Consider the following 57,671-nt stretch of genomic DNA (forward strand, 5'->3'; position numbering starts at 1 on the left):
ACGGTACCAGTAAGAACCCGCGCCAGCGTCGTTGATCCCGATCGTGTATTCCTCATGGAAGTGCTTCTCTTGGCGGACCGAAAACAAGCGTGACGAATGGAGCCCGATCCCCTCGACGCTCAGGGGACGGAAGAGGCGAATATATTCTCTGCCATGATGGCTTTTGTGACTCATCTTCCTTCATCTCTCCCGAAACTTCCTGTCCATTCGAATACTGAATCGGTCGGCGCCCATTCGACGATACCAGAGAAAACGAGGCCCCGCGCACCAGCAAGACCGCTGGGCAAGAAAGGCAGCCAGGCCGTGAATCGTGTCGCTAGCTACATCCGCGGCGCCCCCGGGGACGATCTAGTGCGCGCCAGCGAAACGATGGCCTTTTGCTATGCGCTGATGCCTCTGGTACGTTGTGTTACTCCATTCTCGTCCACAGCACCGTGCCGCCACTCGCGATGTTCAGGCTGCTAAATCCGGTTGTGTGCGGCTTCACGGTAAGGCACTGACGAGAAACAGATCGTGCTTGCCGGCCCGTTCACCGACGATCACCAGCCGTGCGCCGTCAGGATGCCATTCCGGATAATCATCGCGCTCGACATGGACCGTGACGCGGCGCGGGGCCGATCCGTCGGCGTTCATGATGTAAATCTCGGCGTTGCCGTCGCGGTGGCTCGTGAAGGCGATTTTCTCTCCGTCAGGCGAAAAGCGCGGGCGGATATCTTGCAAGGGGCTGTCGGTCAGTCGCCGCGCGTCGGTACCGTCGGCGTTCATCCGATAAATCTCGAAGTTGCCGTCGCGGCTCGAGCCAAACACGATCGTTCGGCCATCAGGTGAGTACGACGGCCAGTTGTTAATCCCACGCGAATCGGTGAGCATCGTCCGATCCGTACCGTCGGGACGTCCCGAGTAGATTTGCTGAACTCCCTTCTCGGCGTAGGAAAATGCCACGCGAGAGTGATCCGGCGCAACGGCAGGACTGCGAAATCCACAGAATCCTTCGCCCGGCAAAAACTCGCCCAACTTGCCGCCCTGCCGATCGCACACCATAACGCTCACGTTCAGGGCGCTGCGTGTCTTGAGGAACGCATAGCACTCGTTGTCAGCAGACCAGGCCGGCTCGAATTCCGACGTCGCCGCATTGGGGTGCAGCGGTTCATTCGTGCCGTCGGCAAGCACCAGGCGGCGAATTTGGTACAAGCTGGGAGTCACCAACTCAGCAAATACGAGCTCGCGTCCACCGTCGCGGAACACAGGGCTGAACTTCAGTCGCCCGTCGAACGTCAGCCGCTCGGGTTCCGCCGACATCGTTATCGATGTCGCCGCCATCAACAGCGCACACAGAGGCGCGAAGAGCGGTCGCCTACAGCAGCTCATCGATCACTTTTCCATTGGCGAGTACGTTCATTTCGGCACGTGCCTGCGTGTCCATGCCCGCCAGGTGGGCAATCGTCGTCCCGACCATCAAGGGCGACACGATCTCGCCGCGCGGATGCTGACCTCGGGCGTCGCTGGTGCCGATCACGCGTCCCGGCTGCACCCCGCCGCCGGCCCAGATCGAAAAGTAACACTGGGGCCAGTGATCCCGCGCCGCGCGGCTGCTGATCTTCGGCGTTCGCCCAAATTCGCCCATCATCACGACCAGCGTGTCGTCGATCAGCCCCCGCTCGTAGAGATCATCCAAAAGTGCCGAGTAAGCGCGATCGAGGATGGGACAAAGCTGGTCCTGCAACAGCTCGAAATTGTAAATGTGCGTGTCCCAGCCGAACTCAAAACCAGGATTCAACGCCTCGACGTGGCGGCTGTAGTTCAATTGCACGTAAGAGACGCCCGCCTCGACCAGGCGGCGGGCCAGCAAACTGCTCTGGCCGAACGTGGTATAGCCGTAGCGGGCACGTGTCGCGTCCGATTCCCGCGTCAGATCGAACGCCTCGCGGGCCATCGGATCCAAGAGCAGATCGTAGGCCGACTGCATGTTCCGCGTCCAACCGCGCCCGCCATAACGTTCAGCCTGGCGCGAGGCGCTGTCGAGCTCAGCCATCAGGCGGCGCCGATCCTGAATACGTAAAGGATTCAGGCCGTCGAGCAATTGAAGCGCCGGCATCTCGACTTCGCCGGACTCCGAGCAGCCGACCATGAACGGATCATAGGCGCCCGAAAGCGTGCCGCCACCGTATCCTTCGATCCGCCGTGCGCCGTCCATCACGACGCCGCGCGCCACCGAGAAGAACGACGGCAACGTGCCACCTTGCCCGCGATGCTTGGCCACGATCGAACCGAAGTTGGGCTGTGGGGGCGCCGGCAGCTCGGCAAAACCGGTTAGCGCGACGGTGCCTGCGTCGGGATGGCCGCTGGCCGTCGTGGCGTGGCTGCGGATCAGCGAGAACCGGTCGCTGCGGCTGGCAATCTGCGGCACCAGCTCGGTAAAGAACACACCGGGCGTCCGCGTAGGAATGACGCCAAACGGCCCGCGGTATTCCCAGGGAGCTTCCGGCTTCGGATCGCACGTGTCGAGATGGCTCGGCGCGCCCCACAGAAAAACAAAGATGACCGATTTCGCCTTCGGGTTTTGCGAACCCCGAGCGACGCCGCCCGACATCGCAACCCCCAAGGGCAACGACGTCGCCGCTCGCAAAAACGACCGGCGGCTGATGCCACCGCAGGTTCGCGTTCGCATCGTGCCGACGTCGAGCATCGTGCGTCCTCGCGAGAAGGCGGGCCAGTAACGCGCGGGTCAGAAACAGGCGGGTTTGGGCGTGGCTCTCAGACTACTGCGCCGACAAGGCCGTCGTCCAGTGGCCGGGACCATCCGAAGCCCCGGAACGACAACGCACACCTCCGGTCACGGTGCCTGTCTCGGCGTCGGTGGACGGCTTGGGACCGTTCGACCTTGCGCCGTTGAGCCCAGGTTCAATCAGCTAATACGGATAAGATCGCGACGCGCCGCGGCATCGGGCTCGCTTACCACTCATCACGTCGCCCTCGGAGCACTTCGATCACTTCCCCAGCTTGATCTCGCGCTTGCCGCTGGAGTCGGCGGCAGCCCGGGCCATGCCGGCGGTGTTGAACTGCATCGAGATATGGCCGTCGTGGTCGACGGCGATCAAGCCGCCGGTGTCGGGTTCGAGCACCTTGTTGATCGCGTAGCTGACGGCGTCCTCAAGCGACAAGCCTTTGTAAGCCATCAGCGCCGACACGTGAAAGGCGATGCTCGAGCGGATGAAATACTCGCCCGTGCCGGTGCAGCTCACCGCGCACGTCGCGTTGTCGGCGTACGTGCCCGCGGTGAGAATGGGCGAATCGCCGACGCGTCCCCATTTCTTGTTGGTCAAACCGCCAGTCGAAGTGCCCGCCGCCAGATTGCCGTGCTTGTCGAGCACCACGCAGCCGACCGTTCCCTTGTGGGCTTGAGCGGCCCGCTTCTGCTTTTGCTTTTCGACCGCCTTGAGCCATTCTTGCCGCCGGGCCTCGGTGCTGAAATAACTGTTGGGCACGCGCTCGATCTGCGGCCGGTCGCGCATCTCGTCGGCAAATCGTTCCGCGCCCGCCCCGATCAACAGCACGTGCGGGGTTTCGGTCATCACCAGGCGGGCGAGGGAAATCGGATTCTTCACGGTCATCAAACCGGCCACGCCGCCACCTTTGTGCGTGGCGCCGTCCATGATCGACGCGTCGAGCTCGTGCATGCCGGCGCTATTGAAGACGGCGCCGCGTCCGGCGTTGAACACGGGATCGTCTTCCAGCACGCGGATCGTCTGTTCGACGGCGTCGAGGGAAGTGCTGCCGCCTGCCAGCAACTGGCGACCGACGTCGAGCGCCTTGCCGAGCGCTTCTTCAACTTGCCGCCGTTCCTCGGCAGGAATTCGATCCGGTTCGATTCCGGCCCCGCCGTGGATGGCAATCGCGAACTCAAGTTTTGGCATGGCTCGCTCGGCAGCGAAGAGGAGAGAAGTCGCCAGGCCCATGACCAGCGCCATGCCCGGCATGACAGCGGTTCGAAGGAAAGCGGTCATAAGTATCCCTGGGCAAGAGTCGTCCTGGTGGCCCGCAGACGGAATGCGCCCAGGGTAACGTCAGCCGGATCGCGGTGCCAGACGATCGTCGCGGCCCGCTGGCATTAATGCGGCGTGTGCAAGCGCAGGCGATGGCCGTCGATTTCGTAATCGCGGGCCGTAATCCCTACGGAGCGCAAGACGCGGGCGCTCCAAGTCGGCCATGGTGACCAGAGAGATCGCGTCGACGCGGATACGTCCATCGTGACCCACAGAAAAAGCATTGTCGCGCAGGCGATCGACAAGAACAGAAAGCGGACATGCAACGGGCCCTCGACCGAGCCCACGGATGGGAAGCGAGACAGCTTCTTTGCGCGGGCAGCCAGGATGGTCGGCGACTCGCCCGTCGCGGAACTGGCCAGATTCGACCGCACCCGACGGTTGTCGAACTCGGCCAGCGATAATAAAGAGCGCACCAAGGCCGCGGCCTCGCTCGAAGACCTCGCGGCGCGTGTGTCGCAGGCGAATTCTCGGGCGGCGCTGGCCTGCCGAACTGCCCACCACACGGCCGGATGAAACCACAAGGCCGCCTCCGCCAGGCGCTGAACGAACAACGACAAAGGATGCGCAAAAGACAAGTGCGCCAGTTCATGCCGGATGACGGCCGCGATTTCCTCCCCGGAAAATGTCAACACAGACTCAGGCAATACAATGACCGGCCGATGCCACTGCCAGCAAAAGGGAGTCAGGACGTCCGCCGTCTTTAGAAAGCGGATCGCCATTTCGCCGCCGGGCTCTTCGCCGGAGGCGCGCATCACGTCTCGCTCGCCCCACGGTTGTGGCAAATCCCGGGGACTGATCGCGGACGCGCGGCGCAAGAGCAGCCACGCCCGCACGATTCCCAACGCGAGCCGAGACAGCAATAACGTTGTGCCGGCGCACCACACGACCGCCAGCCAAGCGAGGAGGCCGGCATGTTCGGCAACTTGCATTCCCATCGCCGGGGCCACGACGCTGGCTGGCACGGGGAGCAAGCGGAGGTGTGGCAGAGCCAGGTCGCCGCAGCACAGCAATAACAGTGCCACGAAAGAAGCCGTCCACAACTGGTCGCGGGCGCGGTCCGAGCGACAGGCATAGCGGCCCAGTAGGGCGGCAGCCGACACCAACAGCGTGACTTGCAAAGACAGCGAGCAAACGGTTTCCAGCAGTCGTAGCGGCGTCATTTCTTCGGCTCCAAGTCGCGCAAGCTATCTTTAAGTGCCTGGATATCCTCCTGCGAGACGGACTCGTCGGCCATGAGATTCAGAACCAGCGAGGGCAACGACCCTCCGAATAGCACGTCACGCAGGTCACGGAGTAAATCGCGCGAGACCTCCTCGCGAGAGACGCGCGGCCGATAGACGAATGCGCGGCCACGCTTGGAGCGGTCAAGAACGCCTTTTTTTCGCTCGAGGATCCCAAGGCTGGTCATGACCGTGGTGTACGCCAGCGGTCGCGAAAGATTCGCGCACACATCATGGACGGTCACCTCGCCCAGACGCCACACGACGTCCATGATTTCCAATTCATATCTTGTGAGTTGCCTACCCGCCATTACAACCCCTGCAAATCATGAGCCATGGTCTATCGCGCGCGGCTGTCCGTCGCTGCGCGCACCCATTGTTTACCTTGCATCCTCACGGCGCTTGGCCAGTTTTCGATAAGTCTCACCGTCGACAGATTCCGAAATGGGGGCCACATGTCCATCGGCCCATAGAAAATTGGCACAGCCTGGATGCCGGCTGGAAAACTCCGTTTCGTCAGAGTCGGGGCGGTTGGGCGCGGTCATCGCACTACCCAAGACCCGGGCCCCGGCATCTTCGCCGGCGACGGCGAAGCCGATCCATGCCGATGCGCATTTGCTGGCAGTTCGCTCACCGACCAGCATCGTGTTGCTCAAGCCGCGCTCCAACTCGACCAGCCGAATGGGCCGCGTATTGATGAATGGTCCGTCGCCAATCGGCGTGGGCACATCGTCGGGAGCATTGGTGCCAAAGACACCAAGATAATTGCAGGATGCCAGCCACAATAGAATAACGTCCGACCGTTGGCCGCCATCGGCATGCAGCCCGGTCTCTTGATACAGCGCGAAAAGCGGTTCAACGATATCCGAGGGGCAAAGGAGCATTGGCATGGCAATCTGGCAGGCGGCCTGATTCGTTCTGCTATTCAGCGAACAGTGCAGATCGATGGCAGCGTGTACCTGGCTCGCTTCGCTGAATGGCAGCAGGTGTACCAGCCAGCCAAAGGCCGACTTGCCGGTTGTATCCAGTGTCCATCCCTGCGGCAGCGTCGCGCGGATTTCGGAATGCGCCTCGATTGCGAGGCCAATCTGGTGCAGGTTATTTGTGCATTGCGTACGCCACGCCGCATTGCGCGCTTCGTTAATCGCCGGAAGCAACAGCGCAGCGAGCAGCCCCAGAATGGCAACGGCCACGAGGAGCTCAAGAATCGTCAGCCCGTTCCGTCGCATCAAAAGGCGCGTAAGTGAAGTGCTAGCGTTACCCGATTTCATAGTCCGGCCCACTGCTGCGCACTGCGGAACTCGCTGGACAGACTAGCGATAGCGCCGGTTTCGCACAATCCGTGGTAGCACTGGATCGGCCCAGCCATTGCAAGCCATGGCGCAAATGTTAGCGGCCGGTTAGCCGTCCCAGGGGAAGACGAGTGAGTACGGCGTGCGGTGCGACCTGCGGCCCCCAAGAGAAAATCGAAATGATTTGCCTTCTTCCGGATGCCGTGCTGTGCGGCACGCGGCGCAGCATAAACGCGAAAAGGCGGAACGCGGCTTGAGGGCCGCGTCCCGCCGAGAGTTCTTCATCGCGATCGCGAAGCTAGGCCTTGCGGCGGCGGTACTTGACGATACCGGCACCAAGAACGCCCAGGCCGGCCAACACAAAGGTGCTGGGTTCGGGCGTGGGGACCGTGGCGACGCCACGGAACTGGTCGAACCCGCTGTTGCCGACGATGTGCGTGAACGAATTCGCCGGAATAGCGCCGTTGTAGCCCGTCTTGTCCACGTAGGTGTAGATGCCGTTCTGGCCCGATACGGTGATGTCAACCCAGTTCGGGTTCGTCGGATCCTGCACGGCAATCAACCCGGTGGGATTCGACACGTTGTCGGCACCGGCGGCGAGCGGCACGTTGGTCTGATTGACCCAAGAGGTCCCGTTGAAATAGTACTTGGTGATACCGGCTGTGCTCTGGTCCCCAATGGTGTACAGGACGTTCAGACCGTTCTGCGTGTTGGGGTTGCCCGGCACGTTCAGCAGCGCCAAGGCCGAGGCCGACTGTCCGCCCGGATAGTTGCCCAACTGCGTGTTGTTGCTCAGCGAGTTGCCCAGATTCGTGGTGGGCAGGCCGGTGCTGATCTGGTAGGGGCCGTGATTGCCAACCGAGCTCGAGCCCGTGCCGCCGTACAACTGCCCGTTCACCGCGATCACATCGCGCCAATCGGCGAACCCTTCCACGGTGGTCGTGGTCGCGCTGGGACCGGTGCCGCTCACGTAGGCCAAACCGCCGTTGGAGGTCGCGCCGGTGGCCGAATACTTACCGAAAGTCCAGAACTGGTTGCCATCGGTCGTGAAAGCACCACGAATGTACGGATTCGCGCTTCCGGCGCCGTACGAGTTGACAACCGTCGACGTATCGAGCGAGCTGGCCGTCAGCGAGATCTTGCCGGCCAATTTGCCGACCGAAGCGTCAATGTTGGCGTCCGACGAACCGACCGTCGAATTGTAGCCAGCAAACGCCAGCCACTTGCCATCCGTCGACAGGTTTAACACACCCTGATGCTGATTGTCACCGCTGCCAGGCAGCGTGAACGCGCCCGCGCCCGTCGAGGGGATGCTAACGGTGCCGACGTACGTACCCGAGGGGGTGTACTCGTCGAGGTAGACCGGAACTTGGTTCGTGACACTGCTGCTGTCGGCGTTGGTGGCATCACCCGTGCGCATGACAACCAGATCGCCCGGAGTGAAGCTCGAAATCGGGGTGAAGCTCGTCGTCACGGTTTGACCGTGCGCGACCGTGGCGACAACCAGCAAGCTTGCCGCGGCGGCGGCGTGCATCGCAAGCCTGTTGAGCAGGCCGACCAGACTCATTCTCATTAGTCTCTCGCTTTCGTAGTGGAGTGTCAGAAAGTCGCAACGCGAAACCAGCGTTCTTCGCTGCTCATTGGCCGGGCACTGTAGGCAACGAATATTAGGAGCGGATTACTGCCGCGTTATTTCCGCAAGTGATTTGCATGAGCCGAGATAGACTACGACCGTAGTACGGAGTTGTAGTAGTTCGACGCATTGCGGTGCGTGCTATGGACCACCACTCGAATCAACCTGTCGCAGCACTTGTCGTGCGACGGTTGCGGCGTGACGAAACCGCCTTATTGCTCGTGACGCACAGCAGTTTCTTGCAGTGGCGAAACAACTATGCTCATCGTGCGCGCATGATCGCTGCACTTTGATCCAACTATGCGCATAGTAAAACGACCGCATCGCCCAATTCACATGCGCGGCTAATCAACCGCAAATATGCCAGCGCTAGAATTCGCCACTCGTCACGGGCGAGATGGATTCGCGGGCTTGGATGGAATGACGCGCTCGGTCTCACGTGGAGTTCCAATTCCCGACACGTTGACCTGTTCGCCCATTGGCGTGCGTCGTTGCGCCAGCGAAGCACTGGCTGCGCACCGCCGATTCAATTCACCAACGGAATGGAGGAAGGGCCTTGTTGTCACGCAAACCAGTACTTGCAGCCGTGCTTGCCGTCACTGCCTGGTCCACGTCCGTGCCCTTCGTGATGGCGCAGAACACGCCGATCACAAGCTTCACGCCAGGTGACCTGGTCGTCATGCGCGGCGGTGACACGACACATTCGCAGCAGGACTACAGCATCGGCGAAGTGCCCGCCTATCTCGACGAATACACCCCGGCGGGAACGTATGTGGGCACGTACGCCATTCCCACGTCGGTGATGACGTTGCCCGGCATCGGGCTCAATAGCCACGAAGGGCATCTGAACGTCTCGGGCAACGGCCAGGACATCGATTTCGCCGGTTATCAGCAAGCCGTCGACCCCAGTACGCCACGCGTGACCGACGGCAGCGGCACGGGCGATTACTACCAGGTCGGCCAGGTGTCGCTGGGCGGCACGTTCACGCACACGGCGCTTGATACTTCGCAGGCATTTCCTCAGTTCATCCGTGCGGCGTATTCCGTGGACGGTACGCAAATGTGGGTTGCCAGCAAATACAACGGACCGACGGCGAACGGCTTCGGCGGCGGATTGGAATACATCGCGAACTTCGGCACGGCCACGGCCCACACCACGGCTCTGCAAGGCGGCACCGACTGGCGAACCGTGCAGGTTGTCGGCGGACAACTGTACGGCGGCACCGGCTCGAGCTCCGTGGGCGCGCATGGCTTTTATGCGATCGGCCAGGGCGCGCCGACGACGCCCCTTCCGGCTAACACTCTGCTATCGCCGATCGGGAACAATTCCGTGACGGCATTCAGCTTCACGACGTTGCCCGGCTCGCAGCCGATCAATGGCGTTGCCGGCACGCCGAACGTGGTCTATGTGACCGGCGATCCCTCCGGTACCGCATACCTGGGCAAGCTCTACTCGCCCGGCGGCACGCCGCTCGGCGCCAGTAACCTTACGTTCGCATCGACCGCGAATTTCTCGGGGCTCGGCACGCCCGAGGGCTTGTCGGTGCGTATCGATCCCACGAACAGCTCGTGGGTGGATATCTTTCTGCAAACGACGACCGGCGTCTATTCGGCGATCGACAAGAGCGGAGCGTCGAACGCTGGTTTTGGATCATTGCAATTCACGCAGATCGTGAGCAGCACCAGCGACACGAGCTTTTACGGTTTGGCGTTGATTCCGACCGCCGCGCAAGTGCTCGTCGGCGACGTCAATCTGGATGGCATCGTCAACAGTCAGGACCTGGCGCTTATCTCGAGCAATTGGCTCGCAAGCGGAGCCAACGAGGAAGGCGACGTCAACCACGATGGCATCGTCAACAGTCAGGACCTGGCCTTGGTGTCGTCGAACTGGCTGGCCACGGCCCCGGGCGGCAGCGGAAACGCGGCAGCCGTTCCGGAGCCGGGAACGTTTGTCTTGGCGATCATGGCGCTGCTCGGGTGGCAATTCGGCCGCCGACGTTTTGTCGTAACGCGGCCGGCCGCGCCAGGCGGCTGAATGACCACACCTCTCATGCACGAAATGCTTTGCAAGGATCGCATGGCTCGCACCGCTTCGACGCGTGACGATTTTCGTACAACCGCCTGCCGAGCTTGGCCGGCTGGTTTCACGCTGGTCGAACTGTTGGTCGTGATCGCGATCATCGGGATCCTGATCGGCCTTTTGCTGCCCGCGGTGCAAGCGGCGCGCGAATCGGCCCGCCGCGCCCAATGCACCAACAATCTGCGGCAGATGGGAATCGCGCTGCACAATCAATTGAGCCGCCTGAACAGTTTCCCGTGCGGCGTACCCAATGCCGCCAAGAACAAATGGATCACCGGTGGAACGCAAGCCGGCGCCGTTTGTCAGGGACCCAATTGGGCCAGCATGATCGCGGGCGACATGGAGGACGCCCACACGATGCAGGATCTCGAAGCCTGTATGGCAATACAGTACAGCGGGTGTGACGATTGCTCGCACCCCGCTTCGTACATTGGTGGCCCCGACTACTTTGACGCCATCGGCGAAACCACGCCGTCCTACCGACTGTGCCCCAGCGCGGAGCCCTGCGAGACGGAGTTCGGGCCGGTTTGGAGCCTGGAAGGGCTGGGCAAAGGGAATTATGCCGGCAACTGGGGCTCGGCCGATTACAACTCGTACCAGGACAGTACCAAGGCCGGCGTCTTTGGCGTTGTCGATATAGGTAACTTTGTGACGCAGAACGATCCGCGCTGCCTGGGCATCTGGAAGATGGGATATGGCCGCGGCACGAAAGCCACGGATATTATCGATGGCCTGTCGAACACGCTGATGGTCAGCGAGGTGTTGGGCTACGAGAGCTATCGCGATATCCGTGGCTGCTGGGCCGCCAATTCCATGGGTTCGTCGATCTTCACCGCCATGACGACCCCCAACTCGAAAACCAACGACATCATTCCAATGTGCGAGCCCAATATTCCCGATGGCCACCCGCTGAAATGTAAACAAGATCAATCCGACGGACTCGTGAACGCTGCGGCGCGCAGCATGCACCCCAGCGGTGTGGTGACGCTGTTCGCCGATGGATCAGGCCGCTTCACAGCCGATTCGATTGATCCGACGGTGTGGGCTGCCTTGTCGACACGAGCGGGCGGAGACCTGGCCGCGGGCCAGCAATAGCGCCGCGCCACTCTGTGCCGCATTCGGAGGAGCGCGTCTCTATCGATGACGATTCGATCATTGGGCCTATCCGAGGACACCGTGTCGACGCGGCAAGGTATGGCTGTGCGAGGCGCCGCCCTTTGCGCGGCGGCTTGTCTTCTGCTCAGTGGTTGCTCGAAGAAGCCCGCGCCGCAACCGAACATGAACCCGTTGGCCAGACCCGTCCAACGACTGGCCGACGCTGCAAATACCCGCAAGCACTTTGAGCAAATGTTCGCCGGGACGGTTCCGTCTGAGAAGGAGCGGAAGCGCTACGCGGAAGGAATGTACATCGTCAAGGAGATTCGCCAGACCTCCGAGACCGAGGGCGAGCTGCGCGTTGACGTGCTCGACGGGGCCGGCAACTCGCGTGGCGAAATGACCTGGACCGTGGTGCAAGAGGAAGGTCGTTGGAAGCTCAAGGCAGCCCCCTTGCCTTGAGGGGCGCAATGCCCAGCCTCTCTGCGGGCGTTTGTTCCGAGCGCCGTGGGCTTTTCACAGCTATCACACTTTGTCGCTGCCGCGCCGCGGCGATGCTAGCACGCTTGTGCCGGGCGCCGGCGCGAATTCGCCTTGTCCGATGCGCGGCCTTTCGACACAATCCGGCCCGCTAAGCGGCACATGAAGTCGTTGCACTTGCCGAACGTCAAGACAGCGCAGCGCTGCCCCGCGGCAGTCGTCCGGCGACGATTCGTGCTGCATTCCACACAAGGAGGTCTCCATGTTTCGTTCGATTGTCTTCCTCGGCATCATCGGCGCGGTTCTCGTGGGCGCCGGCATTCTGCACGTCAACTGGAACAACAGCACCGAAAGCGCCACGATCTCACTCGATAAGGATAAGGCCAAGCAGGCAGCGGTGAAGCTCCTGGACGAGGCCAAGGTGCTGGAAGCTAACCTGCAAAACAACCAGGCGCCGGCCACCAAATAACGGCGCGGACCAGCATCGGAAGCCGTCGCTCTGAACTCGGGCCGGCCGGTCCAAATAACCGGTAATGCAGCAGGCGTGCGCGCCGTGGGCCGGCGCTCACGGCGAATCGGTTATCGGGCCGAATATGCGGGTTGTTCCGGGGTCATGGGACCCCTTGCCGAAAGGTAATCTTCCCCGCCGCGCCCCCAGTTCCGTGCGGCAATTTGTCCCACCCGCCGGCCAATTGCACCTGTTTTCAACGTCCGCATCCGTGCAGAAATGGTTGCGGCGGCGTGGGCTAGATTTGCATACATTGCGTAAATGTAGGGAGGAAGCGAGGATAGGCGTCAACAAACGAGTCGAGTTGCAACTCTAGCTGCCATGACGACCGATTCTCGCATCAGTGAGCTGATCGCCCGCTGGGAAGCGCTCAACTTCCAGGGGCAGAATGTCAGCATCGAGCAACTGTGCGGCGACTGTCCGGAACTGGCGGACGAGCTGCGCAAGCACGTGGCCCAACTCGCGGCGCCATCGGCGCAGGTCAATGAGACGCTGGCCGAGGATTTGACCGCCGGCTCGACGCCTTCGGCAAAGCTGCCCGCCCCTCCGACGCCCGGCGGTGGTCGTTACCCCAACCTGCCCGGCTACGAAATCGTTAGCGAGTTGGGGCGCGGCGGGATGGGCGTCGTCTACAAGGCGCGGCAGATCAAGCTGAACCGGCCGGTCGCCATCAAAACGATCATCTCCGGCGCCCACGCCGGCGCGCGCGAGCGGGCGCGGTTCGCGGCCGAAGCCGAATCGGTCGCCCGATTGCAGCATCCCAACATCGTGCAGATCTACGACGTTGGCGAGCACGACAGCGCTCCGTACTTTTCCATGGAGTTCGTCGACGGCCCCAGTCTGCATCGCCGGCTGCAAGGTCAGCCCGTCGATGAGACCACGGCAGCTACGGTGCTGGAAACCATTGCCTTGGCGATCCAATACGCGCACGAGCGCGGGATCGTGCATCGCGACCTGAAGCCCGCCAACATCTTGATGGCTGGCCCCGAGGACGCGCCGCTGCGCGACTGCATTCCGAAGCTGACCGATTTCGGCCTCGCGCGCCAGTTGGAAGAAGACGTGCGCTTGACGCAGACCGGTGTCGTCCTGGGCACGCCGTGTTACATGGCGCCCGAGCAAGTCGAGAACCCGACGGCCGACATCAAGCCGGCGGTTGATATCTATGGGCTGGGCGCGTTGTTGTACGAAATGCTGACGGGTCGGCCGCCGTTTTCGGCCGCATCGAATTTCGAAACAATGCGGCTCGTCGTGACCGAGGATCCGGTGCGCCCGAGCCTCTTGCGGCCTTCGGTGCCGCGGGCGCTGGAGCGCATTTGCCTGAAATGCCTGGCGAAACACCCGGAAGATCGATACGCAAGCGCCCAGGCCTTGGCAGACGATTTGGCCCTGTTCCTGGACGGCGAACGTCCCACGGCAGAGAACGAGCGGCAGAGCGTCATTCGCCGCCGCTCGCAACGAAGAACGACCCCGGCCGGTACCAAGCGCAACGCGCCCTGGCTTACGCGTCACTGGCAACTGGTGACCAATCTGCTGCTGGTCGCGATTGTGTCCGGAATGGTCCTGGCCGGTTATTGGCACCTGCGCCGCGAAAGCACTGAGTCGGCCGAAGCCGACGTCGCTGCGTCACTGCCCGCGGTGCCGCCCGCACCTCCCATCAAAGTCGGCATTCTGCATTCTTTGACCGGCACGATGGCTATCAGCGAACAGGCGGTGGTCGACACGTGCCTGCTGGCCATTGACGAAATCAATGAGCAGGGGGGCCTGTTGGGGCGCAAGATCGAGCCGATCGTGCGCGATGGCCGCTCCGATCCGCCCACGTTTGCGCGCGAAGCCGAACGGCTGCTCGCCGAAGATAAAGTCTCGGTGGTCTTCGGCTGTTGGACGTCAGCCGCACGCAAGACGGTACTGCCGATCTTCGAAAAGCATGACAGTCTGCTTGTTTACCCTGTCGAGTTCGAGGGTTTGGAGCAAAGTCCGAACATTCTCTACATCGGTCCGGCGCCGAACCAGCAGATCATTCCGGCCGTGAAGTGGTGCTACGCCTTCCTCGATCCGCCGGCGCGACGATTCTTCCTGGTCGGTTCGGACTATGTCTTTCCGCACGTGGCCAACGCGATCATCCGTGACGAGTTGAAAGGTATGGGGGGCGAGGTGGTCGGCGAAGCGTACATTCCGCTGGGGAGCAGCGACGTTGCCGCCGTAATTCAGGAAATTCGCGATGCCAAGCCCGATGTCGTGCTGAACACGGTCAACGGCGACAGCAATATCGCGTTGTTTCGCGGCCTGTTCCTAAGCGGCCTGCGCCCTGACAAACTGCCGGTTCTTTCGTTTTCGGTCGGCGAGCCGGAACTGCGCAACATGCAGTTGGAGGACGTGATCGGCGACTACGCGGCGCGCAACTATTTCCAGACAATTGATTATCGCGAAAATCAGGAGTTTTTGCAGCGGTTCTGGGCTCGGTATGGCCGCCAACGCGTCGTCAGCGATGCTATGGAATCGGGCTACGTTGGCGTTCACCTGTGGGCCAAGGCCGTGCAAAAGGCCCAGAGCGACGATCCGGTCAAGGTGCGCCAATCGCTGCGCGGACTGGAATATGATGGACCGGGCGGCCCCATATTCGTCGACCCGGTACTGCTGAATACTCACCGCACGACACGCATCGGCCGCGTGCGTCCTGACGGGCTGTTCGATATCGTGGCCAGCTCCGGTAGCGCCGTCGCCCCGATCATCTTTCCCAAGTCGCGGACGCCGGCCGAGTGGGAATCGCTCCTCGAATCGCTCTACAAAAAATGGGGCAACAGTTGGAGCGGGCCGCGGAGCGAGTGAGGCCGGTCGTCGCATTTCGCCGATTTTGCGCTGGAAATTGAGCCAGCCCCTTTGCTAGGTTGCAACTTCAGCCGGCGAGACCATCGCTGAGCTCGGTCACCACAAGTTGACCGGGGTATCTGCAGAGCTCGATCAGGACAGCGAGTATCCAAAAGAGCCCACGGCCGTATCCGCGCTTTCGCATGCGCGGGCGGATGTGGGCTCTTTTTTTGTGCCCGCCGCATCGGAGAGAATTTTGAGAATTAGCAACTCTAAATCCGCCCCCGGGCGAATCAAAGCTCACCCCATCCGCGTGGGTCGGGCATGCCCGGCAGGCTGGCGCGCAAGCGCTTCATGCCGCGTAGCCAGCGGTCGTAGTCGTCGGCCTTGCGACGGAAGAATTCGGCCACCTCGGGATGCGGCAGAATCAAGAATTGTTCGGCCGCGAGCCCCTTCACCACGGCATCGGCGACCTGCTCGGCGTCGATCGCTCCTTCGCGCAGAAACACGGCGATCGGATCCTCGGTCGACATCAGCATGTTGGTCCGCACGCCCAGAGGGCACAGGCATGACACTTTGATCCCCGCGTCGCCGTAGGTGATCGCCAGCCAATCGGCCAGGCCGACGGCGGCATGCTTCGTCGCTGAATACGGCGCCGAACTCATTTGCGTCAGCAGCCCGGCCGCCGAGGCCGTTTGCAGCAAGTACCCTCGCCCGCGCGCAAGCATGCCGGGCAGCACTGCCCGCGCAGCGTACACGTGCGCCATGACGTTCACTTGCCAGATGCGCTGCCAGGCCTCGTCCGGGGCGTCGATCCCGCCGCCGGTCTCGATGCCGGCGTTCGAACAGAACAGATCGATCGGCCCGAACTTCTTCGTGGCTTGTTCGACGAGCGAAACAAGCTCGCCGGGCACGCTGACGTCGGTGCGCACGGCCAGCCCGCCGATTTCGCCTGCTACTTCGCGCGTGGCCGCATCATCGAGATCGGCCACGACGATTCCCTTGGCTCCCTCGGCGGCAAAGCGCCTGCACAGTGCCCGGCCGATGCCATTGCCTCCGCCGGTCACGACGATTACCTGGTCTTTGATCTGCATGTGCGTGCGCGTAATTGAAGGGAACGAGACCAGCCGCGGGACTGGACAAGAAGAAGAGACGCTCAACCCCGGGGTCTAGGCTATCGGCGTGCCGCGCACGAGTCCAGACGCCGGTACCAGTGAGACATCGCAGCCTCAGACGGCGCGTTCAGATGCCTTCGATCCGACCGGTCGAGTCGCCCAACTGCTCGGCGTGGGCGTCGACCCGATCGAGCAGCGAGAGCCACAAATTATTGAGCGGTGTTTCTTTTTCGAACTCCAGGTGCCGGCCACTCTGAATGGTGCCACCGGCCCGGCCGGCGACCAGGATCGGCAGCTTGTCGTGATTGTGGGCGTTGCCGTCTCCGAGGCCGCTGCCGTAGGCGATCATCGCCTGGTCCAGAAGCGTGGTGTCCCCCTCGCGGACCGATTTCAGTCGGTCGAGCAAGTAGGCCAGGTTCTTGGTGTGAAACTGATTGATCAGGCTGATCTTGGCCTGCTTTTTCTCGTCGCCGCCGTGGTGTGACAGATCGTGATGCCCCTCGGGCACGCCGATGAACGAGTAGCTGCGGTTGCTGCCGTCGTTGCCGAACATGAACGTGGCGACGCGCGTCAAGTCGGCCTGGAACGCCAGCACCAACAGGTCGCTCATCAGCCGCAGATGCTCGGCATGATCCTGCGGGATACCGTCGGGCCGCTCGTAGCTGGGCAATTCTCGGCGGGCTGATTTCTCGGCGTGCGTGATCCGTCCCTCGACTTCGCGCACCGCCGTCAAGTATTCGTCCAACTTTCGCTGGTCGGTGGCGCCGAGTTTCTTCTTCAATCGGCTGGCATCGTCGCGCACGAAATCGAGCACGCTCTTCTCATATTTCGCGCGGGTGGCGCGAGCCTGATCACTCTCGACGCTGGTGCCCGCGCCGAACAGGCGCTCGAAAACCAGCCGAGGATCGATTTCCTTTGGATTGGGCTGCGTCGCCGATCGCCACGAAACGTTCGACGAGTACGCGCAGCTGTAGCCCGAGTCGCAATTGCCCGACTGCGCGCCGCGGTCGACACCTAACTCGAGAGAAGGAAACCTTGTACGGTGCCCGACCAGTTGGGCGGCAACCTGGTCGGCCGAAATGCCGAGCCGAATGTTGGCTCCGTTCGTTTTAAAGGCCTGGCAGCCGGTCAAAAAGCTCGACAGCGCCCGGGCGTGATCTCCCGGCCCGTCGCCATTGGGGCGTCCTTTGTCCTGCGCTAGTCCGCTGAAGACGGTGAGGTAGCTCTTGTGTTCCGCCAGAGGGGCGAGAATCGGCGGCAGGTCAAAATCCGCGCCCGTGGCCTTCGGCTTCCAATCGGGGATGTGTACGCCGTTGGGAACGTACAGGAATGCCAGTCGTCTTGGCAGCACGGCCAGAGCCTCGCTCTCGGCTCGTGCCCGAACCGGCAGCATGCAATCGAACATCGGCAGCGCGAGCGCCGTGCCTAGCCCCTTCAAGACCGTTCGTCGCGAGACATGTCTGCGCTCGTTCATCATTCGGCTCCTCGCGCGCGTCGCATTTGAAACGGTTGGCTGCGAACGATTTCCAGCACCAAGGCTGAGAACTTGTAGTCCTGCGATTTCAGCCGCTCGGCGATATCGGCCACGGTCTGGGTATCATAAGCTTCCAGTCCGCGCCCTAGGGCGTAGGTTAGCATTTTCCGCACCAGGCTGCGAGCGAACAATTCGGGACGTGCCGCGAGCAAAGCCCGCAATTCCGTTGCCCCCGAAAAAGTTTTCCCGCCCGGCAGAACCCCCGACGGATCGATCGGATGATCCTCGTCCTGATCGCGCCAGGCACCGATGGCGTCGAAGTTTTCGAAGGCAAAGCCCAACGGGTCCATGCGCGCGTGGCACACGGCGCAAGAGGCGTTCGCCCGATGCTGCTCCATCTTCTGCCGCAGTGTCCCTTCGAGCTTTACCTGCTCCAGTTCTTGCACGCCGGGGGGCGGCGGTGGCGGCGGTGTGCCAAGAATCTGTTCCATGATCCACTTGCCGCGCTTCACCGGCGAAGTGCGCGTGGGATTCGAGGTCACCATCAGCACGCTGGCCTGCGTCAGCACGCCGCCGCGTCGACGGTCGGTCAATTGCACCCGCCGGAACTCATCTCCTTCGATCCCTTCGATGCCGTAGTGTTTCGCCAGCCGTTCGTTCAAGAACGTGTAGTCGGCGTCGAGCAAATCGACGATGCTGCGATCCTCGCGCATCACCGACGCGAAGAACAACTCGGTTTCCTTGCGCATCGCCGTTCGCAAGAACTCGTCGAACCCCTTGAAGCGCTTGCGGTCGGGCGAGGCGATGCTCAGGTTGCGGATCTGCAGCCACTGTCCGGCAAAATTCTCAACAAGCTGTTGCGAGCGCGGATCGGCAATCATCCGCCGCACCTGCGCGGCCAGCACTTCGTCGTTCGAGAGCCCTCCTTGCTCGGCCAGCCGGAACAATTCTTCGTCCGGCATGCTGCTCCACAAGAAATACGAAAGCCGCGCGGCCAACTGGTGATTGTCGATCTGCTGCACCAGGGCCTCATCACTGGTATCGGCATCGAGTTCGACGCGAAACAGGAAATGAGGCGACACGAGCGCCGCCTGCACTGCCAGGCGGATGGCCCGCTCGAACGAGTCGCCGCTGTCGCGCGCCAGCCGCACCAGTTCCATCAATCGGTCGACTTCCTCGGCGGCGACCGGGCGGCGATACGCGCGCGAGGCAAACCGCGTAAGGATCTCCTCGGCACAAGCTTCTTCATCGCCGGCCGGTGTGCGGACGATCAATTGCCGATGGGACGGCGGTGCAAGTACCTCGCCATGGGGACCGTCGATTTCCAATGATTCGACGATCAGGTTGCGATCGCGACGCGTTTCGTCGGGGTTCTCGGGATCGACGAAGTTGTTCAAAAAGGCGGCCGCGATGCGTCGCTTGCCGGTCGCGATATGTGTTCGCGCCTCGTACAGGCCGGGGCTGCCGGCCACCGCCAAAACCTCAAAAGTCGCCAGGTCCTTGCCATCGAGCCGCAGCGCCATGCGCGCCGGCTCATCGCCGGCCTGCTCGGCATGGGCGCGGCAGCGAATGATGTAATCCGCTTCGGCCAGGAACTCGCGCTCGACGTAGACATCTCCTTCTTTTTCCAAGCGGCCGCTGGCCACGCCTTTACGACCGCGCTGACCGGAGATCAATTGACCTTCGGCGAACTTGCGAATCTCGGGCTTTGGCGGCCATGGGTCGACAATGGCCCGGGCCGCGATCTTATCTGCCGCCGCCAGGTACTTTTCCAGCAGGATCGGCGGTAGCGAGAGCACGTCGCCAATGTTGTCGAAGCCGTACCCCACGTCATCTGACGGGAAATCGTCGGCAGGCTGAAAGTCGACGCCGACCAGGTCGCGCACCGTGTTGTTGTATTCGATGCGATTCAGACGGCGGATGGTCACTCGGCCGGGATCGCGCACGCCGCTGCCGCCGAGATTGGCCAGTCGAGTACCGATCCAGGCATTGATGCTGGCCACTTCGTCCAAGGTTGGCTGCGGCTGGTCGTCCGGAGGCATGATGCCCGCCTCGAGATACTCGACCACGTGGGACCAGCGCTCGCGGTTGCCGGCGATCGCGCTTTCGTCCTTGATGATGTCGAATGCCAGGTCCGCCTCGGGGGCTTCGCCGCTGTGGCAGTCAATGCAGTACTTTTGCAGAAACGGCTGCAGCCGCTCGGCAAAGAATGCCTCCTGCCCCTGAACCGAATCTCCGGTCGTGAGCCATGCGATACACAACGCCACCGTCGCACGGAGCCAAAAGGTCATCGCTGGCACGAGGTTCTGACGCATGGCACGGGTAGGCGGGGGACGCAGGTGGGACCTGACCGTGCTCGTCCGGAATGCACGGCGGGCGGGAGACAACGCCTCAATTGTATAAAGAAACGAACATGGGTGCCAATCTCGCGCCACGGCGGAAAATCGCCGCAGGACGCGACCCCGTAGCGTCGCCGCCATGATTGGAAATGCGAGCTAGGCGCGAATCGGACCCGTAGCCGATGCCAGCCCGGCCACCGCGGCATTAACGGCCTCGAGCAGCGTGTTGGGCTCGAATGGCTTGTCGACCATGCAAAAAATCCGCAACGCTTCGGCCTGGCCGCGTACTATTTGCGTGCCCAGCCCGCTCATGACAACTACCTGTAAGTGGGGTAGTCGAGTTCGCAGTTCGGACACCAGGTCGGCGCCGGTCTTTTTTTCGCCAAGCAGCCAATCGACGACCAGGACTTCAGGCCGAAATCCCTCAGCCTGCTCGATGGCCAACTTCGGTGTCCCGACGGCAACAACTTCGTGCCCGGCACGGCGCAGAAAGAATTCCAAACTTACCCGGTAGCCAAGTTCGTCGTCGACCACGATTACCTTCGCCACGTAACACCTCCGCAGGCCGCAGCGCGATACGAGAGGCAGTACGCCCTTCGTTTTCGCGTGCTAGCAGTTCGTGAAGTGCTTGGGAAGACACACGCGCGATGACACACGGCGAGCCGGCGGTGGAACCACGCTTTCAGAAAGTCGGCTCAACGATCCTTGTACCTTTTTTCCAGGGGCAATTGCAACAGAATTCGTTCTCCAAACCGCGCATCTTCGTCAAAGCGACCTCGGGCAGACGGTATAGGCGAATCTTGGCTGCCGCTGATAAACTGGACGATGGATATGGTCTGTGTCGGAGTTCCGCATGTCCCGCATTTCGTCCTGCGCCTCATGCCATGGCGACATTTTGATCCCCGGCCATGCGCAGCCGCAGGATCAGATGCGTTGCCCGCTGTGCAGCGCGCCTTTCCGCGTGCAGGATGTGCTGTCCTCGAGCATTCTCGCGCCCCCTGAAGCGATTCCCCTGCCGCGCCCCGTGGCCGGCGTGGCGGGAGCGAGCAGCGGGCACGCCGGCCAGCCCATGCAGTCCGCCGAACTCGATGCCGAGTCGATTCCTCCGCGACCCCGCAAGAAACAGCCGGGCGTTCTCTCGCATCTCATTGGCGTCGTCGGAGGTGGGCTCATTGGCCTGTCGCTCGGCTACCTCGGACTTCTGCGCTTCGGAGGGCCGCGATACGACTTTCTGGAGATCGCCGACAAGTTGCCCCCCTGGGTCACCGCGCCGATTCACCTCCCCTTTCTCCAAGGCAAAGCAAAAAGTGCGGACGAGGGAGCGGGCGAACGTGGGCTGACGGATCTTCTCAAACAGCCGGACGCGCCGCCGGCGGTCGAGGTCCCTAACCCACCGCCAGGCGGCCCAGCAGACGGCGTCACTTCCCCCTTCGATACGGCGCCGCCGTTTACGCCTGTTGCGCCACCGGCTCCATTTCCGGATAGCGATCCGCCCCCCGCGAGCGATGCGGCGGCTCCGCCAGCAACCGCGGCGCCACCTCCCGTGAGCACGGAACCCACGTCGCCGCCTCCCATGGCGGGCGCAACTCCGCAGCAGCCAGCACAGACGGGTCCGCAGCACTTCACAGCGTATTCGGCCGAAGACCTCGCTCTGGCCACTGCCGATATGGCCAGCGCCCTGCGCTGCCCCGCTTGTGACGGCACCGGATACGCCAAGGCGAACGCATCCGCCGCACAAGGTCCCAGGGCGCAGACCGTGGCGGACCGAAAACTCCCTTGCCATGAGTGCGGTGGTAAAGCGACCGCGAAAATGACGCCTGAACTTTACGCCCGGCTGTGCCACCTGGCCGAGGTCGTGACGTTCGTTTCGCGCGGCGATACGAACACCTGGGGACAGCGCGATACCGTGCAACAACTGCTGGCCAGCGTTGGTGCTGATGCCCGCGGCGCCGAATCGATTGGCCGCCTGGCGGGCTTTCAATTGGAGCCCCATCGCCACCACCCTTCCGGCATCGCGCTGGCCGGCACCGTGCAGGAAATGTCTCAGGTCGGCAGCCTGTATGCCATGAAGGTCGTGCTCTTCGGTCTGCCGAAGGTGGTCACCGTCGTCAGTTGGCGCCCGGCGCAGCCGGCGATCAACGTTCACGATCGGGTAATTATCCTGGGAAGCATCGTCGACAATCCGGCCGAAAACCTCGTCGGCTACGAGGGACGTCAAGACCAGGTCGTATGGGGTGGGCTGCCGGCGAAATTGCCGCCGCAACCGTAATCAAACCCGACTGGAAGTGCCCACTTAACGTCGAGCCCAAATTGAGCCGACGGGGCCCGACAGCGCATCTCATCCTGCGACGAAATCTCGAATCGGAACGGGAAATCGGGCCAATCCTCGCTGCGGAAGCATCCGGCCTGGTACACGGCAAGGAATGCACTCCGCCGCGCAAAGTTCTCACGCCGGCAAGCATTTAAGCGTGAAACACGCCGGTCGCGGCTGCGCTAAGGTCCTTAGCTGCACGGGCCTCCGGCACGCGGCTTGCGATCGGATGATTGCCGATGCGTCCCCCCCGGCCCCACCGAACCTTCCTCCCACAGAGAGAATTGCCATGTCCCCCGCCTATGTCCTGGCCGGCATTCTGATGAGCGTCGCGATTGTGATGATGCTGTAGCTCCCGCCCAGGCGGTAAACTGCTGAAATGCCGTCGGGCATTTCCCGCCGGCCTACCGCTGGCATGTCCACGATTTGGCGAATCGTGTTCGCCCTGGCATGCGGGCCGTCGGTGCTTCCGGCATCCACGAGGCAGCCGCCGCAATGACGAGCGTTCCACCGCCTGACGATCCTGGCCACGCGGCGATCGCGCGCTATCTGCGCTACACGCTATCGCTTCCCGAGCGTGCGCTGCGTTCCGGCGCGGCCGTGGTGGCTGGCGCGGCCCGCGAGAGCGCGGCGCTACTGGTGCCGCAAGCCTTCCAGGATTCGAAGAGCTATTCGGTAATGATCCGCCAGATGCTCGACTTTCTGGCCGAGGACGTCGGAGGCACGGCGCGCCGCGAGCCGCCCGACGCCGAGGCGGCGCGCGTCGAGAACTTTGTTGCGCGCAAGGCGGTGGGCAATTTCATCGACATGGCCCATCTGGCCACGTTCCACCTGTCACCAGCGCTATTGCTGGCGGTGGTCAGCGACGTCGCCTACGGTTCGCAGGCCTATTTGTCCGAGCTGGCCGAGGAGTTGAAACGCGACGGCGTGATCGATCCGCAGAGCACGATCCACCACGTGGACGATTTGCTGAGCGCCGTGGCCAGCGCCTCGAACACGACAGCCGACGCCTTCAACACGCCCCCCTTGTCCGTAAACGGCTTACGTGAAACCGTCGAGCAAACGCGTGAGGCTCTCAAGTCAATCGATCCGGGGAGCGTCATCCCGCAAGCCGAGCTCGCCCGGGTGTGGGACGAGATGCGCGCCATCGCCGCGCGTGAAGGGGTGAGCCCATTGGCTATCTCCGGCGCCATGACGCTGTTCACCCTGTCGCGTATGCACGCCGCGGCGCGGGGGGCCTTGTCGGGCGTGCGCGTCGCGGGGCGCTTGTTCGATCGGCACGTCATTGACCATTACGAATCGGCCCTGGCCGAAATACGGAAGCGTGGCTTGTACGCAACCGTGCGGGAAACGAGCGGTCCCTACATCGATGCCGTGTGGAACAACTTCTCGACCGACAAAACCACGATCACCGAAAACTTGCTCAGCGGTAAGCTTATTGGCCAGGGATGGAGTGCCGTGCGCCGCTGGATGGGCGGCACGGGCGGCGACACTGCGTAGCACCGGTGCGACCGCCCCCTTGGTCGCACGCGGCCGCAACGATTAGAATCAGCGGGCACACCCTCGCCCAATATGTGCCCATGGATTGGTGCCTGGCCCGCGACTGCCCTCCTCGGGGGGGCGTTTGCTGCGACGGGAACTTCGACAAAGGATTGTTCGACTCTCTGATTCAACCTGCGCGGCGAGAACCTGATGAGCAAGCTCCATTTCGACGTGGTAGTGATCGGCAGCGGCCCCGGCGGCGAAGGGGCCGCGATGCAGGCCGTGAAGCATGGCAAGCACGTGGCCCTGGTCGAGCAGTTCGATCGCGTCGGCGGCGGCTGCACCCACTGGGGAACGATTCCCAGTAAGGCCCTGCGGTACGCCATTTTTCAAATGACCGAGGCGAACCGGAACCCGCTATTTCGCGACTCGGGCGTTTCGTGCCATTTCTCCGTGGCCGAACTGCGCCGTTCGGCAAAACGGGTGATCGAGCAGCAGGTCGAGATGCGGACCAGCTTCTACGAGCGCAACCACGTGCCGATCTTCGTCGGCCGGGCCCAGTTTGCCGACGCTCATACCGTCGAAGTTTGCGACGGCACGGGCAGCAAGCAGCGTCTCACGGCCAACGCGTTCGTCGTCGCGACGGGCTCGCGCCCTTATCGGCCGCCGGACGTCGACTTTGGGCATCCGCGCATCTTCGACAGCGACACGATCCTGGACCTGGATTTCACCCCGCAATCGATGACGATCTACGGTGCCGGCGTCGTCGGTTGCGAATATACCTCGATGTTCCGCAACCTGGGCATCAAGATTAACCTGATCAACACACGCTCGAAGCTGCTGGAATTCCTCGACGATGAAATCATCGACGCTATGGCGTATCACATGCGCGACCTGGGCGTGCTGATCCGCCATGACGAACAATACGAGCGGGTCGAGCCGCGCGACGACGGCGTGGTGCTGCACCTGAAGAGTGGCAAACAGCTGAAAACCGACATCCTGTTGTGGGCCAATGGTCGCACCGGCCAGGCTGCGGAGATGGGGCTTGAGGAAATCGGCATCCAGCCCAACCAGCGCGGCCAGTTGGAAGTGAACGGCAACTTTCAAACCGCGGTGCCGAATATTTATGCCGTCGGTGACGTGATTGGCTTTCCTTCGCTAGCGAGCGCCGCCTACGTGCAGGGGCGCTTCGCGTCAACGCACATTATCACGGGCCGCAGCGAATGCGCGTTGATCCGCGACATTCCCACGGGGATTTACACCAGTCCCGAGATCAGCTCGATCGGCCGTACCGAGCGCGAGCTCACGACCGACAAGGTTCCCTATGAGATCGGCCATTCGCTGTTCAAGCATCTCGCCCGGGCTCAGATCACGGGACGCCAGGTCGGAATGCTGAAGATTCTGTTTCACCGCGAGACGCTGCAGATTCTCGGCGTGCACTGCTTCGGCAGTAGCGCCTCGGAGATTATCCACATCGGTCAGGCCATCATGGCGCAGCCGGGCGAAGCGAACTCGCTCTTGTACTTCATCAATACCACGTTCAATTACCCCACGATGGCCGAAGCTTATCGCGTGGCGGCGTTGAACGGATACAACCGGCTGTTCTGAGATGTCGACCGGCGACACTGCCGGACGCGCTACTCGGGGGCGTCTGCCAGCGGCAGTTCGTAGCAGGCCATCTCCAGGTGATTGCGAACCAGGGCCCGGCCGCGCACCAGCACGGGATTGTTCCAGGTCTTGCCATCGATGGCCTGAATACGACCCAGCTCGCGAAACGCTTCGGGCGTGGCTTCGACCAAGGCCAACTCGCCTTTCTCGCTCAGCACGAGCAACAAGTCACCGGCCAGCAACAACTGGCCATGCCCGTACTGACCGGCCCGCTCCTTCCAGGCGCGTTTGCCGGTCTTCAGGCACAGGCAGGCGAGAATGCCTTCGTCCAGCCCGTACAGAAAACCGTCGCGGGCGACCGGATTCGCGTAGGAACACTTCATCTGCCGATTGCGCCAGACTTGCGTGGCGATCCAATGCCCCTCGGCCAGGGCAAACTCGATCAGTGCGCAGCCGGCTTGCGACGTAATCACGATATGCCGGTCGTCGAGCACCACGGGCTGCGCGGCATTGATATCAAAATCGCTTGTCCAGGGGACGCGCCACAGCGATTGCCCGCCGGCAGGATCGAAGCCGGCGAGCCCGGCGGCGTCGAAGATGATCAATTGCGGCACGCCCAAAAGCGTAGCCAGCATGGGCGACGAATAGCTGGAACGGGCGTTGCCGGCGCGGGTGACGACGCGACCGTCCGCGTCGTCGAACCCCAATACGTCCGCGCTCGTTTCAGTTCCTTGCTGTGCGCCCGGATTGACGATCACCTGTCCATCCACCACCAGTGGCGAACCGCTCATTCCCCATTCCAGGTTGCCCGAACCGTTTTCGGCCAGGATGTTGACGCGCCATTCGAGCTCGCCGGTTGTGAAATCCAGCTTCACCAGATCGCCCGCCGCTCCCAGCGAGTAGACGCAACGATCGTGAATGGCGGGGGTGGCGCGCGGGCCGTCGCCCCCGAGCTTTTCGCTGAACATTGCCGGGTAGGCATACTTCCAGCGATGGCGACCGGTAGAAATGTCGTAGCACACCACGACTTCTTCTGGGCCGCGCTGTTCGAGCGTCACGGCCGAATCGCCGATGACCGCGTACGAAGCGTAACCGCCGCCGCAGGGATGCCGCCACAAGCAGCGCGGCGGATGCTTCTGCCAATCGCGAGCAAGGGCCGGCCCGACAACGATGCCTGCGGTATTCGCGCCCCGATAGCAAGGAGAATCCTCGGCGCTTGGCTGTACGACGGCCGTGGAGACAGCGACGATATTCTCACCCTTCTGCTCGCTCGCCAAATACGAATCCAACTTCGCTTCGCGCGAAGTCTGCCAGCGGAAATCGAACGTCGGCTGCATGTCGCCCGAGAATTCCACGCGACGCAGCGAGCCAAGGAATCCGATCAGAAGTATCAGCAATGCAAGAGCCGTGACAGCGCGCGTCCGCCGCGAGACACCCGCCATACCGAAATACCAAACACCAACCACGACAGCCGCCAGCACCGCCGCCAGAAAACTGGAAGTAGTGCGCATGCCACGGTCGAGGTGCTCGGACGGAAGCGTCCACAGCGCGAGCCAGGCGGCCAACATCAGCAAGACCGCGACGATCGGCACGGCGCGTCGTCGCAAATGCCACTCCGGAAATTGAGCGGCCACGTTTTCGGTCATGACAAGATCTTCGAATTCGCGGACGTGACGTCGTTCGCCTGCACGCGCTTGGCGTGCGGCGGCAAGCCGCTCGCGGTCGCACCGCGGTGACTGCCCTGGGTGGCTATCATACCACACGGGGTCGCGGCGTTGGCACAGCTTTGCCAATGTGGGCCGCTGAATTCGCGCCCGTGGCCGGCCGGTTTCACTCGCACCAATGGGTGGTTACAATCCTCGCAATCGCCCACCGCAATCCCTCCAGTCGCCCGGTCGAGGAAACATCTCATGCGTTTTTGCCTGCCGCTTCTCATGTTTGGCGTTTTTTTCGCCACGCCGTTTGCCCGCGCCGCCGACAATGAATTGACCCCCGCAGAAAAAGCCGCCGGCTGGCAACTGCTCTTCAACGGCCACGACACAACCGGCTGGAAGTGCAACACGGGCACTCCCGTGGCAACCAAGGTCGAGGACGGATCGCTCGTGCCCCACAAGGCCGGCGGCTACCTGATCATCTACGACAAGCAATTCGGCGATTTCATCCTCAAGTGTGACGTGAAGATGGCGGACGCCGATTGCAATTCGGGCATCTTCTTCCGCGTCGGCGATCCGAAGAATCCCGTTTATACAGGTTTCGAAGTGCAGGTCTTCAACAGTAATCGAACGGGCTTCCACGATTTTGGCGCGCTGTACGACCTGGTCCGGCCGACGAAGAACAACATCAAGCCCGACGATTGGAACTCGGTCGAGATCAAGGCGCAAGGCCCCTTGATCAACGTCAAGGTGAACGGCGAAGAGGTCTCGAAGATCAACGTCGACGAGTGGAGCGAAAAAGGTAAGCGGCCCGATGGCTCGAAGCACAAGTTCGGCGTGGCGATTAAAGATATGCCGCGGGTCGGCTATCTCGGCTTTCAGGATCACGACCACAAATGCTGGTACAAGAACGTGAAGCTGCTGGAGCTGAAACCGTAGGCCGGATCGAGTTCGTCTATCGACATCCTGGCAATCAAAGAATCCTCTCTCCTCGGGAGAGGGCCGGGTGAGGGGGTGAACCGATCGGCTAGTTTCGACGTTCGGTGAACGAAACATCAACTCGCTGCGGAACGCGAACACCCTCCCTTAGTCCCTCCCTGGAAGGGAGGGAAATATTGATGACGAGACTTCGACATCCTGCGAGACCGATACCATGCATCGCCTGTTGAAAATCCTGGTCGCGATCGTCGCCCTGCTGCCACGGGGAGCGAGCGCGGCCGATGGCTATACGATGTCGCTTTTCAACGGTCACGACCTCTCAGGCTGGCACGTCACGCGCTGCGAGGCCGGGGTCGAAAACGGTGCCCTCGTGCTCCAGGCGGGCAATGGCTTTGTGCGCACCGATCATCGTTACCGCGATTTCATCCTCGAACTCGACTGGAAAGCGCGCAACGCCGAGAAGTGGGATTCCGGCATCTACATCCGCTCGGAACTGCCCGGCGAGACGGGGCGCGCCTGGCCGACGCGCTACCAAATCAATCTCGCGCAAGGGCTCGAAGGGAATATCAAGGATCTGCCCGGCGCCGCAAGCACGGGCCTGGTCAAGCCTGGCGAGTGGAACCATTTCAAGATAACCGTCATCGGCAAGAACGCCGACCTCGCGATCAACGGCCAGCCGGCCTGGCACACCGATAAGGTCGCGGCCGCCGACGGATACATCGGCCTGCAATGCGAAGTTCCCTCGGGCGGGCAGTTCGAATTTCGCAATCTGCAAATCACCGAGCTGGGTTACCACGCGCTGTTGGGCGAGAGTGACTTGCGCGGCGCCGACGGCTACGGTTGGGAGGCCGGAACCGGCGACGCTTCGAAAACCTGGAAGCTGGCAGACGGTGTTCTGGAATGCACGGGCGAGCGCGGACCTTGGCTGCGCAGCCTGAAGCAATACGGTGATTTCAATCTCCGCCTCGAATACAAGCTGCAGCCGGGTGGCAACTCGGGCGTGTACGTCCGCGTGCCGCACGACGGCGCCCACCGTGAGCTCGAGCCGGGCGAAACACACAAAACCGGCGTCGAAGTACAACTGCTCGACGACGCGGCCGAGCGCTACGCCAAGATCGAGCCGGGCCAGTTCGCCGCCAGCATTTACAAAGCGGCGCCGGCGACCAGGCATGTGAGCAAGCCGGCCGGCCAGTGGAACACGCTGGAAATTGATTGCCAGGGGGACGCCTACCGGGTCACCCACAACGGCGTGGTGGTCGTCGATACCGACAGCAAGAAATCGCCCGAGTTGGCCACCCGCGAGCTACGCGGCTACCTGGGCCTGCAAGACCATCACGAGCCGGTCTGGTTCCGCAATATTCGCATCGTGGAGCGGTAGTCACCTGTCACACGATGCAAGGCCAGAGCGGTCGGACTGGGAAGGGCGAACCGGCGCTTGGGTCCCGGTTGTGCTGATGGTCGCGGGTCATTCGCGCGCCCCGAAGATCTCGACAAGGCGGATTGCGGCCACGAAGACCAGCCCCACTCCGACCATGTTGCCGAAGAGCGCTAACGCTTCCAAGCGGTCGCCGTCCCCCGGGATTCGATATATGGCCGCGAGAATGGCAATGATCGCCACCGCGATAAGCAAGCTGCGTAATCCGAAACGGAATCGTCGCACTGGATTGTTCATGCCCCGATTCTACCGCGACCGGCCGGACCCTGCGCGAAAACTCCCGGCTCCTGCTTGGTCATGGATTCGGCCAAGATCCGCGCGGCCGTGACGTTGGGGTCGGGGTTGTGGGCGTGGTCGCGGGTCATGGGGTTGTGTGCCTTCTTCGACGGATGAAAACGAAAGCCCCGATCGAGACCGCGACTATGAACAATCCGATTCCGACCACAGCGGCCACGACAACAATTGCCAAGACGGCTAATACGCCGATCGCGACCGCCAGCAATGCAAAAAACGGCAGACCCATCCCCTGATTCTACCGTGCCCACTTCAAAATTTCTTCGATTCAAAGTCTACCACTACCCCTTAAAACCCCTTTTGACGTGGGGCCGCGGACCGGGTACGATGGGCGATTCTGCCGGAGGGGGGCGGGATGGCCTGGGCGGGCGAAGTGCCTGGGCCAGGCGGCTCATCCCGGCGGTTGTCGCGATCAATTCACACTCGTTTTTGTAGTTGGACTGGGAGCATGGGAAAGTTCGTCCCTAAGAAGCGGTCGAAGTTCAGCAGCCGCGCGAAGAAGAAGGACCCGATCTTTGTCGATGGCAAGCGGCCCCGGCCGATGTACGTCGATTACAAAGACCTGGAGCTGTTGTCGAAGCTGACCAGCCGACAAGGCAAGATCATCGGCCGCCGCAAGAGCGGCTGCACCGCCGCCAGTCAGCATGCCGTGACCCGCGCGATCAAGCGGGCACGCTTCATGGCCTTGCTGCCGTACGTCGCTGAGTAATCGCGCGGCAGGTTTTTGCGCTGCGCGCGGCCGGTCCTTATTGCATCAGGCGGCGCAAGCCGCCTTTCTTGCTGCGCGGCGCCTCGCGTCGCGATTTCCCGCCAGAGCCCTTGCCTGCGGAGCTTTAGCGCGTCGGCGGCTTTCTGTGGTGCGCGGCCAAAAGCGTTGCCAGTTCGCTCGCAAGCGCGGGGGCAAGATTCTCGGCCGTGGCCGCGTACTCGACCAGGGCTGCATCCCACGCCGCGTCGCGCCACGCGGCGTTCGATGTGCTGCTGTCCGGATTGGCGCCGTCGAGTGCGGCAGCCGCGGGACTATGAGCAAGCGCGCCCGGCAGAGAGGAAACGGAATCCGTTTGCGCGGGCGATAATGTCGTCGACGAACCGATCACGGCCGCCAGACTGGTGCTGGATAGCTGCCCGGAGCTAGCTGCCCTGCCGCTTGCCGTCATAGACGCGGCGGCAAGCATCGTCGCGCCGCCGCTGCCGTCTTGCACCGTACCGAGGACGGGCGAGCCCGCCGGCGATTGCGACGCAACGGGCGCCGCCGACGAGCCGGTGTTGTCATGCGAGGAGTCGGCGAAATCATCAAGCACGTTGCTGACTGCGGCGACCGCCGGTTGGGGCGCGGCAGGTGCAGAACTTGGTACCGCGGCTGCGGCGACAGACGCCGTAGCGTCCGCCGGCTGCGAAGCGCCACTCGAAAGCGCCGGTGTCGAGCCCGCTGCCATTTCCATCGTCACGGAAGTGCCGGCGGGCTGCGCTGGCAGTCCTTTCGTCCAACTGGCCGACAAAGTTGCCAGGTCTTGGGCATTGATGATCCCGTCGCCGTTGGGATCGATCCACGGAAATCCGTTGAAGGCGCCGTTTTGCAACGACGCGAGCCAACTGGAAGAAACCAGGGCAAGGTCCTGCACGTTGACGATGCCGTCCCGGTTGACGTCGCCGGGCAAGACATTGAACGAGAAGTTGAAATCGCCGCCGGCCTGGCCATTGCCCGAGGGGTACGCCCTTGCTCCATCGGTCCAATCGCCGTCGAGCGGATTGCCGGATAGATCAGTGACGGCGTTCAGCCCGGTCGAGGCGAGGTGAATCTGCACGCGATCGGCGCCGATCGGCTTGGACAGCGTCCATACGGCCGAATAATTCGCGGCGTCGTAACTGAAGCCGGTGATCGTATATTGCGCCACGTTCAGGCCCGTCAGCGTCAGGCTTCCTTGTTGGACGTTGACGGGCTCGTTGAACTGCACGCGAATCTCGTTCAAGCCGCTCCAAGGCAGGGGCGATAACTGCGCCGCCCCGCTCGGCAGGGAATATCCGTATAGAGGATTCAGGAACGTCAGTTGCTGTTCAAAGTTCTGCGACCAGCCGGTGCTGTCGACCGCAACGTCTTTGATCTCGGGAGGCGACGTAACTTGTGCCGCGATTTGACCAATGCGGACGAAGTTTGCCGGATCGGACGCAATGAGGCTTAACGAGTCCGATCCGCTAAAGCCGGGAGGCGCTTGATAGGACAAACCATTGGCCGCCGCTAAAGTCGCATTGATCTGGGCGAGCGTCGCCGTGATCGCGATGTCGTGGCTGCCCAGGAAAGCGACCTCATCGGCCGTGACACCGCCCGGGATGTTCGCGGCCATAAGAATCTGCCCTTGCTGCACCGAAATATCGAGACGGACGTCGTAAGGAGCGGGCAGGCCTGGATCGCTCAGCGAAACGCCCGAGATCGCCACCGTTTGCCCACCGACCGCGTGCGCGGGAGCTGTTGGTACCGTGATCGTCAACGGACCGACGTCAATGATCGCGATACTCACGTTGCCGATATTGCCGACGCCGTCATTGGCCGCAACGGTGACGGTGTCTGGCCCGACGTAGCCGTTCGCCGGCTGGTAACTAAAGTCGAGATCTTCGAGCGTGGTGTTAATCGCATCCAAGGGTGCGGTCACAACGACCATGCTTGTTCCGTTGCCCGAAACCTGGTCGGCCGACAACCCGCCGTACATCGACAGGGGAACGGTAATTGTCCCATGAGATGCCGACAATGTGACCGTGACGTTGTTGCCGGTTGGGAAGCCGGGGTCGCTTATCCCGAGCGAAAGTAACTGATCGCCCTGGGGCGCGACGAGTATCGGCGACGTGGGCACGTTGTTGAACGAGATCGGGCCCGCCAGGCTCAGCTGTACGATGGCGCTGGCGACATTTTGCAGCGAATCTTCGGCCGTGATGGAAAGTTGATCGGGGCCTGCAGCACCGCTCAGGGGCGCGTACGACAAGCCATGTGCGTCGGCCAACGTGGCATTGATTGCCGAGAGTGGCGCCAGCACCGTGACGAGATTCGTACCGTTGCCAAGAATCTGCGCCGCCGTGATTCCGCCAGCAACACTCGTCGAGAGGGTGAGGCGACCGTGCTCGACCGAGAAGGTCGTTACCACATTGGCCGACGGTGACGCGACCGCTTCCACCAGCGAAATGCCGCCGAGCGGCGTCACGCCCCCACCGACAGGGACGGGACTCAAGGGAGCCACGATGGAAAGTGGCGGACTGACCGATACCGCAATGCTGGCCGAACCGGTTTCTCCCCCAGCATTCTCCGCTGAGACGTCTATCTCATCCGAGCCGATGTAGCCGCTAAATGGAGTGTACGACAGCCCATTTGCGGCCGAGAGCGTGGCATTGATCTCGTCGAGTGCCCCCTGAAACATGACGAACGACGATCCATTGCCAAAAATCTCATTGCTGGTCGCGCCGCCTGGAACGGTTGTCGAGAGAGCGAGAATGCCGTGCGGCGCGGTTATTGTCACGTCATAAAATTGGTTCGGTTCGTCAGTATTCTGGATGGAAATTCCGGCGATCGGCTGCGACGAGTTTGCGATGACCTGGAGGAAAGGGGGCGCGGTAACGAAGATACCAGTGCCGAGATTGATTGAGGCCGTCGCGGTATTGCCGACAGGATCGGTGGCCTGGATAAACGCAAAGTCGCGGCCGACGAAGCCTGCGTCAGGCGTATACGACAGGCCATTAGAGGCAGCCTGTGTATTGTTAATTTGGTACAGGGGCGCCGTGATCGTGACGTTGTTGGTACCGTTTCCGGTAATCTCGGCCGGATTCAGTCCACTGATCACATCGGTCGCGACATTGAGCGTGCCATGCAGCACCGATAGCGTCACGGTGACGTTGCTACTATCGCTCAAGCCAAACTCGGAAACCGTGACACCCGTGATCGGCGTGGGAAGACCCGGAGTTACCGGTAGCTGATTCCGTGCTAATTCGACGGACAGGTCACCAAGGATCGAGAACGTCGCCTGCTCCGTGTCGCTGTTGCCCGCGCTGTCGGTCGCAGCGAGGGTTAGTGAATCGATGGCGATGACCCCGATTAATGGCGTGTAAGTCAGGCCGCTCGCCGCGGCCAAGGTCGCATTAATTTGGCTCAGAGTAGCCGTGACGGTGACACTACCTGTGCTGTTGCCAGTGACTTGGCCGGCCGTGACTCCACCGGTCACCGCTGTACTGAGCGCGATCGTTCCCTCTGCTGCCGACAAAACAACCGTCACATTGTCGGTGGATGGCAATCCAGGATCGACAATCGAGGCTCCCGTAACGGTCGTGGAGCTGTTAGCGCGAACGTACGCGCTCGCGGGCAGATTGACGCTTAAGGGGCCAACGACGCTGATCGTTATTGTGGCCGCGATCGTACTCTGCAGCTGATCGTCTAGCAAAAGTGAGAGCGTGTCCGGGCCGTGGAAGCCGGTGTTGGATCGGTAGCGCAGTCCGTTCAAGGCAGCGAGCGTGGTGTTGAGCTGCGCCAGCGTTCCGGTCAATGTGACAAGGCCGGAGTTGTTCCCGCTCACATTTGTCACTCCGCCGGATATGTTCGTGGCGACATTGAGAACTCCGTGCCCGACGGCGATCCTAAGCGTGACGGCGCCGGCGCTCGACACGGACGGATCGACGAGCGAAATGCCTGTGACGCCAATACCAATCCCGGACGGCGCTTCGATCGTACTGGGGGCGTTGATCAAGGCCCCGATGGCGATGGAAAACGCGTTCGAGGCGGAATTGCCGAGCTGATCCGTGGCACCGAGATTTACCGTGTCCGCGCCGCTGTAGCCTGGCGCGGGCGAGTACGTGACGCCGCCGACGGTCGCGATGCCGGCGGGAGCCGCGAGAGTGGCGTTGATTTGGGCCAGGGTCGCCGTGACGACGACGTTGGCCGTGCCGTTGCCGGTGACCTGTGCAGCCGAAACACCGCCTGACACGCTGGTCTTCAGCAGGATCGTGCCGTGTAAGGCACTGAGGCTGAGCGTGACCGTATCGCCGCTGGGTAAGGACGGGTCCGACAGAGACAGTCCGCTAACGGCGAGCGACGTATTCATCGGCGTGGCAAGCGGCGACGTGGGCACGCTGATGAGGAAGTTCGTGACCACGGAAAGCGATATGCTTGCCGTCGCTGTATTGCCCAGTGAATCGCTGCTGGCGATCGCGAGGTTATCCGCGCCGGCGAAGCCGATCGTAGGCGCGTAAACCAATCCATTCGTGGCGGCCAGCGTGGCGTTCGTCGCAGCGAGTGGCGCCGTGATAGTGACGCTCGAAGTACCATTGCCAGTAATTTGCGCCGCGGTGATGCCTGCCGCGACATTCGTCGGCAGCGTGATCGTGCCGTGGGCGACGCTGAACGTTGTCGTCACGTTGGCGAAAGCCGGCAGGCCCGCATCGGTAATCGACACTCCCGGAATCGCCAGCGACTGATTTGCCGTAACTTGCTGACTTCCCGGCACCTGCACATTCATGGAGCCGGTCACGGTGAGCGTGAAGGCCTGCGCGTCGCTCAAGCCGCTATTCCGGTCGTCCGCGTGCGCCACCAGGTTCAAAGTGCCCGAGAAGCCCGCCTTGGGGGTCAAGGTCACGGTGGCCGTGTTATTCGCCCCTGGCGTGACAGTTACGGTGACGTTCTGCGGCGCGGGGTAGGGAGCCTGGCCGAAGGGGTTCTGGTCACCGATGCTAAATGTCGGCGAGCCAAGCGTAGCGGCTTCTGTTGCCGAAATCGTGAACTGAACCGACTGCCCCGCTTGCGTCGTGAGATTGCTGATCGGGTTCAAGGACAGGTATGAATCGCCACTGCTAACAGGCAGGACGCTGACGTTAAACGACTGTTGCTTCGAGGAGCTATCCGAACCCGTGGCGGTAACCGTGACCGTCGCGTTGCCCGTGAAGCCGGCCGGCTCCGCGATCTGCAGGACGGCGTTTTGGTTGTCGTTGTTGATGATCGTGGCCGAGGTAATCACGACCGGCGTATTGGCATAGTCGAGATCTTGTCCTTGTGCCGTCGTCGGCACGTGCTGAATCTTGCTGTACACGCCGCTGGGGTCGTTGAGAAGCTGACCGAAAATCGTATAGCCATAATTCAGGAACTGCGGCTCCTGGGCAAGTGGTACGCCCGGTGCCATCACAAAGATCTCGGTGGACGCCGTCTTCTGGCCGGTCAACGGATTGGTCGACGCCGCCATCGCCAGCACGCCCGGCGAATTGAAGGCGACGTTCACGTTGTATTCGTTCGGCAGCGTGGGGCCTGTGACCGTTGGATTCGTGTTGCTCGGCGGAAGGAGGCCTCCCTGAATCAACGAGAAGCTCGGGTCGGTCTCCATCCGGTAGAACGACGCGGTGTCGAAGATGCCGTTGTTGACGTCGTTGATGATTCCTTGCACCGTCTGCGGGGCCAGATTCTGGAACAGGACGAACGTCAGAGTGCCGCTGAACGCGTGACCCTGCGCATCGGTCCCCGCCACGTTCAATACCAACTCGGGATTGCCGGTAAGCACGGTCGCCGTGACGCTCGAGTTCGTGGTGGTGGCCGTGTACGTGATCGCCTGGCCCGGATCGCTGGCCGTGAGCGGGACGTATAGATCCTTGCCCGACGGAATGTTGTAGCCCGAGTTGGTCTCGGGCCCCGTGATTTGGTTGAAGGTGACCGTCAGCAGGCGACGATCTTCGAGCGGTTCGCAGCGGAGCGCGCGGAAGGCGATGCCCGCGGAACCGGGTGCGAAGAGCGCACGGAGTTTGCGAACTCTAGCCTTGCGGAAGCCAAGGATGCCCATCTCTTGTCCCTTGAGAAATGAATCAGCAGAGGCATGAAGCCGCGTCGTTTAACAACGTGCGTGGCGGCGAAGAAATCGACGCGCGACATGCCTGCCCGCGCGCTGCTCGCGCCGGCCGGCTAAACGCCACGAAGCCCCCTGCCAAGGCTGCCGTGGCATGATCGAAGAACTCTGGCCCGGCCGCGAACCTCCTCACCGCCACTCGAAGAGCACCCCCATTTACGGGTGGCAGCGAGTGGAATGCAAGTGAAAAGTCTGTTTAGATACAAACGGAAGCGGCAGCCGGGTTTCGAGCATCACTGTTAACGCGAATGACTCGGCTCCTGGAGTGGCCTCGTCCCTGTTGCGTTGGGCTGCAAAAGGGCTGTCACACGCTCCAGGGCCGCCGCGCCCGGCATCCCACGCGCGATCCCAAATTAGCGCCGCCTCTGCCCGACGATAAATCCGACCAGACCCAAGAGCGCGACGGCTGTCATGGACCAAGTGCCGGGTTCAGGCACCGACGACGAGTAGGCAACAATCTGGCCGTCAAAGGTCTGCGAGACGAAGAGACTGTCAATCGTGAAGTGTATGGGAATCGTCAATTTGTAGCCATTTCCATAGGGCTGCACGGTGCCTTGCAACGACGCTTGATTCACCGTCGTGGCCCCGGTCAGATTTAGGGACGACGTTGAACCTTGCGCGATATAGTCCAGTCGTCCTGCCAACGTGCTGAAGGAAAGCCCCGTGGCACTGAAGTTACCCTGCCCGTCGATGGGCATCACCGACGTGGCCGACTGGGAAAAATCGAGGTCGCGGTAAGCGCCATAAGCCGGTTGCCCGCTGAGAGTGGCAGCGTCGCCAAACTGAGCGGGAGTATTGCCGGGGATGAATGGGCCCGATTGGGGGACCGGCGCCACGTGCCCGCCGGCAAACAACGTCAGTTGATTGGCAACCGAGAGGTCGGCGAACAAAGTTCCCTGCAATTGCGTCGTCAGCGAGCCGGGCAGTTGTTCTTGGATCGTCGTGCCCAAGGCCGTGCCCGACAGCGTAATCGAGCTCTCGGCAGGGCTGATGACGAATTGAGTCGCCGGTACGCTTCTTTCGACGACGCCATAGACTGGTCCTACCCAGGGATACAGGGGCGTCGGACTATCAATGATGTCGTGCCACTTCGTAGCATTCTCGCCATTACCGAGATTGCCGCGGGCGATGAAGACCCATCGCTCGGGACCGAGGTTGGGTTGGTTGAGTGCCGTGTCCCAATTCGTGTAAGTAACCGGTTCGCCGTCTGCCCAGGTAAAGTTGTTGTCGAAGTCGCTGTCGTTAAAACCGATCCATAGATTTCGCTGGCCTGCGCTGAACGTGTTAAAGAGCCAAGTGTTTTCGGCAGCGTTTCTGACCGTCGCCAGGTTGCCACCCAGCGATTGTGCCTCGGCTTCTGACGCCGACCAGGTGTTAGCACTGAGAAGGTAGTAAACGTGGCCGTTGGCAGGATCGACGGTGGGGCCGCTAATGACAGCGGCTGACGAGGAAGAAGCGCAGCACGCCATGAATGCAAGAACCGCGCGGAGTTTAGCGTTCATTAGACCCTCCTCTGGAACCAGTAATGTCTGGTGCATGCGCGCAGCGGCGCGGCACACAGGGACTTGTGAAAAAGAAAACTTGGCGATGTCGCAGCCCGGCGGGGCGCGTGATCATGCACAAGTTCGGGGCGAGCTCACTAGCGGGCTCCGAGATTACCGCTCATGCGGCCGATGACAAGTCACGGTATGTTAAGTTACCGACTGTCGGTCCGCAAGAAATCGATTGGTCAATAGGGCGGCGGATCGAGAACATTGATCGAAAAGCAGTGCGGGCCGGCCGGGTGGTTCCAGAAGACACGCGCATCGGCCTGACGCTCGCGCGAGAATGTTGCGCACAGCTCGTACGTCGTCTCGCCCGTTACCGTGAATTGGTACGGCTCGGCGGTTTCCGGGTCGAGCGGATTTAATCGTTGATCACGAGCACGCTCGGCCGCCTCGACCAGCGTCTTGGGTAGAGGTTCCTTGAGCGTTTTTTTTCTTTGTCGTTTTGATCGACGACCATCAACTGAATTTCTCGGGCGATGGTTCGCAGATCGTCGAGGCGTTGCTCGTCAAAGCGTTCGAGCCGGCGCAAGGCAGGCGAACCGGCCAGCACGAATCCCCAGGTAATCGTCGCGGCCACGACCGCCGAAGCCAGAAGCGCAAAGCCGGCATGGAATCTGGTATTCATCCCTCGGCCTTTCCTTCCGCGCGCAACGTCAGAGCCAAGTAAATGAACAAGGCGCCGACGACCACGAGCAACGCCGCGACCTTGAGCAGGAACCGAACCGTCAGATCCCCCTCGACCACGTAGAACACGACCGTGATCACGTCGGCCATGATCGTGACAGCGCCGACGAACAGCGTCAGCGACGACAGCCATCGCCGCACGCCGCCTCGCGACTTTTCCGGCGAGTTGCGAATCTCTCCAAGCAGGTACCACCACACCAGCAAGTACAGCGGAAAGGAAGCAATCAACGTCGCCAGCGCGACGCGGATGCCCGAGAGAGCCGCCTCGATCATGTAGCTCGACGTTCTGGCGGCCGGGTCAGGGAAGGCAAATTCAATGTACGTGAACAGCAAGTAGATCAGGCTGATCGCCGAGGCATACATCGCCGTGAACACCAGCAGATGAAAGAAAGCGTCGCGGGCTGAGCCCACGCCTGCGGGTTCGGGAATCGGCGCGGCCAGCTCGCGGGTGGCCAGGGCCTGGGCGATCTCCTTTTCTTTCCAACCCGACGCGCGCAGCAGCAAAAACACCGTCGAAGCGTCCATGCCGCGCTGCCGCGCGAGATCGACGAACTGCCCTAGCTTATCCGCCATAAAGGCTCTCGGCTGACACCGGCTACGGTGCGTCTACGCCACCACCGATCGATCGTGGTGCTCAGGGCGAAGTTACCCGATTTGAGGGAACGGTGTACAGCCTGGTCTCATCCGCAGGACAGCTCCCTTTTTTGGCGTTTTTTTGGGGGATTGACATGTTCCTGGCGGTGCCAGACACTATGGTGTCCTGAGGGCTCCCAGGGCTCCCGCGCGAATCGGATGAGGCAGGTCTTTTTGAGGAGGCCGTTCCCATGACGCTCCTTCATCGAAGGCGGTGCCCGGCGGCTTTCACGTTGGTCGAGTTGTTGGTGGCCATCGCTGTGATGGGAGTGCTGCTTGCGCTTCTTTTGCCGGCGGTGCAACAGGCGAGACAATCGGCCCGGCGCGTTACCTGCCTGTCGAACTTGCACGAGTGGTCGGTGGCGCTACAACACTTTGTCGAGATTCACGACGGCTATTTGCCGCGTCGCGGTCAGGGCGTGCAGCAGACATCGCAACTAACGCGCCCCGATGACTGGTTCAACGCCCTGCCGACGTACATGGAGCAGCGTCCCTATAGCGAACTATGGCAGCAGGGCATTCAGCCGCGGCCTGAACAGGCCAGCGTTTGGAATTGTCCTGAAGCGCTCGACACCGGACAAACGATTTTTTTCGCCTACGGCATGAATATGTGGTTGTCGACCTGGAATGCACCCCAGCCAGACAGCATCGAAAAGGTGGGGCCCACGTCGACCATGGTCTTCATGGCGGACGGGCCCGGGCCGTATTGCTCGATTCTTCCCTCGAAGCAGCCGTACAGCCCCGTGGCGCGCCACGGGGGCTTGGTGAACATTGCGTTTTTGGACGGGCACGTCACGAGCCTGTCCGGTGATCTGGTCGGCTGTGGCGTCGGTGATCCGCAATTGCCCGACGTGCGCTGGGTCGTCCCGGGCAGCGTTTGGACCGGCCCTCCGTACTAACGGGACTACCTCCGTACTAACGGGACTAACCGGGCGTTTGTAAACCATCGAGAAAAGCCACTGCCTCTTTCCGGTATCCCCGCCCCTCTTAAGGCGCCGCTAATGACCGCTACCTAGCCACCAGGCGATGTGAGTACACGATTGGTGTAACGCACGAATCGTGTCGCAGCGCAGCCCGCTAGGCTACGGCGTCCACGTTTTTGGGGTTTCTCCTTGCCGGCCATTGGTCCGGCATCTCCGCGCGGACTCCGTCGACGGCACAAATCTCGCTTCGATCAGTTCGATCGACCGCAGTGTGATCCGTGCGCTTGCGCTTCCATCACGCCCCGGCCCGGCAATCACAAAATCGATTTCGAATTCACCACGGAACCTTACACCACAAGAAGAATTGACCCAGTCAAGGGAGCTAAGCTAATGCAACTTTGGAAACTAACCGTCGCCGTTTTGGGAATTTTTTGCCTGTCGACCTCGGCGCAGGCCGTGCAAACCATCATCGGCGGCGGCTCGGATTCGAACATCGCCACCGACGTCAAAGACAACACGATCTTTCAAAACAACGTCAATAACAGCGATGGCGGCGGTCCTGGCATGTTTTCCGGCACCAACGGCGCCAGCTCGCCGCGTCGCGGGCTGATCGAGTTCAACGTCGCGGGCAACATTCCCGCGGGCTCCACGATCACGAGTGTGCAGCTCGTTCTGTTCCTCGGCCAGGTTGCCGGCTCCGGCGGTGGCGGCGGCGGTGGCGGTGGAACCAGCATCGGACTGCACGACGTTTTGAAGGCATGGGGCGAAGGCACTGCCGGCTCGGGCAACACGAGCATCGGAGGCACGGGCCAAGGCTTTGCGGCCGGCACCGGTGACGCCACCTGGAACGCGTCGGCCTTTCCCAGCACCCTGTGGACGAATCCAGGCGGCGACTTCGCCGCGGCTTCGAGTGCCACGATCGCGATCGGCACGACGCTGAATGCGGCCAACACCTGGGGCTCGACGGCCGCGATGGTGGCCGATGTGCAAAGCTGGTTGGATAATCCGTCCGGAAACTTTGGTTGGGAACTCGTCAACACCAATGAGACCAGCCCGACGACGTTCAGCGCATTCTGGACCAAGGAAGCCGTTACGGCAGACCTGCGGCCGCAATTGATCGTGAATTACACGCCCGCGCCTGAGCCCTCGACCGTAGTGCTCCTGGTGGTTGGCTGCGTCGCCGCTGCAGCCTCGAAAGTGCGGAAGCGCTTTGCCTGATTGATCGGTTGGTGGACGGCCGCCGGCAGTCAGGCGGCCGTCCAGTGATCGAAGCGTGCGTTGGTCGTTTGCGGAACAAGGTTGTAGGGAGTCCGTTGTGAACTGGTCCTTGCTGAGGAATGTCGCCGCACTGGCGATCGCGCTTTCTGCTGCCAGCGTTGCCCAGGCGGCCGTCGCCGTGATCGGCGGCGCCAATGACGTCAATATCGATACAGATGTTCGCGATGCGACCATTTTTGGGAACCCGCTCGACGTCAACAACAGCAACGGCGCCGGTCCAGGAATGTTCGCCGGCACCGACGGTAACGGGGCGACGTTGCGAGGATTGATTCAGTTCGACATTGCTGACAATATTCCGGCCGGCGCCACGATTTTCGGAGTGCAATTGGATCTTTCACTCGGGAAGGTGGCCGGTTCAGGGGGCGGCGGGGGACCAGGCGCAGGCACGGCAACCTCAACCATTGGCCTGCATAAACTTTCCACCGCATGGGGAGAGGGAACGACCGGAGCAGGGCTCACCCAGATCGGCGGCACCGGTCAAGGCTTTCCGGCCGGCCCAGGCGATGCCACCTGGAATGGCCCGAGCTTCCCCAACACATCGTGGACGACGCCCGGCGGAGATTTTTCGCAAACCATCAGTGCTAGTGTGACGGTAGGAACGGTCGTCAACACCGTGTCCACTTGGACGTCGCCGACGATGACGGCCGACGTGCAAGGTTGGCTCAACAACCCGTCGACCAATTTCGGTTGGGAATTGGTGAATTCCGACGAGACCGATACGCGAACGTTCCGCGCATTCTGGACGAAAGAAGCGGCGGACCCCACGACACGCCCACAACTGGTCGTGACTTACGCCGCGCTTGCCGGAAACGTGAACGGTGATGGCATCGTCAATTCCCAAGACCTGGCCCTGATCTCCAGCGCCTGGTTGAACACAGGCGTAGGGGGGCCGGGCGATGCAAATTTTGATGGAATCGTCAATTCACAAGACATCGCCCTTGTTTCGTCGAACTGGCTGGCGACCTCGCAGCAGGGGGCTACGGTGCCGGAGCCCTCGACGATCGTCTTGAGCGTACTTTGCGCGCTAGCTTTCCTGCCAGCGCCCAGGCGATTTGCAAGTCGTCGACGGGCCGCATGGTGATGGGCAAGTGCGCGATGGTTTTTGTGACTTCAAGAGATTGAAGGCTTATTCACTTGATTCGCGCCCAGCGCGATCTGTAACATACTCCTTCTATCGTAACGGCCTGGCGCAAGAGCTGCCGGGTTATCAGGGGCGGAGCAAGCTACTGAGCCACATCTAACAGCGGGCAGTGGGTCGTCGATCGGTTTATCGCGCCCAGGGCAAGCTTCTTGCGGCCAATTTGGCTGCGGCATCAGCTCGATCGAAGCATCGTGCCATTCATTTCCTTCCTACGGAGCAGAGAATATGCGGGCAGGTCCCATCGTTCTCATTTTGACGGCGCTCGTTGTTTCGAGGGCAAGCGGCGTCACTTACACCACGCTCGACAATCCCGCGGGAACGAGTACCACATTGACGGGAATCTCGGGCAACAACATCGTCGGCTTCTACGTCGACTCCTCCAACGTCAATCACGGCTTCCTCTACAACGGTTCCACCTTTACGCCGCTCGACGACCCACTGGCGGGAACCGGTGCGTCACAAGGCACGTTCGCCGAGGGCATCGACGGCAACAACATCGTTGGATATTACGTCGACTCCTCCAATGTTGATCATGGCTTCCTCTACGACGGCTCAACCTACACCACGCTCGATGATCCCGCGGGTACCGGGACTCAGGCCTATGGCATCTCGGGGAACAAGATCGTGGGGGCTTCGAACGTCTCCAGCTTGTTCAGCGTGAGCGGGTTCCTCTTCGACGGCACGAATTATTCCCCCATCAACGACCCGCAGGGCCTCGAGGGAACGATCGCCTACGGCATCTCAGGCAGTACGATCGTCGGCTCGTTTCAGCCCTTTCAACGTGGATTCACGTACGACGGTTCGACGTACACGACGATTAACGGTCCCCCGTCGGCTGACTTGTCGCAGGCGCGCGGCATCTCGGGCGATAAAATCGTCGGCAGTTATTTAGACAATCCAACCGCCTTCGGATTTGTTTACGACGGTTCCCACTACACGAAGGTGGCCGACCCGCTCGCCACGGGCGATACGCAGGCTCTCGGCATCTTTGGGAATACGGTGGTTGGATTTTATGAGGTAGGAAACGTCGACCACGGCTTCATGGCAACGGTGCCCGAGCCGTCGACGGCTGCGCTCTTGATTCTCGGTGCGCTGGGCGTGGCCACCTTGATGCGTCGAAAGCCAAGACCAATTATCTAGCCGCATAACCGGTCGCCATGAACCAGTTAACGGAGTGGAAAGATGGATCACTCGCTGACGACGACGGCCTTCACACTGGATGGGTATCAGATCGTCAAGAATCTTGGAGTGGTGCGCGGCATCGTGGTGCGTTCGCGATCCGTGTTCGGCACCCTGGGAGGTTCGTTACAAACCCTCTTCGGTGGGAACATTACCCTCTTCACGTCGCTGTGCGAGAAAACCCGTTCCGATGCCTTCGAGATGATGGTCGAGCACGCCGAACAACTGGGGGCGAACGCCGTGATTGGAATTCGCTACGACGCCACCGAACTCATGCAAGGCGTCTCGGAAGTGCTGTGCTACGGAACAGCCGTTCGCGTGGAACGCGGTTGAAAACAGCGGTGTCGGCTCCGCCCATAAATGGGGTAGATATTTCACTACAGGTGCCGGTCGCGGCTGGCCTGGCGGCGGTGCGTGCTTATCGGATTTGACTGGATCAGTTTACCATGTTCCGACCGGTTCGGCTGCTTCATACGCAATCGCCGCGAGAGAAGGAAATTGAATCGCGCGATCGTTAGTAAAGTCCGCACGAGGAGCAATTGAACAACCGTCGCTAGAACAAAGTCGAGTGCGCCGAGCGGTGCCACTACCCCGCGCATCATCTCGTCAGCCAGGTGATATGCAAAGGCGAGGTACGTCGGACCGAAAAGCGCTAAAAACACAAGTGCGAGCATCCACAGCCCCGGCTCGCGCCTCCATCGTTGAAACGTTGCGCCGCACGCGCCCAGTGCGACAAGGAAAATACCAGCCGCTCCAAAGGATTCGGTGCAGACGCCGACGACAAGCAAGATCGCCCCAAGAACCATGCACCAGCGATAGTGCCTCACGAGAAAATCGAGCGTAAGTGGCTGTGCAAGAATCATAGTCCCCCGGCGCGTGGATGACGCTTATTCCGATCCTCATCCTAACCGGCACTGCTTCGATCGAAAGCAGTTAGTGTTTATTCGCCGGGCTGACCACGTCTGCGCTCCTCGATATAGCGGATGGCGTCGCCGATCGTGGTTATCCGTACCGCCGCCTCGTCGGGAATATCCAGGTCGAATTCCTCTTCCAATTCCATGATGAGTTCCACTTGATCGAGCGAGTCCGCGCCCAAGTCATTGAAGCGCGTGTTCGCGGTGATAAGATCCGGAGCCACATTGAGCGACTCTGCAAACCGGTTTTGGAATTGCGAAAGAAGGGCCGCGGACTGCCACAAGAGCTGCCCACAACTGGGACAGGGGGCATCGCCGGCCGGATCGGAGTATTCGAGGTTCGTGACAGCACCGCACAGCGAACATCGGCTCGGCAATCCCTCCGGCGTGCGCGAAGAAATGGTCATGGCTGTTCACCTCAAGCCGCCAACTAACACTGTCCCAAACCGGAACCCGCGGCCGGTGTGTTTCGGTGCTGTGGGCATTCAAGCGGTTCTTCCCACGCTTAGCCAATGCGCGAGTATACGCAGCAGTTCTGTTACCAGGTTTACGAGTCCGGTCAGGCAGAGGAACAGGCAGCTAGCCGCGCCTGCTAGTAGCGGAACGAACACGAGCGGCAACATGAGGAATGCTCCGACAACGACCGCCACGATCATCACCAGGTAAACCGCCGAGCAAACTTGAATCACCCGGCGCTTTAGTTTGATCGGAGATTCTAAATGACAGATAACTGTCGTGCGCTCCGGGCCAAAGAACGGTGACGCCACGAGGAGACCGAGGCATAGACCTTGAAAGATCGCCAAAGGCGCGCCGGCAACGCACCACACGATAAATCCGCTCACGCCGCCAACAATGGTAAAGCGAGGAATCGGAGTTAGCAGGGGCGGTGGAATCGTCAGCAACTCATAGTCGAGAAGGCGCTGCACTCGCGCGAGTGGCGACCACATTGTTCACGTCTCCAGTCGAGTAGCGGAGAAACGCGATCCACCGCCACCAATTCTACCAACTCGATGCGGTACGAGTGCCCCGCGCTGGATGACTCGACGGCTGACCTGCATCCCTTGTGGCCCCGCCCAGGCTGCCGTATTCTAGCCGGTAGCTGCACGCGCCCGTGGCGCAACTGGATAGCGCATCGGTCTTCGGAACCGAGGGTTGCAGGTTCGAATCCTGCCGGGCGTGCTTCGACGTTCGTCTTGCTTCCATGCCAAGCGGGCGCTGTCGGCTTGGGATCTTTTCATCAAAGAGGCCTCGCATGGCAACGACCCTCGCCTCGCCTTCGCCCGCCCCCGTGCCATCGCAGCCGGCGCCCGATACAAAGCGCTCCGACTCGATCCGCACCCAGCCCAACGAGCGTCTTTTATCGCTGGACGCTTACCGCGGCTTCATCATGGCGGTGCTGGCAGGAGGTGGGTTCGGCATTTACGACGTGGCCCGCAAAAGCTTTCCCGATGATCCCACCTGGCAGACGCTCGGCTATCACTTTCACCACGTGAAATGGTTGGGCTGCGCGTTCTGGGACTTGATCCAGCCGTCGTTCATGTTCATGGTCGGCGTGGCGATGGCGTATTCGTACGCCGCCCGCCAGTCGCATGGGCAGCCGTATTGGCGGATGCTCGTACACGCCATGACCCGTTCGGTGGTGCTGGTGCTGCTGGGTGTTTTTCTTCGCTCGGGAGGCGGCACGCAAACCAACTGGACGTTCATGGACGTCGTGTCGCAGATCGGGCTCGGCTATACGTTCTTGTTTCTGCTGTGGGGCAAGCCGCGGCTATGGCAAGGCGCGGCGGCCGCCGTGATCCTGGTCGGCTATTGGCTGTTCTTTGCCGTGTATCCGCTGCCGGCCGAGGATTTCGACTACGCGTCGGTCGGCGTCGCGGCCGATTGGCAGCACCTGGAAGGTTTTCGCCAGCATTGGGACAAGAACACGAATCCAGCCGCCAGGTTCGACGTCTGGTTCTTGAATCTCTTCCCGCGCGCCAAGCCGTTCGCCTACGAGTCGTCGGGCTATCCGACGCTGAACTTCATTCCCTCGCTGGCCACGATGATCTTTGGGCTGATGGCGGGCGAGTTTTTGCGCGGCGCACTGCCGAAGTGGAAGAAGTTTTTGATTCTCGCCGGGCTGGGCGTGGCGGCACTGGCGGTAGGCAAAGGGCTCGACCTGGCCGGCATCTGTCCGATCGTGAAAGTCATTTGGACGCCCAGTTGGGCCATCTTCAGCACCGGCTGGACGCTGCTCTTGCTGGCCGGCTTCTTCGGCGTGATCGACGTCCTGGGCTTGCGCCGCTGGAGCTTTCCGCTGGTGGTCCTGGGCATGAACTCGATCCTGGTGTACGTCATGGAGAGCATGCTCAGCGGCTGGTTCCATACGCGGCTGAAAATCCATTTCGGGCAGGACATCTTCGCGCGCGTTTCGGACGCGTTGCACCTGGGCGAAGCCTATGTGCCGATCGTCGAGCACGCTATGGTGCTCTTGGCCATGTGGCTCGTCTGCTTCTGGTTGTATCGGCAGAAAATCTTTGTGCGGATCTAGCACGCCTTTTTCTGGTGCAGGCGTCCCGCCTGCCACCCTACCGCACCGGGGCGAACGCTGCACAGACAGATTCGCGGGCGCGACGCCTGCACGACAAGAAATGGGCTCTGGATGCCCCGCCAGTGCGGCATTGCCACCGAGCGTGGCCCTGGCCCCGGAAATCAGCATCAATTGTGTGACAAAACAGTTAGCGGTCTCAATCGCCGCTCAGTGATGCACGCTCTTCGAGAATTCCGACGTGTTGTTGGCGGAGCTCGTGGCCGTGGCGGTGAAGTACCGTATGCCTGACGGTAATCGGGGCACGGCAATCGTGAACGTGGCCATCCCGACGTTATTCGTGCGAACCGTCACCGAGCCCAGGTACACCTGCCCGTTGGATCCGCCGGAGCTGCTGCCGAAGAGTTCGATGGTGAACGTCGCATTCGGGGTACTTCGCAGGCTGCCCGAGATCTGCACGCCGAAGAAGAACGACCTCACGGTGTTCAGCACGGGCGCCGCCTGGTTGGCGTTGGCGCCCGGCGCCAGGTCGATGCCTAGACCGGCGTTGCTGTAGATCGAGTTTTCGCGCAGGGCATTACCCGTTCCCGACGCAATAGCGACGCCGTCTCCGCCACTGTAAGCGATGACGTTATGAGGAATGGCAGACGACGTACTGCCGATTGTGTTATTCGAACTGGCGACGATTAAGATGCCATTGCCGCCGTTTCCCAGCGCCGCGCCGCCGATGCCAATACCGACGTTGGTGTTGATGATGGTGTTGCCCTGCGAGTTGCGAATTTCGATGCCGTTCCCTGTGTTGCCGCTGACGAACGTCTGCAGTCGCGGGTCGGGCGAGCCGATCGTGTTGCCGGACGTGCCCGATCCCAGCAAGATGCCGTCCAGCGCGTTGGGTCTGGCGGCTGTTCCAGAAATTTCTGTGCCAATGTCGGTGAAACTGATCGTGTTGCCGTATGAGTTGCCGGTGACCGCGATGCCGTTGGCGCCGTTTGCAGAAACGACATTGTGGGGGATGACATCAGCTTTTGATTGCGGGCCGCCGATGATGATGCCGTGAGCGTTGCCATCGATCTCGATGCCGTTCTTCACGTTGCCCATCGGCGTGCCGGTGGTGTACAGTCCGATGATTTCGCCAACGACGCGCACGCTCGATGCGTTGCCGCCGATTTCGATGCCGTCATTGCCGTTCTCGGTTATGACGTTGGTGCGCAGCAGAATGTTATTACCCGTCGAGGTAATGAGTATCCCGTCATGCGCGTTACCAAAATTCGGGTCATCATTGAAGGCGGCCAGGCCAACGAACGAGTTGTACGAGACGAAGTCGCTGGCGGTATCGCGAATCTCGATGCCGTTCTGCCCATTCGTGGCGGTGACGTTCCCCAAGGGGATCTCTCCACCCATCACCGTGCCGGCCGACGATCCGGCGATGAGCACGCCGTCGAGCGTATTGCCTACGGCCGTGGCGTTGTTCGCGCCCATGCCGAAGAAGTTGCCCTGAATCGTCGTATCGTTCGAGTTAAAGACGCGCAGGCCGTTGCCGATGTTACCGCTGATGACGTTATAGAAGACGAACGGGCTTTGGCTGGCGAAGCAGCCCACCAACGAGTTGTTGTTGGCGTTGACGATGGCTACGCCGTCTTTCTCGTTCCCCAGCGCCGAATTGCCGGACGCCGACGTGCCGATGTAGTTGCCGCTGAGTTGGTTTTGCGTGGCCCCGCTGGCGATGAGGACGCCGTCCATGTCATTTCCCGAAATGACATTGCCCTGTGGCGGCTGGACGAACACGCCGTTGGTCGGGCTGTTGCCGCCCGTGGCTTGTCCGCCGATTATGTTGCCTGCCGAAAGCGCGGCCACCATGATGCCGTTGGCCGCGTTGCCGAGGTCCACCGTGCCGGTGATATCGGTGCCGATGTAATTCATCGTAATCTGATTGTTGTTCGCGCCGGAAAGCTCGATGCCATTGCTGCCGTTGCCGCTAATGACGTTCGAGAGCTCGAAGTTGGGGTTGACCAGCGCCTGATATCCGGGCGGAGATGTGCCGCTGAGCACGCCGACCACCGCATCGCCGTAAACCGAATTGGCCGTGGTGTTCGTTCCCGCCGGATTATCGAGCGGCGCCCAAGTCGTATTTCCAAACGTTCCGTCGGCATTTCGAATGACCGTCACCAGGTAACCCTGCACAGGATCCGTCGTCGTTCCGGGCGCAGCGGACGCCGCTAACGTATAGACGCCTTGTTGCGTGCTGCTGATCCCTTCGAAATGCGTAACCAGATCAGGGCCGCCGGGCACGCTGAAGGAGGTCCAATGCGAGAACATGCCGGTGGCGGAATCGTAGTCGACCATGAACCCGGTCGAGAGCGGCTGGTTCTGATTCGTGAGATTGTTGACGAATCCCAGGCTGTAGCCGCCGCAAATTGTGTAGCTGGTGCCGCCGTTGTACCAGATGCCATAGGCGCTATTCGATTTCGAGCCCGGGAACGTAATGTCGGTTATGAACTTGTTCTGGGCGATGCTGTAGATAAAGGCGTGCCCCGGACCGAGCGGGATATTGTCTTCGCCATGGTCGACGGGGTTATCGTAATTGCCCACGATCAAGCCGCCTGCCGTGCTGTGCGCGTACGTGTATGTGGCGCCGGGATAGACGATCGACTGATAGTTCGCCGCGGTCCCAAGATCTGCGATCGTTCCCTGAAAGAGAAAGCTGTTGACGTTGTCGCTCGTGGAGTTGGCATTCTTGTAGGTTCCCACGAGTTGCAACGTCGTCGAATTCAGGACGTTCGGACCATAGACGTTGGTGATATACGTGTTCGTCGACCCGTCGAGGTAATTGACGGGGTAACTGGTGCCGACGCCGTCAATAGTTCCTTGGAACAGCAAGCCTTCGGCGCCCGAGTCTCCGGTGATGTAGTACTGGCCCGCCGTTCCCGTGCCGCGGATGCCGGTTTCGCCCGAGGGCGTGATCGGCATGTTGCTGGTGTCGTAGTACGAAATGTTATTCGCCTGTCCGATGACGTTGGCATTCGCGTTGTCGAGCTTGACGCCGTCCAGCCCATTGCCGATCGCTTCATTGCCGGCGGCATTCGTGCCGATCAGGTTGCCGTTGACGAAATTTTGGCTTGAGCCGGAATTGATCAGCACGCCGTCGGCGTTATTTCCAGAGATCACATTCGGCGTGCCGATGGCGCCGATCCGGTTTCCCGTGGATGCGCTGGTGATCAGGATGCCGTTCTGGCCGTTGGGTACTGCGGCGTTTCCCGTCGCGTCGACCCCCAGAAGGTTGCCGGTGACCAGATTGTCGTCCGAGCCGCTTAGATTGATGCCGTTGCCGGCGTTTCCACTGATGACGTTGCCCGCGATGGTGTTGCCGTCCGAGTTATCGAGCTCGAGTCCGTCGCCGGTATTGGCCGGTGCGGTGGCGCCACCGATACCGATGCCGATGTAGTTATTGGCGATCGCGATGTTGCCGCCGCCGTCGAGCGTTACGCCCGCCCCGCTGGCGCCGACGATCGCCAAAGAGGTCAGCGCAGCACCGGTCGCGCTCGAAGCAAATTCGAGCCCGCCAAAGCCGTTGCAATCCACTTCGACCACGGGCGCCGCCGAAAAGTTGGGCGCTGTATTGCCCTGAATGTCGATGGCATTGGTGATCGTGGGCAGGGCGCCCGAGGTCAGCTCAATCGTGCCCGAGACGCTGAAGTTGATGATTTCACTGCCCCCAGCCGCCTCGGCGTCGAGAATCGCTTGGCGCAGTGAGCCGCTGCCACTGTCATTGAGATTGAAGACGGAAAACGTGCTGAGCGCGAAGCGGCTCTCGAGGTTTTCGACGGCAAAAAAACGCTTCGCTGGTTTTTGTCGCGCGACTTTCTTACGAATACGCGACCAGAACTGGCGGAACATTCTGCGATCCCCCCGGAATGCGTTGTTGAAGCGACTTGCAATTGTGCGCCATCAACGCGAACATGCCGGGCGAAGTGGGCCCGCCGCGGAAAAAATGCCGCGGCGCCGGTAACCGCGACAAAATGCCAGCTCGCGGCTAACCGAGAAAACGCGTTAGGGTCGGTCTGGCTCCGAACTGGTTGAAGCGGCTGCGCAATTCTTGACCAGCTCCGTCGTCGCTATTTCCGGCACAGAATGAGCGGCAGCACCACGCCGAATCTCTCTTGCAAACGCTCCATGTCCGCCAGGTCCGATTCCGTCGGCGCATAACCCTGACCGTGACATTGCACTTGTGCTTCCGGCGACAAGCAGCGGACGCGCCGCGGGCCGATCGAACCCGTCGCGGCAAAGGCTGACGGCGGAAACGGCCAACGACGACCGTCGGGCAGAACAAAGACGCCGAATCCTCGCGCGTCGAACTCAATCGCATGCACGTCGACCGCGCCGAGGCCGTCACGCGCCATGACAAAGTTCGTCGCCGATCCATCGGGACTTCTACGAAATCCCAAGGCGCGAAGCGGCTCTTCGAGCCGCCCGGCGTTCTCGCGGGCGATGATCACATCGAGATCGCCGTGCTCGCGGGTTTGCTCCCCGAGCAGCGCATCCACACCCCATCCGCCGTCGATCCAGAGGTCGATGCCAGCCGACTCGCAGGCCGCGAGAACAACCAGCACGGCTTGCGCGTTCATGATTTCCCCAACGACCGAGAATGCCTGTCAGAGGCTGACAATCGTCGGCCGGATGAGGTTCGGCGCAAACGCGCACGACGAAACCTTCTGCGATAGTAGGGTTGCCAGTACCGACCGGCAGAACGGCCGCCGCCCGCCTATTTCACCAGTTCTTTATCGAACCAGTCGCAGACTTCTTTCACTTCTTCATGGATCGTGGGCCACGGATGACCGCCCCCCGGCTTGACGATCAATTCCGCCGGCACCCCCTCTTTCTTGAGGACCGCCACGAGCAACTCGGACTGCTGCAGCGGAACGAGCGGGTCCTTGTCGCCGTGATAAACCAGAAACGGCGGGAATTGGCCGGTGACTTGATGCGCCGGTGAAATCTTCTTGATCTGCTCGATCACTTCCTCGTCGCTCTGCGTCGTCACTCCTCCCAGGTACAGCAAATTGCCGACCATGCGGCCCGTCACATCCAGCTTGCCCGGCTCGACCTTCAGCTTCCCCCAGTTTGTGAAATCCGTGGGCGGAAAGAAGACCGAGACCGCTTTGACGCGCGTGCTCGCGCGATTCAGCGGGTTGCGATCGTCGGGATTTCCGTCGTCGGCCGTGGCCGCGCACAAGCAGGCCAGGTGACCGCCCGCCGAAGCGCCGGTGAGGCCGAGGCGATCCGGATCGATCTTGTAATCCTCGGCGTGCGTCTTGACCCAGCGAATGCCCGTCTTCAGGTTCTGCAGCATTTCCAGCGCGGTAAACCGGCCGCGCGAGCCCGGACGAACGGCGAAAACCGTATAGCCGCGACCGCAGAAGGTATCGAACATGCGGGCCCGCTTGTGATCGTTGATCTTGCCGCGGTCCGAATACCAGGCGCCGCTGGCCACGTCAACGATCCCCAGCCCATTGCTCTTTCCGGTCGGCGTGAAAATATCCATCAAGAGGCCGATGCCGTCGATGTCGGCGAACACGACGTCCTGTTGCTGCTTGTACGGGGACTCTGCTTTTGCCGGCGCGTCGGCCAGCCGCGCAACACCGCCAGGGGCGTCCTCTGCCGAGCAGACGCGGTTCGACGACAAGGTGACGAGTGCGGCGGCTACAAGCAAATAGGCGACGGGCGAGAAAGTGCGTTTCACGGCGGGGCTCCTGCAAGGGCGGTAAGAGGCCAAGGGCATGGGGTAAATCGCCCGATCGCCCGGTCCCGCAAAAGCCGGCAATCAAGGCAGTGGAACAGTATTGTGAATGATCGTCTCCGGCGGGTCAAATCGCCCCCTGCTAGGGCTGAAAGGGCTCATCAGTGCTCCGACGCTCGCTGGCTTCCCATCGTTCCGCGGTCTGCCCATCCGTCGATGCCCTCGGGATCGATCCAGGGGGTTAATCTTTGGCAAGCTGTGTCGGTCTTTCGTGTCGCAACACTTGCCGCCGCATCCGGGGCAAGGTACCAAGGTAATTGTCGCACCGTGATTCAGTCGGGGCGTGTATATATGGTTAGGGATTCTACGCATGACCAGCAAGACGCTGCCGACCGCGCGCAATGAGGTATTGCACACCCCGCACGGCGATGTGCTCGGCACCAGCTACCGGTGGCCGGGCGGACAATACTGTGCCATTCACACCAACCGCGGCCTGGTCGGTTGCGGCATTTATGACGTGGCGATTGCCGGCGAGTTCGGCCTGGCCGTGGCTATCGCCCGTGGCACCCCCACGAAGCCGCTCTGCGAGCCCGAGGACCTGTACCACGCCAAGATTGTCGAAGTCAGCGAGCCAGCAAGGCAGATGGGCATCGAACCCGGCATGACCGGCTTGGACGCGCTGGCCAAACTGCTGACCGCCCGCTAGAGTCCATCGTCCTGCCCGGCAACACGTTATATTGCACACACTCCCGCCGCGAATCCGAACACCGACCATTCAACTCTCTTCGGTTTACGAAATCTATGAAGCGCTCACCGGTCCGACTGATTGCTGCCCCCTACACGCCGTTTACCCGCAATCGCGAGCTCAATCTCAGCGTGATTGACGAGCAGGCGGAACTGTTCGCTACGAATGAGCTGTCGGGCGCGTTTGTCTGCGGCACGACGGGCGAGAGCATGTCGATGACCATCGCCGAGCGCTGCCAGGTGGTCGAGCGCTGGATCAAGGCCGCGGCCGGTCGCTTTCAGATCTTCGTACACGTGGGGCATACTTGCCAGCGCGACTGCATCGAGATGGCCGAGCATGCCGTGGCGCACGGCGCCGCCGCGATCGCGGCGATGGGACCTTGCTTTGCCAAGCCGGCCGATGCCGAGATGCTGGCCGATTTCTGCGCGCCGATCGCGGCCGCGGCGGCCGACTTGCCCTTCTACTACTATCACATTCCGGTCATGACCGGCGTGAGTATGCCGATGGCGCACTTCATGAAAGTCGCCGGCCGACAGATCCCGAACCTCGTGGGCCTGAAATACAGCCACGACGACCTGGTCGACCTGGCCGCGTGCGTGTCGCTGGACGATGGACGTTTCGAGGTGCTGTTCGGCAAGGACGAAATCCTGCTGGCGGCCCTGTCCCTGGGTGTCCGCGGTGCGGTCGGCAGCACTTACAATTTCATGACGCCCCTGTATCAGCGGGTGATCCACGCCTTTGACGCGGGCGACATGACCTTGGCGCGCCGCGAGCAGATGCGCGCCGTAGAATTAGTCAGAGCCTTGTTGCGTTTCGGTCCCTCGTTCATGGCTGCCGGCAAGGCCGTCATGAGCCGGTTGGGAATCGATTGTGGTCCGGTCCGTTCGCCCTATCGGCCCTTGACTGCCGAACAGCTAAGCCAGCTTGACGAGCAACTGACGCGGCTGGGCTTCGACGACTATTGCTCCAGGACGACCTCTACGCCGCCGCGCAGCGTCGCCCGACCGACGCGGTCCGTCAGCGCGAACTAGATCGACTGCATGGTTTGCGAAATGCTGGCAAGCGCCGCGTGGTGGCTCAGCGAGGCGAGGAAACCATGAGGCAGCCAGCGCCCCGATCAGCGGCGAACGCCCCCAAGGATCAGGCTCCAACTGTCCAAGGGGCCGGCAGCGGCGCCGCATCGCTCGTCACACTCGAGACGATTGACCGCGTGGCAATCCTGACGTTGGCCAATCCCGCGCGTCGTAATGCTCTCAGTCGCGAGGTGCTGACGGCGCTCGGCGATCGTCTTCGTGCTATCGGCAAGGACTCTGCCATCAAGTGCGTGATTCTGCGTGCCACGGGATCGGTTTTCAGCTCGGGGCACGACCTGCGCGAAGTTGCCGCCGCCAACCGGCAAGAGGCGGAATCGCTCTTCGCGTTGTGTTCCGAGGTCATGGAATTGATCCCCAGGCTGCCGCAACCGGTAATTGCGGAAGTCGATGGGCTGGCCACCGCGGCCGGCTGCCAGTTGGTCGCCACGTGCGACCTGGTGGTTGCCGCCGAGACGGCTTCTTTCGCCACGCCCGGCGTGCGGATCGGCCTGTTTTGCTCGACGCCCGCCGTAGCCTTGTCGCGCGCCGTGAATACCAAGAAGGCGATGGAGATGTTGCTCACGGGCGAAGCGATCTCGGCGGCCGAAGCGGAGCGCATCGGACTTGTGAACCGCGTGGTGCCACGCGAGCGGCTTGCCGACGAAACGCTACGGCTCGCACTGCACGTTGCCACGGCCAGCGGAGAAACGCTGGCCCTGGGGAAGCGGACTTTTTACGAGCAACTGCCGCTTGATCGGCGGCAAGCATATGCGGTGGCTGAGCGCGCGATGGTCGAGAACGCTGCTCTACCAGATGCCCACGAAGGCATTGGCGCGTTTCTGGAGAAGCGCGCGCCGCAGTGGCGCAGCTAAGACGCTATTCAGGTTGGGTGCCCCTGGTGACTTGCCCACCAGTGCGGATCCTAGATAAACACTGGTAGACAAGCTGCCAGCGGCACGCTTGTCGGTCGCCGTACATGCACGCCCATAGCTAGCGCTGTATCATGATGGGCGTGTCCCAGCATGGCCCATTGACAACCCTCTTTCATTTTTCCGTGGCGGAAGGATGACTTCGATGATCAACACCGATCCGGCAACGATCGTTCGCAATCAGGTCGCAGAGAACAACGCGGAAAAGGAATGGGTCCTCGAGATCGCCAATTCCGCCGAGGCTCGCCGGGAGCGGGTCAAGCTGGCGGCGGCATATCGCATCATCGCCCGGCACGGGCTCGACGACGGATTGGCCGGCCATATCAGCTTGCGCGTGCCCGGCGCTCCCGATTACTTCTGGGTTAACCCGTTCGGCAAGATGTTCAGCGAAGTGACGGCCGAGAATCTGGTGCTCGTCAATAAAAAGGGCGAAATCATCGACGGCTGGCCCATGATCAATCAGGCCGGCTTTTGCATTCACGCGGCCATTCACCATGCGCGGCCCGACGTCAACTGTGCTTGCCACACGCATCCGCCAGCAGGCTCGGCCTATAGCGCGCTGGGAATTCTGCTCGATCCGCTCGAGCAGACCGGTTGCTCGTTTTTCGAAGACCACGCTATCTACGTCGATTACACGGGCATCGTGCTCGACGAGAAGCAGACCGTCGACATCACGACGGCGCTCGGCAACAAACGGGCCTTGATACTGGCCAACCACGGATTGCTGACGACAGGCCCATCGGTCGAGCAAGCACTGCTCGACATGCTCGACATGGAACGCACCTGTGCCGTGAATCTTCGCGCCATGGCCACGGGCCGGCCGCTGCAAGTCGTTCCGCCCGAGGTGGCGCGGCAAAGCCGCTCGGTGTTAACGCAGCCCATGCGCTACCCATTCCAATGGGAAGCCGTCGTGCGGCAGCTCGATCGTCACGAGACGGACTACGACCCATGGCGGGCGAAGTAATCTCCTCGGCTAGCTCGGCTTCGAAGAAACTAGCCACAGAGGTGTCAGAGTGCACCAAGAGAAACGCAAAAGGATGCAGAATGATGAACAATGTGATGAACAATGAGCGAGGGCCCTTCCTCGTGACTCATCATTTTGCATGCATCATTCTGCATTTTTTCTACGGCAGCGTTTCGCTCAAGACTTTCTTGGCTTGTTCGGCGCGGTAGTCGTGCAGCTTCTTCGTTAACTCGGGCCGGCTCGTTGCCAGAGCCGCAACGGCCAAGAGCGCCGCATTGATGACGCCCGGCTTGCCGATGGCCAGCGTCCCCACCGGGATGCCGGCCGGCATTTGCACGATCGCCAGGAGCGAATCAAGACCATTCAGGGTCGTGCTCGGGATCGGCACACCAAGCACGGGGCGAACCGTGTGCGCGGCCACGACCCCCGCCAGGTGCGCGGCACCGCCAGCCGCCGCGATCCACACTTCCACGCCGCGCTTTTCGGCGTCGGCCATGTATTCCCGCAACTGATCGGGCGTGCGATGAGCGGACAGCACCCGGCACTCGTGCGCGACGCCGAACTCGGCCAACGTTTCGTCGGCGTGCTTCATCAGCTCCCAGTCCGACTTGCTCCCCATCACGATCGCGACCAGCGGTTTTTCCACGGCGTGCATAGAGTCCTTCCTTCGGCGAGCAGAGAAATCAAGCGCCAACAGACGCGCCGGCCCAGGGCAATAGACGCGCGGGCGAAGCAAGC

Annotated in this window: 46 protein-coding genes and 1 tRNA gene; 22 read left to right on the forward strand and 25 right to left on the reverse strand. The window is 61.6% G+C overall.

Translation table 11 applies throughout. The features are described 5' to 3' along the window. Positions 1-483: 483 nt before the first annotated feature. The 7 genes from VHD36_02515 to VHD36_02545 all read right to left on the reverse strand — a co-directional run bounded on the left by VHD36_02515 (position 484) and on the right by VHD36_02545 (position 8,131). On the reverse strand, positions 484-1,299 hold the full coding sequence (locus tag VHD36_02515) for a hypothetical protein (protein HVU86165.1): 816 nt from the start codon (positions 1,297-1,299) through the stop codon (positions 484-486). A 55-nt stretch (positions 1,300-1,354) separates the two neighbouring features. Further along, a complete protein-coding gene (locus tag VHD36_02520; GenBank protein HVU86166.1) occupies positions 1,355-2,686 on the reverse strand; it encodes a DUF1501 domain-containing protein in 1,332 nt (443 codons plus the stop codon). Positions 2,687-2,987: 301 nt separating this feature from the next. Then, positions 2,988-4,004 (reverse strand): isoaspartyl peptidase/L-asparaginase, encoded by a 1,017-nt coding sequence (locus tag VHD36_02525; GenBank protein HVU86167.1) that lies wholly within the window; start codon positions 4,002-4,004, stop codon positions 2,988-2,990. Positions 4,005-4,108: 104 nt separating this feature from the next. Next, positions 4,109-5,206 (reverse strand): M56 family metallopeptidase, encoded by a 1,098-nt coding sequence (locus VHD36_02530; GenBank protein ID HVU86168.1) that lies wholly within the window; start codon positions 5,204-5,206, stop codon positions 4,109-4,111. Beyond that, positions 5,203-5,577, reverse strand: coding sequence for a BlaI/MecI/CopY family transcriptional regulator (locus VHD36_02535; protein ID HVU86169.1), 375 nt, complete (start codon positions 5,575-5,577; stop codon positions 5,203-5,205). The genes VHD36_02530 and VHD36_02535 overlap by 4 nt, the downstream gene beginning before the upstream one ends. A 69-nt stretch (positions 5,578-5,646) precedes the next feature. Then, positions 5,647-6,495, reverse strand: a complete 849-nt coding sequence (locus tag VHD36_02540) for a DUF1559 domain-containing protein (GenBank protein ID HVU86170.1) — start codon at positions 6,493-6,495, stop codon at positions 5,647-5,649. Between the two features lie 361 nt (positions 6,496-6,856). Beyond that, positions 6,857-8,131, reverse strand: a complete 1,275-nt coding sequence (locus VHD36_02545) for a PEP-CTERM sorting domain-containing protein (protein HVU86171.1) — start codon at positions 8,129-8,131, stop codon at positions 6,857-6,859. A gap of 619 nt (positions 8,132-8,750) precedes the next feature. Here VHD36_02545 and VHD36_02550 point away from each other — a divergent pair. From VHD36_02550 to VHD36_02570, 5 genes are all read left to right on the forward strand, one after another. Next, positions 8,751-10,226: a dockerin type I domain-containing protein gene (locus VHD36_02550; protein ID HVU86172.1), complete on the forward strand. Its 1,476-nt coding sequence runs from the start codon at positions 8,751-8,753 to the stop codon at positions 10,224-10,226. After that, positions 10,227-11,366, forward strand: a complete 1,140-nt coding sequence (locus VHD36_02555) for a DUF1559 domain-containing protein (protein HVU86173.1) — start codon at positions 10,227-10,229, stop codon at positions 11,364-11,366. It begins immediately after the preceding gene. Positions 11,367-11,411: 45 nt separating this feature from the next. Then, a complete protein-coding gene (locus VHD36_02560; GenBank protein ID HVU86174.1) occupies positions 11,412-11,828 on the forward strand; it encodes a hypothetical protein in 417 nt (138 codons plus the stop codon). Between the two features lie 280 nt (positions 11,829-12,108). Beyond that, on the forward strand, positions 12,109-12,315 hold the full coding sequence (locus VHD36_02565; protein ID HVU86175.1) for a hypothetical protein: 207 nt from the start codon (positions 12,109-12,111) through the stop codon (positions 12,313-12,315). Positions 12,316-12,675: 360 nt separating this feature from the next. Beyond that, the gene (locus VHD36_02570; GenBank protein ID HVU86176.1) at positions 12,676-15,180 is read left to right on the forward strand and encodes a transporter substrate-binding protein; all 2,505 of its coding nucleotides are present in this window, start codon (positions 12,676-12,678) and stop codon (positions 15,178-15,180) included. Positions 15,181-15,452: 272 nt separating this feature from the next. Here the strand turns inward: VHD36_02570 and VHD36_02575 are convergent, their stop codons facing one another. The 4 genes from VHD36_02575 to VHD36_02590 all read right to left on the reverse strand — a co-directional run bounded on the left by VHD36_02575 (position 15,453) and on the right by VHD36_02590 (position 20,636). Further along, positions 15,453-16,253, reverse strand: a complete 801-nt coding sequence (locus VHD36_02575) for an SDR family NAD(P)-dependent oxidoreductase (protein HVU86177.1) — start codon at positions 16,251-16,253, stop codon at positions 15,453-15,455. Positions 16,254-16,401: 148 nt separating this feature from the next. Beyond that, positions 16,402-17,748 (reverse strand): DUF1552 domain-containing protein, encoded by a 1,347-nt coding sequence (locus VHD36_02580; protein ID HVU86178.1) that lies wholly within the window; start codon positions 17,746-17,748, stop codon positions 16,402-16,404. Next, on the reverse strand, positions 17,748-20,039 hold the full coding sequence (locus VHD36_02585; protein ID HVU86179.1) for a DUF1592 domain-containing protein: 2,292 nt from the start codon (positions 20,037-20,039) through the stop codon (positions 17,748-17,750). Before VHD36_02585 ends, VHD36_02580 begins: the two co-directional genes overlap by 1 nt. A gap of 204 nt (positions 20,040-20,243) precedes the next feature. Continuing rightward, the gene (locus tag VHD36_02590) at positions 20,244-20,636 is read right to left on the reverse strand and encodes a response regulator (protein HVU86180.1); all 393 of its coding nucleotides are present in this window, start codon (positions 20,634-20,636) and stop codon (positions 20,244-20,246) included. A 304-nt stretch (positions 20,637-20,940) separates the two neighbouring features. Here VHD36_02590 and VHD36_02595 point away from each other — a divergent pair, with 304 nt between their 5' ends. From VHD36_02595 to sthA, 3 genes are all read left to right on the forward strand, one after another. After that, positions 20,941-22,356 carry a hypothetical protein gene (locus VHD36_02595; protein ID HVU86181.1) on the forward strand — a complete coding sequence of 472 codons (1,416 nt, stop codon included), beginning with the start codon at positions 20,941-20,943 and terminating at the stop codon, positions 22,354-22,356. A 537-nt stretch (positions 22,357-22,893) separates the two neighbouring features. Further along, a complete protein-coding gene (locus VHD36_02600; protein HVU86182.1) occupies positions 22,894-23,898 on the forward strand; it encodes a hypothetical protein in 1,005 nt (334 codons plus the stop codon). A 192-nt stretch (positions 23,899-24,090) separates the two neighbouring features. Next, on the forward strand, positions 24,091-25,488 hold the full coding sequence (sthA, locus tag VHD36_02605; GenBank protein ID HVU86183.1) for a Si-specific NAD(P)(+) transhydrogenase: 1,398 nt from the start codon (positions 24,091-24,093) through the stop codon (positions 25,486-25,488). Between the two features lie 29 nt (positions 25,489-25,517). Here the strand turns inward: sthA and VHD36_02610 are convergent, their stop codons facing one another. Further along, positions 25,518-27,134: a PQQ-binding-like beta-propeller repeat protein gene (locus tag VHD36_02610; GenBank protein HVU86184.1), complete on the reverse strand. Its 1,617-nt coding sequence runs from the start codon at positions 27,132-27,134 to the stop codon at positions 25,518-25,520. Between the two features lie 264 nt (positions 27,135-27,398). Between VHD36_02610 and VHD36_02615 the strand changes: the two genes are divergently transcribed. Together VHD36_02615 and VHD36_02620 are read left to right on the forward strand one after the other, a co-directional pair. Next, positions 27,399-28,079, forward strand: coding sequence for a DUF1080 domain-containing protein (locus VHD36_02615; protein HVU86185.1), 681 nt, complete (start codon positions 27,399-27,401; stop codon positions 28,077-28,079). Between the two features lie 214 nt (positions 28,080-28,293). Next, positions 28,294-29,457 carry a DUF1080 domain-containing protein gene (locus VHD36_02620; GenBank protein ID HVU86186.1) on the forward strand — a complete coding sequence of 388 codons (1,164 nt, stop codon included), beginning with the start codon at positions 28,294-28,296 and terminating at the stop codon, positions 29,455-29,457. Between the two features lie 87 nt (positions 29,458-29,544). On the opposite strand, the gene VHD36_02625 is transcribed toward VHD36_02620, so the two are convergent. Together VHD36_02625 and VHD36_02630 are read right to left on the reverse strand one after the other, a co-directional pair. Then, the gene (locus VHD36_02625) at positions 29,545-29,751 is read right to left on the reverse strand and encodes a hypothetical protein (GenBank protein HVU86187.1); all 207 of its coding nucleotides are present in this window, start codon (positions 29,749-29,751) and stop codon (positions 29,545-29,547) included. Further along, positions 29,748-29,879: a hypothetical protein gene (locus VHD36_02630; GenBank protein HVU86188.1), complete on the reverse strand. Its 132-nt coding sequence runs from the start codon at positions 29,877-29,879 to the stop codon at positions 29,748-29,750. Before VHD36_02630 ends, VHD36_02625 begins: the two co-directional genes overlap by 4 nt. 377 nt (positions 29,880-30,256) lie before the next feature. Between VHD36_02630 and rpsR the strand changes: the two genes are divergently transcribed. Continuing rightward, positions 30,257-30,517 (forward strand): 30S ribosomal protein S18, encoded by a 261-nt coding sequence (gene rpsR, locus VHD36_02635; protein ID HVU86189.1) that lies wholly within the window; start codon positions 30,257-30,259, stop codon positions 30,515-30,517. Between the two features lie 124 nt (positions 30,518-30,641). Here the strand turns inward: rpsR and VHD36_02640 are convergent, their stop codons facing one another. From VHD36_02640 to VHD36_02655, 4 genes are all read right to left on the reverse strand, one after another. Continuing rightward, positions 30,642-36,602: a peptidylprolyl isomerase gene (locus tag VHD36_02640; protein ID HVU86190.1), complete on the reverse strand. Its 5,961-nt coding sequence runs from the start codon at positions 36,600-36,602 to the stop codon at positions 30,642-30,644. A gap of 416 nt (positions 36,603-37,018) precedes the next feature. Then, positions 37,019-38,167 carry a lectin-like protein gene (locus VHD36_02645; GenBank protein HVU86191.1) on the reverse strand — a complete coding sequence of 383 codons (1,149 nt, stop codon included), beginning with the start codon at positions 38,165-38,167 and terminating at the stop codon, positions 37,019-37,021. A gap of 403 nt (positions 38,168-38,570) precedes the next feature. Further along, positions 38,571-38,837 (reverse strand): hypothetical protein, encoded by a 267-nt coding sequence (locus VHD36_02650; GenBank protein HVU86192.1) that lies wholly within the window; start codon positions 38,835-38,837, stop codon positions 38,571-38,573. Then, positions 38,834-39,469, reverse strand: coding sequence for a DUF5671 domain-containing protein (locus VHD36_02655; protein ID HVU86193.1), 636 nt, complete (start codon positions 39,467-39,469; stop codon positions 38,834-38,836). The genes VHD36_02650 and VHD36_02655 overlap by 4 nt, the downstream gene beginning before the upstream one ends. Before the next feature lie 251 nt (positions 39,470-39,720). Between VHD36_02655 and VHD36_02660 the strand changes: the two genes are divergently transcribed. From VHD36_02660 to VHD36_02680, 5 genes are all read left to right on the forward strand, one after another. Continuing rightward, positions 39,721-40,428 carry a prepilin-type N-terminal cleavage/methylation domain-containing protein gene (locus tag VHD36_02660; protein HVU86194.1) on the forward strand — a complete coding sequence of 236 codons (708 nt, stop codon included), beginning with the start codon at positions 39,721-39,723 and terminating at the stop codon, positions 40,426-40,428. Between the two features lie 414 nt (positions 40,429-40,842). Continuing rightward, positions 40,843-41,670 carry a DNRLRE domain-containing protein gene (locus tag VHD36_02665; protein ID HVU86195.1) on the forward strand — a complete coding sequence of 276 codons (828 nt, stop codon included), beginning with the start codon at positions 40,843-40,845 and terminating at the stop codon, positions 41,668-41,670. Between the two features lie 97 nt (positions 41,671-41,767). Beyond that, positions 41,768-42,811 (forward strand): DNRLRE domain-containing protein, encoded by a 1,044-nt coding sequence (locus tag VHD36_02670; GenBank protein HVU86196.1) that lies wholly within the window; start codon positions 41,768-41,770, stop codon positions 42,809-42,811. Between the two features lie 285 nt (positions 42,812-43,096). Next, positions 43,097-44,011, forward strand: a complete 915-nt coding sequence (locus VHD36_02675) for a PEP-CTERM sorting domain-containing protein (protein ID HVU86197.1) — start codon at positions 43,097-43,099, stop codon at positions 44,009-44,011. 42 nt (positions 44,012-44,053) lie between these two features. Then, entirely contained in the window at positions 44,054-44,383 is a 330-nt protein-coding gene (locus VHD36_02680) for a YbjQ family protein (protein ID HVU86198.1), read from the forward strand. Between the two features lie 44 nt (positions 44,384-44,427). On the opposite strand, the gene VHD36_02685 is transcribed toward VHD36_02680, so the two are convergent. The 3 genes from VHD36_02685 to VHD36_02695 all read right to left on the reverse strand — a co-directional run bounded on the left by VHD36_02685 (position 44,428) and on the right by VHD36_02695 (position 45,911). Next, positions 44,428-44,877, reverse strand: a complete 450-nt coding sequence (locus VHD36_02685) for a hypothetical protein (GenBank protein ID HVU86199.1) — start codon at positions 44,875-44,877, stop codon at positions 44,428-44,430. Positions 44,878-44,990: 113 nt separating this feature from the next. Further along, on the reverse strand, positions 44,991-45,371 hold the full coding sequence (gene acpP, locus VHD36_02690) for an acyl carrier protein (GenBank protein HVU86200.1): 381 nt from the start codon (positions 45,369-45,371) through the stop codon (positions 44,991-44,993). A 78-nt stretch (positions 45,372-45,449) separates the two neighbouring features. Continuing rightward, positions 45,450-45,911, reverse strand: a complete 462-nt coding sequence (locus VHD36_02695; protein HVU86201.1) for a hypothetical protein — start codon at positions 45,909-45,911, stop codon at positions 45,450-45,452. A 158-nt stretch (positions 45,912-46,069) separates the two neighbouring features. Here VHD36_02695 and VHD36_02700 point away from each other — a divergent pair. Then, a tRNA-Arg gene (locus VHD36_02700) sits at positions 46,070-46,143 on the forward strand. A 73-nt stretch (positions 46,144-46,216) separates the two neighbouring features. Then, positions 46,217-47,494, forward strand: coding sequence for a hypothetical protein (locus tag VHD36_02705; GenBank protein HVU86202.1), 1,278 nt, complete (start codon positions 46,217-46,219; stop codon positions 47,492-47,494). A gap of 207 nt (positions 47,495-47,701) precedes the next feature. On the opposite strand, the gene VHD36_02710 is transcribed toward VHD36_02705, so the two are convergent. The 3 genes from VHD36_02710 to VHD36_02720 form a co-directional block, all read right to left on the reverse strand. Further along, positions 47,702-51,385, reverse strand: coding sequence for a right-handed parallel beta-helix repeat-containing protein (locus VHD36_02710; protein ID HVU86203.1), 3,684 nt, complete (start codon positions 51,383-51,385; stop codon positions 47,702-47,704). 218 nt (positions 51,386-51,603) lie between these two features. Then, positions 51,604-52,113 (reverse strand): hypothetical protein, encoded by a 510-nt coding sequence (locus VHD36_02715; GenBank protein HVU86204.1) that lies wholly within the window; start codon positions 52,111-52,113, stop codon positions 51,604-51,606. Positions 52,114-52,250: 137 nt separating this feature from the next. Further along, positions 52,251-53,225, reverse strand: a complete 975-nt coding sequence (locus VHD36_02720; protein ID HVU86205.1) for an alpha/beta hydrolase — start codon at positions 53,223-53,225, stop codon at positions 52,251-52,253. A 367-nt stretch (positions 53,226-53,592) separates the two neighbouring features. On the opposite strand from VHD36_02720, the gene VHD36_02725 reads away from it, so the two are divergent. The 4 genes from VHD36_02725 to VHD36_02740 all read left to right on the forward strand — a co-directional run bounded on the left by VHD36_02725 (position 53,593) and on the right by VHD36_02740 (position 56,933). After that, complete coding sequence (locus VHD36_02725) at positions 53,593-53,928, forward strand: DUF1805 domain-containing protein (GenBank protein ID HVU86206.1); 336 nt, start codon at positions 53,593-53,595, stop codon at positions 53,926-53,928. A gap of 95 nt (positions 53,929-54,023) precedes the next feature. Next, entirely contained in the window at positions 54,024-54,998 is a 975-nt protein-coding gene (locus VHD36_02730; GenBank protein HVU86207.1) for a dihydrodipicolinate synthase family protein, read from the forward strand. 65 nt (positions 54,999-55,063) lie between these two features. Beyond that, on the forward strand, positions 55,064-55,912 hold the full coding sequence (locus VHD36_02735) for an enoyl-CoA hydratase (GenBank protein HVU86208.1): 849 nt from the start codon (positions 55,064-55,066) through the stop codon (positions 55,910-55,912). A 202-nt stretch (positions 55,913-56,114) separates the two neighbouring features. Further along, the gene (locus VHD36_02740; GenBank protein ID HVU86209.1) at positions 56,115-56,933 is read left to right on the forward strand and encodes a class II aldolase/adducin family protein; all 819 of its coding nucleotides are present in this window, start codon (positions 56,115-56,117) and stop codon (positions 56,931-56,933) included. Between the two features lie 160 nt (positions 56,934-57,093). On the opposite strand, the gene purE is transcribed toward VHD36_02740, so the two are convergent. Beyond that, positions 57,094-57,588 carry a 5-(carboxyamino)imidazole ribonucleotide mutase gene (gene purE / locus VHD36_02745; protein ID HVU86210.1) on the reverse strand — a complete coding sequence of 165 codons (495 nt, stop codon included), beginning with the start codon at positions 57,586-57,588 and terminating at the stop codon, positions 57,094-57,096. Positions 57,589-57,671 lie beyond the last annotated feature (83 nt).

It is taken from the genome of Pirellulales bacterium, assembly GCA_035546535.1.
In the GTDB taxonomy this organism is placed as follows: Bacteria; Planctomycetota; Planctomycetia; order Pirellulales; family JACPPG01; genus JACPPG01.

What these genes read in the sequence shown, in the direction of transcription:
- acpP (HVU86200.1), bottom strand. Translation starts at nt 45,371, where the DNA reads ATGACCATTTCTTCGCGCACGCCGGAGGGATTGCCGAGCCGATGTTCG.
- VHD36_02600 (HVU86182.1), top strand. Translation starts at nt 22,894, where the DNA reads ATGACGAGCGTTCCACCGCCTGACGATCCTGGCCACGCGGCGATCGCG.
- VHD36_02615 (HVU86185.1), top strand. Translation starts at nt 27,399, where the DNA reads ATGCGTTTTTGCCTGCCGCTTCTCATGTTTGGCGTTTTTTTCGCCACG.
- VHD36_02735 (HVU86208.1), top strand. Translation starts at nt 55,064, where the DNA reads ATGAGGCAGCCAGCGCCCCGATCAGCGGCGAACGCCCCCAAGGATCAG.
- sthA (HVU86183.1), top strand. Translation starts at nt 24,091, where the DNA reads ATGAGCAAGCTCCATTTCGACGTGGTAGTGATCGGCAGCGGCCCCGGC.
- VHD36_02545 (HVU86171.1), bottom strand. Translation starts at nt 8,131, where the DNA reads ATGAGAATGAGTCTGGTCGGCCTGCTCAACAGGCTTGCGATGCACGCC.
- VHD36_02585 (HVU86179.1), bottom strand. Translation starts at nt 20,039, where the DNA reads ATGACCTTTTGGCTCCGTGCGACGGTGGCGTTGTGTATCGCATGGCTC.
- VHD36_02535 (HVU86169.1), bottom strand. Translation starts at nt 5,577, where the DNA reads ATGGCGGGTAGGCAACTCACAAGATATGAATTGGAAATCATGGACGTC.
- VHD36_02625 (HVU86187.1), bottom strand. Translation starts at nt 29,751, where the DNA reads ATGAACAATCCAGTGCGACGATTCCGTTTCGGATTACGCAGCTTGCTT.
- VHD36_02665 (HVU86195.1), top strand. Translation starts at nt 40,843, where the DNA reads ATGCAACTTTGGAAACTAACCGTCGCCGTTTTGGGAATTTTTTGCCTG.
- VHD36_02675 (HVU86197.1), top strand. Translation starts at nt 43,097, where the DNA reads ATGCGGGCAGGTCCCATCGTTCTCATTTTGACGGCGCTCGTTGTTTCG.
- rpsR (HVU86189.1), top strand. Translation starts at nt 30,257, where the DNA reads ATGGGAAAGTTCGTCCCTAAGAAGCGGTCGAAGTTCAGCAGCCGCGCG.
- VHD36_02610 (HVU86184.1), bottom strand. Translation starts at nt 27,134, where the DNA reads ATGACCGAAAACGTGGCCGCTCAATTTCCGGAGTGGCATTTGCGACGA.
- VHD36_02620 (HVU86186.1), top strand. Translation starts at nt 28,294, where the DNA reads ATGCATCGCCTGTTGAAAATCCTGGTCGCGATCGTCGCCCTGCTGCCA.
- VHD36_02555 (HVU86173.1), top strand. Translation starts at nt 10,227, where the DNA reads ATGACCACACCTCTCATGCACGAAATGCTTTGCAAGGATCGCATGGCT.
- VHD36_02530 (HVU86168.1), bottom strand. Translation starts at nt 5,206, where the DNA reads ATGACGCCGCTACGACTGCTGGAAACCGTTTGCTCGCTGTCTTTGCAA.
- VHD36_02725 (HVU86206.1), top strand. Translation starts at nt 53,593, where the DNA reads ATGACCAGCAAGACGCTGCCGACCGCGCGCAATGAGGTATTGCACACC.
- VHD36_02730 (HVU86207.1), top strand. Translation starts at nt 54,024, where the DNA reads ATGAAGCGCTCACCGGTCCGACTGATTGCTGCCCCCTACACGCCGTTT.
- VHD36_02595 (HVU86181.1), top strand. Translation starts at nt 20,941, where the DNA reads ATGTCCCGCATTTCGTCCTGCGCCTCATGCCATGGCGACATTTTGATC.
- VHD36_02645 (HVU86191.1), bottom strand. Translation starts at nt 38,167, where the DNA reads ATGAACGCTAAACTCCGCGCGGTTCTTGCATTCATGGCGTGCTGCGCT.
- VHD36_02705 (HVU86202.1), top strand. Translation starts at nt 46,217, where the DNA reads ATGGCAACGACCCTCGCCTCGCCTTCGCCCGCCCCCGTGCCATCGCAG.
- VHD36_02695 (HVU86201.1), bottom strand. Translation starts at nt 45,911, where the DNA reads ATGTGGTCGCCACTCGCGCGAGTGCAGCGCCTTCTCGACTATGAGTTG.
- VHD36_02630 (HVU86188.1), bottom strand. Translation starts at nt 29,879, where the DNA reads ATGACCCGCGACCACGCCCACAACCCCGACCCCAACGTCACGGCCGCG.
- VHD36_02740 (HVU86209.1), top strand. Translation starts at nt 56,115, where the DNA reads ATGATCAACACCGATCCGGCAACGATCGTTCGCAATCAGGTCGCAGAG.
- VHD36_02565 (HVU86175.1), top strand. Translation starts at nt 12,109, where the DNA reads ATGTTTCGTTCGATTGTCTTCCTCGGCATCATCGGCGCGGTTCTCGTG.
- VHD36_02575 (HVU86177.1), bottom strand. Translation starts at nt 16,253, where the DNA reads ATGCAGATCAAAGACCAGGTAATCGTCGTGACCGGCGGAGGCAATGGC.
- VHD36_02540 (HVU86170.1), bottom strand. Translation starts at nt 6,495, where the DNA reads ATGCGACGGAACGGGCTGACGATTCTTGAGCTCCTCGTGGCCGTTGCC.
- purE (HVU86210.1), bottom strand. Translation starts at nt 57,588, where the DNA reads ATGCACGCCGTGGAAAAACCGCTGGTCGCGATCGTGATGGGGAGCAAG.
- VHD36_02715 (HVU86204.1), bottom strand. Translation starts at nt 52,113, where the DNA reads ATGAACGCGCAAGCCGTGCTGGTTGTTCTCGCGGCCTGCGAGTCGGCT.
- VHD36_02710 (HVU86203.1), bottom strand. Translation starts at nt 51,385, where the DNA reads ATGTTCCGCCAGTTCTGGTCGCGTATTCGTAAGAAAGTCGCGCGACAA.
- VHD36_02650 (HVU86192.1), bottom strand. Translation starts at nt 38,837, where the DNA reads ATGAATACCAGATTCCATGCCGGCTTTGCGCTTCTGGCTTCGGCGGTC.
- VHD36_02680 (HVU86198.1), top strand. Translation starts at nt 44,054, where the DNA reads ATGGATCACTCGCTGACGACGACGGCCTTCACACTGGATGGGTATCAG.
- VHD36_02520 (HVU86166.1), bottom strand. Translation starts at nt 2,686, where the DNA reads ATGCTCGACGTCGGCACGATGCGAACGCGAACCTGCGGTGGCATCAGC.
- VHD36_02655 (HVU86193.1), bottom strand. Translation starts at nt 39,469, where the DNA reads ATGGCGGATAAGCTAGGGCAGTTCGTCGATCTCGCGCGGCAGCGCGGC.
- VHD36_02515 (HVU86165.1), bottom strand. Translation starts at nt 1,299, where the DNA reads ATGTCGGCGGAACCCGAGCGGCTGACGTTCGACGGGCGACTGAAGTTC.
- VHD36_02570 (HVU86176.1), top strand. Translation starts at nt 12,676, where the DNA reads ATGACGACCGATTCTCGCATCAGTGAGCTGATCGCCCGCTGGGAAGCG.
- VHD36_02640 (HVU86190.1), bottom strand. Translation starts at nt 36,602, where the DNA reads ATGGGCATCCTTGGCTTCCGCAAGGCTAGAGTTCGCAAACTCCGTGCG.
- VHD36_02525 (HVU86167.1), bottom strand. Translation starts at nt 4,004, where the DNA reads ATGACCGCTTTCCTTCGAACCGCTGTCATGCCGGGCATGGCGCTGGTC.
- VHD36_02660 (HVU86194.1), top strand. Translation starts at nt 39,721, where the DNA reads ATGACGCTCCTTCATCGAAGGCGGTGCCCGGCGGCTTTCACGTTGGTC.
- VHD36_02580 (HVU86178.1), bottom strand. Translation starts at nt 17,748, where the DNA reads ATGAACGAGCGCAGACATGTCTCGCGACGAACGGTCTTGAAGGGGCTA.
- VHD36_02560 (HVU86174.1), top strand. Translation starts at nt 11,412, where the DNA reads ATGACGATTCGATCATTGGGCCTATCCGAGGACACCGTGTCGACGCGG.